The following is a 57,671-nucleotide window of genomic DNA, read 5'->3' on the forward strand; positions in this document are numbered from 1 at the left end:
GGGCCTTGCGTGAGGCACATGTGGTACTGATCGATGATCTGGTCAACCCGCAGGTGCTGGAGCATTGCCTCGACGCGCGGGTGATCACCGTCGGCAAGCGCGGCGGCTGCCGGTCGACGCCCCAGGATTTTATTCACCGGCTCATGCTGCGCTATGCGCGCCAGGGAAAATGCGTGGTTCGGCTCAAAGGGGGCGATCCGTGCATTTTTGGCCGGGGTGGTGAAGAGGCGGTGTGGTTGCGCGAGCGCGGTGTTGACGTGGAATTGGTCAACGGAATCACGGCGGGGCTGGCGGGTGCGACGAATTGCGCTATTCCGTTGACCTTGCGCGGTGTAAGCCGTGGCGTAACGCTGGTCACGGCGCATACCCAGGACGACAGCAGCCTGAACTGGCGGGCACTGGCCGAGGGAGGGACGACGTTGGTGGTGTACATGGGAGTGGCGAAGCTGGAGGAGATTCGTCAGCAATTGCTCAATGGTGGCATGGCCGCCGATATGCCGGTGGCGATGATTGAAAACGCCTCGCTGCCCCAACAGCGTGCATGCCGCAGCACACTGGCGCGAATGCAACGGGATGCGCAGGCATTCGCCCTGAAGAGCCCGGCGATCCTGGTGATCGGCCGTGTTACCGCCGCTGCGCAGCCGGCCTGCATTGCCGTATCAGCCAGCGCCTGAGGCAAATTCCAGGCGAAAAAAACCCGGCCTGAGCCGGGTTTTTTTCTACTACTCAGTAATTACTGAGCAGCTTGAGCTTCAACCGAGGCTTCTACGCGACGGTTAACAGCACGACCAGCTTCAGTTGCGTTGTCAGCAACTGGGCGGGATTTGCCGTAACCAACCGAGCTTACACGGTTAGGAGCAATACCGTCTTTGACCAGAACTTGCTTAACAGCGTCAGCACGACGCTGGGACAGCTTCTGGTTGTAAGCGTCTGGACCTACGGAGTCAGTGTGACCTTCAACCACGGTGGTGGTGTTAGGGTACTGCTTCATGAAGTCAGCCAGGTTTTTCACGTCGGCGTAGCTGTTAGGCTTAACAACGGCCTTGTCGAAGTCGAACTTAACGTCCAGCTCAACACGAACAACCTGAGCAACTGGAGCTTCTGGCTCTGGAGTTGGCTCTGGAGCTGGTGCTGGGGTAGGAGCTGGAGCTACTGCGCCAGCGTTACCGCCGAAGTTCACGCCCAGACCAACCAGTGCGGAGTAGTCCCACTTGCCGTTGTCCAGTGCGTAGTCAGCTTCAACACCGGCACGAGCGTACAGGTTGTTGGTGAAGTAGTACTTCACGCCGGCGCCAGCGATGGCCAGGGTGGACTGGTCGCGACCGCTGTGGCCGTCAACTTTGACGTTGGTACGGCTCTGGTGACCGAAACCGCCTTCTACGTATGGACGCAGGCTGTCTACGCCAGCTTGACCGAAGTGATACTGGGCAACCAGGCTGCCGGTATCGCCTTTGATCTTCTGGTTACCAGTACCGTCGTTCGAACGGGTGTGGTTGGTAGCGTCGTAGGACAGGTTCAAGGACAGGTCGTCGGTCAGGAAGTAACCGATGCGAGCGCCAGGGTTGAAGCCGTCTTCGATGTGCTTAACGCTATCGTTGTACTGCTTCTTGTAGAACAGCTCGCCTTCAACTGCGCCTTGGCCTTGTGCCAGTGCGCCGAAAGAAGAAGCGGCAATAAGAGTACCAATGGCCAAGCCCAAGGTGTTTTTCAGTTTCATCCGTTAAATCCCCATCTGGTGATTGTAAAGCAGTCCCACAAACCGGGGGACAACTCGGCGACAAGTCTAACAGAACTTGCCTACACGTAAGAGATATTTGCCACGCACTAAGTTTCAGTCTCGCCCGCAAATTTCTCACGTAATTTATCAAGAGCACGTTTGTAACGCATTTTTGTAGCACTCAAACCCATATGCATGATGTCAGCGATTTCCTGAAACTCCAGCTCTGCGACAAATCGTAGCACCAGAATTTCGCGGTCAATCGGGTTCACATGCACCAACCAGCGATCAAGTCCGCCCTTCTCCTCGGGTGCCGGCGCCTTCTCTTCAGACGCTTCCTCAAGGGGGTCAAGACTCAAAGCGTCCATCAACCGACGCTTTCGCCGCTCCTTACGATACTGCGTGATGCATTCGTTATACGTGATGCTGTAGAGCCAGGTTTTGAACTTCGATTTGCCCTCGAAGTTCTTCAGGCCGTACAGCACCTTGAGCATCACTTCCTGACAGACATCATCCGCATCTCTATCGTTCCCCAAATACCTTGAACAAACGTTGAACAGAGTGCGTTGATACCTGCGCATCAATTCTTCGTACGCACGTGTTACGTGAAACAGCTCCGTGTGTGCGCGCGCGACCAACTCCTCATCAGAGAGCTCACGGGGGTCATAGCGCGTGGACAGCGTTTGGGCTTTATTCAAAACAAGTCGTGCCGACAGTCAGGTCAATGTCCGCCGCAATCCGGTCAGCCGGGTTCGCGGCGGCGTACATTAGCAGGATTTGCCGGATTAGCGGCTATTGACCTGCTGTTCCAGGAGAATCCGATTGGACAGCGACACCAGGTCGCCATCATCGGTCAGCACCGTCGTCTTGACCGTGCCGATCTCCTCGATCTGCCCTTCAACCTCGCCCACACGCACGTGCTGCCCAACCTGATACAGCTCACGTACATAGATTCCCGCAAGAATCTGACCCGCGATTTCCCGGCTTCCCAACCCCATTGCCAACGCAACAGCCAGACCAACGGTAATCAAAACAATCACAATCACGTGGTTTAGCAGGTCAGTCTTGACCTCCAACTGGCTGATTGCGACAGAAATACTGATGATTATCACCAGCCCCTGAGCGATACGCCCCAGGCCCGCCGCATAGTCCAGGCCCACGCCTTCAGCCGCTCCGCGCACCAGCCCATTGGCAAGTTGCGCCAGCAAAACGCCTACCAGCAACACCAGCGCGCCGCCGAAAACCTTCGGCAAATACAGCGCCAGCATGTCGAGCGTAGCTGAAACTCGCTCAAGTCCAAGGGATTGCGCCGCAGAAACCAGAAAAATCAGCAAAACGAACCAATAAACGATCTTGCCGATCAATGTGGAGATCGGCACTTGCAGCCCGGCGCGACCCAGCAGTTTGGTCAGGCCAGTGCCTGCCATCAATCGGTCCAGCCCCAGTTTAGCGAGCAATTTGGACAGCAGGGTGTCGAGCAACTTGGCCACGACAAAGCCCAGCAGGACCAGAACCAGGGCACCAAACAGGTTGGGAATGAAATTCGCCACCTTGGTCCATAGTGCGGTCATCGCAGTGACCAGGCTCTGGGTCCAGAGATCAAGTTCCATATTCAATCAGCCTTATCAGCAGTGCGAGCAAGAGGTTCACGACGGGAAACCGGCGACACATGGGCCGAACCATTGTTCAGGGCCATCATCAGCGCCGGCAACCAGCGACCCAACAGACCGAACAGGTCACCCGCCCCAACCTGACGGTTGGCGGTTTTCAAAACGCGGCCCAGGCAGGCGTCGTCGTCACGGTTGGACGGCGATGCATTGAGCATGTCACGCAAAGACTGTTCGAACGGATCGTGCATAAAGACCTCTCGCAAGTGTTTTAAAAGACGAGGGTAAAATTCTTGAGGTCACATAAGACCTTTCTTATATTCAGGTCATATTCAGGTTAAACCCAACGTAAACGTCGAAAAAGCCACCATTGTCCCAATGCAACGGCCACCATCATCAGGCAGGCAATCGCGAATCCGTAAGGGTTTCCCGCAAACGGTATGCCGCCCACATTGATCCCCAGCAGGCCGGTCAAAAAACTCATCGGCAGAAAAATTCCGGTGATGATCCCGAAGCGGTACATCGTGCGGTTCATGCGCACGCTCAATCGCCGGTCTTCGGTCTCAAGCACAAGCCCCACGCGCTCTCGGGTCAATTCGAGCTCTTCCAGATAACGCGTCAGACTGTTGTGTAATTCGTTCCAGTAGTCAGCGTCGTCGTCACAAAACCAGGGCAATTTGATGCGCGTCAGCTGCGCGAAAATATCCCGTTGCGGCGCCAGAAAACGCTTGAGCCCGGCTGCGCGTCGGCGAATCTGCAAGACGCTGCCGTGCTCCGGAGTATACCGTTCGTCGGCATCGAGCTTTTCTTCCTCGGAATCGACGACCTCAGAGAGGTCAGTGACCAGATCCTGCACTTTATTGGTCAGGTATTGCGCCATATAAAGGATGAGCTCAGACGCAGTTTTCGGCCCATTGCCCTCAGCCAGCTGCACCAACAGCTCATCGGTGGCGCGCAACGGCCGCAGACGCAGGGAAATGACCCGGTCGGCCGCCGCAAAAATGCGCACCGAGACCATATCTTCCGGCTCGGCACCGGGATTGAGGTTCACCCCACGCAAAAACAGCAGCAATTGGGCATCCGGCAACGGCAACAGGCGCGGACGCGTGTTCTCCTCCAGCAGCAGGTCACAGGCAAACTCGCTCAAACCACTGGATTTACGCAGCCAGGTCTGAGTCTGGGGATGACTGCGATCCCAATGCAGCCACAGGCTTTCCTGGGGCTGCAATTGCAAATCGTCGAGCTCAGTCCGGGCAATCCAACGCGCACCGCCTTTACCGTCCAGCACCAGGGCATGTACCAACCCCCATTGCGCGTTTTCTTCCTCGAACATCCTGACCCCTATGGCTACTGCGGTTTATTCGGGCATTTTCAGTGGGCTGGGCGACACAATCACACCGTTGTTGTCGGCGTAGATGTACTCACCCGGGCGGAAGGTCACACCTGCAAAGGTCACCGCCACATTCAAGTCGCCAATGCCGCGCTTGTCGGTCTTCATCGGATGCGTCGCCAAAGCCTGCACACCCAGGTCGGTCTGGGCGATAACGTCGACGTCACGGATGCAGCCGTAGATCACCAGCCCTTCCCAACCGTTTTTCGAGGCTTTCTCGGCAATCATATCGCCCAGCAACGCCCGACGCAGAGAACCGCCACCGTCGACCACCAGCACCTTGCCGGCACCTGGCAGGTCGGCCTGTTCTTTCACGAGGGAGTTGTCTTCGAAGCATTTGATGGTGACGATTTCGCCGCCAAAGGAGTCTCGCCCGCCGAAGTTGCTGAACATCGGCTCAACCACCTGCACCAAATCCGGGTAGGCGTCGCACAGGTCGGGGGTCACATAATGGTTCATCGAGAAACTCCTGTCGGCAAAGTAGAGGTTCAACATCCCACGGTGTACATCAGGAAAACGCGTCACAACAGGCATTCTTTAAGGGCTGCCCGGTTGACGGCGGCCATGATCAGACCCGGCTGGCTGCAACGCAATACCCGTTGCGCGACTGAATATGACCAGAAGCGTTTAATGCGTCATATCTTAGCCGCAACCATTCACAAGTGAAACGCCCTTGGCAGAGCGCTTCGTCAAACCACGGCTTCAACTTCGGACTGTACACCGAACAAAGGTGTCAGCGGATCTCTCAACCAGCGCGCCACCAATGGCCAGACCTCGGCCTGCGCGGGCTTGCTGACCAGCATCTCCACATGCCCGAAATCGCTGGTAAAACCTTGCTGGCGCCCCAGGCACAGGTACTGGCGATGCTCGGAGCCCACCTGCTCGAACAGCTTGCGGCAGGCCCAATCCGGATCCTGCTGATCGCCCGCAGCGCTCACAGCCAGCAGTGGCACATCAACCTCGGCCAAGCCTTTCCACCAGTCGCGGTCGGCATCGCCAAAGCGGCCGAACAGGCCATGCCAGCGCATGCTTTCAATCATGACACCTACGGGTTCGTCTTCCGGGCCGCGCTTGAGCCTTGGGCCGGACAGCTGACCGAGACGCTTCAAAATCAGGCGTCCGCCCCACTCCACCACCGGGATTTTCAACGGCCAATACGTGCGGCTGACCTGACAGCCAAACAACGCCACCGAAGCAGCCGCCGGCGCGCCCAAATGCTGGCCGCCAAGGGCCGCCACCAGGGTCGTAGCGCCCAGGGAATGCCCGATCCAGTGCGGAATCTGCCCGCTTTGCTCACGCACGAATGCGCCAATGGCCGGCACATCGTAGCGCGCATAATCGGCGACACGGTTCTTGGCATAGTCGTGGTTGCGCTTGGACAGACCATGACCACGCATTTCCGGAATCCACACATCAAACCCCTGACGTGCCAAATAGGCACCCAGGCCGATACCTTTGGGCGAGTACCAGAAGCGCCGATTGGAAAAACTACCGTGCAACAAAATAATCGGCATGCCCCGGTTTTCCGGGACATCAGCCAGACCCAGGCGGGTCACGGCCAGCTCGACAGTGCCGTCCGGGCTATTGCCGGGCTTGAGGCGGTACACATCTTCACTCAGGTCGCCACGACGCTCGGCGCTGATCAGGGCGACGGGAAATAGATTGCTGCTGCTTTGCATAATGCTCTTGCACAAAAAAGGGCGGCGTCCGCAAGGATTCCCGCCCTGTACAGATAAGAATGCCGGTCACCCTCAACGAGTGACCGGCACTTTTGACGTATCGACCTTAGACGGGCGCTTGGCCTTCAGCCAGGAAGAACCAGGTTTCCAACACGGAATCGGGGTTCAGCGAGACACTTTCGATGCCCTGCTCCATCAGCCACTTGGCCAGGTCCGGGTGGTCCGAAGGGCCCTGACCGCAGATGCCGATGTACTTGCCGGCCTTGTTGCAGGCGGCGATGGCATTGGCCAGCAGCTTCTTGACTGCCGGGTTACGTTCGTCGAACAGGTGGGCGATGATCCCGGAGTCACGGTCCAGGCCCAGTGTCAGCTGGGTCAGGTCGTTGGAGCCGATGGAGAAACCGTCGAAGAACTCCAGGAACTCTTCGGCCAGGATGGCGTTGGACGGCAGCTCGCACATCATGATCACGCGCAAGCCGTTTTCGCCACGGGACAGACCGTTTTCAGCCAGCAGGTCGACGACCTGGCTCGCCTCGCCCAGGGTGCGCACGAAAGGCACCATGATCTCGACGTTGGTCAGGCCCATCTCGTTGCGCACGCGCTTGAGGGCGCGGCATTCGAGTTCGAAACAGTCACGGAAGGCTTCGCTGATGTAACGCGAGGCGCCACGGAAGCCCAGCATCGGGTTTTCTTCTTCCGGCTCGTAGAGCTTGCCGCCGATGAGGTTGGCGTATTCGTTGGACTTGAAGTCCGACAGACGCACGATGACCTTTTTCGGGTAGAACGCCGCGGCCAGGGTGCTGATACCTTCGACCAGCTTATCGACGTAGAAGCCCACCGGGTCGTTGTAGCCGGCGATGCGCTTGTCGACGCTTTCCTTGAGTTCCAGCGGCAGGCCGTCGTAGTTCAGCAGGGCCTTGGGGTGCACGCCGATCATGCGGTTGATGATGAACTCCAGGCGGGCCAGGCCCACACCGGCGTTCGGCAATTGTGCGAAATCGAAAGCGCGATCAGGGTTGCCGACGTTCATCATGATCTTGAACGGCAACTCGGGCATGGCGTCGATGGAGTTTTGCTTGATGTCGAAGCCCAGCTCGCCTTCGAAGATAAAGCCGGTGTCGCCTTCGGCGCAGGATACGGTCACGCCCTGGCCGTCCTTGAGCAACTGGGTGGCGTTGCCACACCCCACCACGGCAGGAATCCCCAGCTCACGGGCGATAATCGCCGCGTGGCAGGTACGCCCGCCACGGTTGGTCACGATGGCGCTGGCGCGCTTCATCACCGGTTCCCAATCCGGGTCGGTCATGTCGGAAACCAGTACGTCGCCTGGCTGGACTTTGTCCATTTCGGACACGTCCTTGATGATCCGTACCTTGCCCGCGCCGATACGCTGGCCGATGGCACGGCCTTCCACCAGCACAGTGCCGGTTTCCTTGAGCAGGTAGCGTTCCATGACATTGGCCGACGTGCGGCTTTTCACGGTCTCCGGGCGGGCCTGCACGATGTACAGCTTGCCGTCGTCACCGTCCTTGGCCCATTCGATGTCCATCGGGCACTTGTAGTGCTTCTCGATGATCATCGCCTGCTTGGCCAGTTCGCTGACTTCTGCGTCGGTCAGGCAGAAACGTGCACGCTCGGCCTTGTCGACTTCAACGGTTTTCACCGAGCGACCGGCTTTAGCCTCGTCGCCATAGATCATCTTGATGGCCTTGCTGCCCAGGTTGCGGCGCAGGATGGCCGGGCGGCCCGCTTCGAGGGTGCCCTTGTGTACGTAGAATTCGTCCGGGTTGACCGCGCCCTGTACGACGGTTTCGCCCAAGCCGTAGGCACCGGTGATGAACACCACGTCACGGAAGCCGGATTCGGTGTCCAGGGTGAACATCACGCCGGCAGTGCCGGTTTCCGAACGCACCATGCGTTGCACACCGGCAGACAGGGCCACCAGCTTGTGGTCGAACCCCTGGTGTACGCGGTAGGAAATGGCGCGATCGTTGAACAACGAGGCAAACACTTCCTTGGCTGCACGAATGACGTTTTCCACGCCACGGATATTCAGGAAGGTTTCCTGCTGGCCGGCAAACGAGGCGTCGGGCAGGTCTTCGGCGGTGGCCGAGGAGCGCACGGCGACCGCCATGTCCGGGTTACCGGCCGACAGGGTGGCGAAGGCGGTGCGGATTTCTTCGTTAAGCTTCTCGGGGAACTCGGCTTCCATGATCCATTGGCGGATCTGGGCACCGGTCTTGGCCAGGGCGTTGACGTCGTCGACGTCCAGGGCATCCAGCGCGGCGTGGATCTGAGCATTGAGGCCGCTCAGTTCGAGGAAATCGCGGTAAGCCTGGGCCGTGGTGGCGAAACCACCGGGCACCGACACACCAGCGCCTGCAAGATTACTGATCATCTCGCCGAGGGATGCGTTCTTGCCCCCTACGTGCTCTACATCATGGACGCCGAGCTTATCGAGGGAAACTACGTACTCTACCAAGGTGATCTCTCCACTAACTGTGTTGGAAAAGCTCAGGACGCCGGCGGCTCATATAAGAGCAAACGCCTGCGCTTGTGGCCTGGACCTGGAAAATAAGTGAGAATGCGGCCCACTGCGGGACGGCAAAATCGCGCCTATCATATCCAAGATTCGCCACCAGCTTAAGGCCCAGGGCTCAAATGAAACGATCTGCTTTCTTTATTTCCGACGGCACGGGTATCACCGCCGAGACACTGGGTCAAAGCCTGCTTGCGCAGTTCGAAAACGTTACCTTCGCCAAATTCACGCGGCCCTATATCGACAGCGTGGATAAAGCGCGGGCCATGGTACAACAAATCAATCTGGCGGCTGAAAAAGACGGTTTCCGTCCGATCATTTTCGACACCATCGTGAATCAGGATATTCGTGAGATCCTGGCGACTTCGAATGGTTTCATGATCGATATCTTCTCGACGTTCCTGGCGCCTCTCGAACAAGAGCTGAGTGAACACTCCTCGTACTCCGTGGGCAAATCCCATTCCATCGGGCACAACTCCAACTATATGGAGCGTATCGAGGCGGTGAACTTCGCCCTCGACAACGACGACGGCGCCCGCACGCACTACTACGACAAGGCCGACCTGATCCTGGTGGGCGTGTCCCGCTGCGGCAAGACCCCAACCTGCCTGTACATGGCGATGCAATTCGGCATCCGCGCGGCCAACTACCCGCTGACCGAAGAGGATATGGAACACCTGACGCTGCCGGCAGCCCTGCGTGCGCACCAGCACAAACTGTTCGGCCTGACCATCGACCCGGACCGCCTCACGGCCATTCGTAACGAGCGCAAGCCTAACAGCCGCTACTCCAGCTATGCCCAGTGTGAGTTCGAGGTGCGCGAAGTGGAAAACCTGTTCCGTCGCGAGAATATTGCGCACATCAATTCCACGCATTTCTCGGTGGAAGAGATTTCCGCGAAGATTCTGGTGGAGAAAGGTGTGGAGCGGCGCTTCAAGTAAGCGCTTTTGCCGCAAGCGATTGTAGTGAGCGAGCTTGTCGAGCCGCCGTAGCAACGGCGCTCGGCAAACCCGCTCACCACAGCAACCGCCCCCCCGGACTACAACTGAAACCGTCCCCCGCCCTGCCCGAGCGCGGTAGCCAACGCATCAAACCCCGCCCGCAACAACTGATCATCCCCCGACGTATTACAGATACTCGCCCGAATGAACTGCGGTACCGCGGTTTGCCCCACGGCAAATGCCTCGGCGGTGGCGATCAGATAATTGTTCTGTTTGAGCTCCGCCTCGATTTCCGATGCACGCCAAGGCTCCGGCACTTCGATCCAGAAGTGCGGGCTGTTGAGATGGGTGCGGTATTGCAGGCCGGTCAACAGACCTTGCACCAGGGCCTTACGGCGGCTGATCTCATTGATTTGCTGACGCAGCAGGTATTCCGACGTGCCGTTTTCGATCCACTGGGTGGCCAGTTCCAGCGTCACCGGCGTGGCCATCCAGCAAGTGGATCGCAGCGCCGCCGAGATACGGCTGACCAGCGCTGGCGGCGCATGCACATAGCCCACACGCAGGCCCGCAGACACGGCCTTGCTCAGGCTGCTGATCAAAATCGTGCGTTCGGGCGCGAATGCACTGAGGGGCGGCGGACGATCTTCCACCAACACACCGTGGGCTTCGTCCTCAAGAATCAACAGATTGTGTTCGCGACAGACTTTGACCAACGCCTCCCGACGCGCTACCGATAACACCGCCGTCGTCGGGTTCTGGATGGTGGGTGTGCAGTACAACGCCGAAACCCGGTGATTTCGACAGACTTCATCCAACGCGTTCGGCAGCACGCCTTCTTCATCCATTTCCAGGCCAATCAGCCGGATGCCCAACATGCGCGCTGCGGTGATCAGCCCGGGATAAGTCAGTTGCTCCGTGACCACCGTATCACCGGCCCGCAACAGCGCCATCATTGAGCAGAGCAGGCCATGCTGGCCGCCATTCACGCAAATGACCTGCTCGGGAATCGGATGAAAATCGCGCTGCACCAGCCATTGCGCGCCAGCCTCGCGATAGCGTGGCAGGCCGGCGTCCGGGGTGTAGGCGCTGATATCCTGGAGGAACTTGGCATTGGTCGACAGGGTTTGGAAGCTCTGGGCAAGAAATACCGTCTCTTGCCCGGGAATATGCATATTGCGGCTCATGTCGAAGTACTGGCGCGGCTCATCGCTGAAGTTGCGAAAGCCTTCATCCCGCTGGCGCTCCATCCCACGCTTGCGTACGAATGTGCCGTCACCGACCCGCGCCACCACCAATCCCAGACGCTCCAGTTCTCCGTAGGCCCGACTGATGGTGCCAATGGTCACCCCCAAGTTGTCGGAGAGCACCCGATGGGGCGGCAGTTTTCTTCCTGGCTCAATCAAGCCTTCAAGGATGCCCCGCTCCATGACGTCGGACAGGCGCTTGTACTTCACCCCCTGACCGTTGGACAACCCCTCGCGCATAATTGACACCATGTCAATATTTGTTTTGACAGCCATCATTCGCCCTAATAGTGTGCTTTTGCGGGTTCAATCACCGGATTGAATCACTCATAACAAGTTCAATATAGAGTTCAATTACGGCTCAGGGAAGCAATAAACGATGCCAATGTCCGCCGTTCTCGAAAACACTGCAAAAATCAAAAATCAGAAACAGTGGTTGGCTGGACTGGTGACCAGCATCATGTTCCTGATTGTGTGCCTGAGCTGGGGCACCACCTGGTTGGGCATCAAGATCGCCGTGGAGAGCGTGCCACCGCTGACGTCCGCCGGCCTGCGCTTCCTGATCGCCTTTCCATTGTTCCTGTGCTTTGCCCTGGCTCGTCGCGAGCCGATCCTGTTTCCCCGGGAAAGTCGCTGGTTCTTCGTGTTTGTGACCCTTTCCTACTTCAGCGTTCCTTATTACCTGCTCAACTACGGCGAGATGCACGTCTCGTCAGGCCTCACCGCGCTGCTGTTCAGCTGCATGCCGGTATTTATCCTGATCTTCTCCGCGCTGTTCCTGCGTGAGCGCATCTATTTCTCCCAGGTGGTCGGCATCGGCATCGGTTTCGCCAGCCTCTACATGATCATCCGCAGCCAGGGCCTGCACCTGGACCATGCGGAGTTCCTCGGCGTGCTGGCGATCCTGAGCGCCGCGATCATGCACGCGCTGTGCTACGTCATTACCAAGCAAAAAGGCAGCGCCATCAGCGTGATCACCTACAACACCCTGCCCATCGGCATCGCCGGGCTGATGTTGTTCATGGCCGGCTTGTGGTTTGAAACGCCCACCTTCGAACACATCTCCCTGCGTTCCTGGGGTGCGTTGTTCTATCTCGGGCTGGTTGCGTCGGTGGGCGGGTTCATCGTGTACTTCATGCTGCTCAAGCGTTTGAGCCCGATCATCCTGTCGTTCGTGTTCATCATCTTCCCGGTGTTCGCAGTGATCATCGGCGCGTGGTACGAGGGTGTGGCGATTTCCCGGGACCTGATGCTGTACTCGGCCATCCTGCTGGCCGGCTTTGCAATCACCAAGTTGCCGATTGAAAAGTTCCTGGCCAGGAAATCTTGACCCACTCGCCCCATCCACATCAGCAACGCGAGAGAAACATGGACCCCCTGCGCCCAAAAGCCCTGGAACAGATCTACGCCCACGCCAGCCGCAGCTACCCCGAGGAATGCTGTGGTTTCGTCTTCGCCGACGGCAGCGTGTACCTGGGCAGCAATATCCAGAACGAACTGCACCGCAAGAACCCCGAGATGTACCCGCGCAGTGCGGCCAACGGCTACACCTTTTCCGTAGCCGACACCTTGCTGATGAACAAGGCGTTTCGCAGTGACAACCCGGTGGTGGTGATTTACCACTCCCACCCGGATGTCGGCGCCTATTTCAGTGACGAAGACCAGGACAAGGCGCTGTTCCTGGGCGAGCCGATCTACCCCGTCAGCTATCTGGTGGTTGACGTTCGCCAGGGCCGGGCCCTGGGATCAAAGTTGTTTGCCTGGGATGGCAAGCATTTCGCCCTTAACCCTTTCAACGACCTGCACACGGAGTTGTCCATGAACGCTGTCTCTTTCCCCGACATTCTGGTTCGCGTAGCCAAGCTGCCGGGATCGACCCTTGAGGGCGCCGGATCGACATTGCGCGAAGTCATTGAAAATCTCTGCAGCCACCACCCACAGCTGCGCGCGCATCTGTTTCACGAAAAGAACAACCAGCTCAAGGAGCACTTCCTGTTCACTGCCGAAGAGGAACTGATCGGCGCCGATGAACCCTTACCGGAAAAAGCCAGGATCGAAGTGCTGCTGGCCACGTCCGGCGGCATGGATGTCGATGCCCTGAGCAACGAAGAAGTGCAGCGCTACGTACGCCACATCACCCTGCCCGGCGTCGGGCGCGAGGGCCAACTGAAGTTGAAGAAGGCCAAGGTGCTGATCATCGGTACCGGTGGCCTGGGCTCCCCCATCAGCCTGTACCTGGCGGCAGCCGGCGTCGGTACCCTGGGCCTGGTCGACTTTGACGTGGTGGAAAGCAGCAACCTGCAACGCCAGATCGTCCACGGCCACAGCACGCTGGGCATGCCCAAGGTCGAATCCGCCAGGCAACGCCTGCTGGACCTCAATCGCCATATCCAGATCAACGCCCACGACACCGCCCTGAATGCCGACAACGCCCTGGAGCTGGTAGGCGCCTACGACCTGGTGATCGACGGCACCGACAACTTCGACACGCGCTACCTTGTCAACGACGCCTGCGTGCAGTTGGGCAAACCCCTGGTGTACGGCGCCATCTACCGTTTCGACGGGCAGATCAGCGTGCTCAACTATAAGGGTGGGCCGTGCTACCGCTGCCTGTTTCCCTCAGCCCCTCCCGCCGAACTGGCCCCCAACTGCAGCGCCGGCGGCGTGATCGGCGTATTGCCGGGGGTGGTGGGGATGATCCAGGCCACCGAGGCGATCAAGTTGTTGATCGGTATCGGTGAGCCCTTGTCCGGCCGCTTGATGCGCTTCGATGCGCTGGCGATGAAATTCAGCGAAATCCGCTTCAAACGGCGCGCCGACTGCCCCTGCTGTTCGGACCTTCGCCATAGCGAAAGCGTCGCGCCGGCCGTCTGCGCCGACGCTGTGCCGAGCCAACCGTCCCTGGCCGAAGAACGCTACATCAAGCCGCGCGTACTCAAACAAGTGCTGGACCACCACAGCAGCGCCGACGTGCTGCTGGATGTGCGCGATGCCAGTGAACTGGAGGTGTGCAAACTGCCGGGCGTGGTGCACATCCCCCTGGCCGAGCTGGATGGGCAACTCGACAGCCTCAGCCGCGACAACACCCACTACCTGATCTGCTACGCCGGCACCCGTGCCGAGCAAGCGGCGAGCACCTTGCTGGCGGCAGGTTTTGCCAATACCAAAGTCCTGCAGGGCGGCATGAAACACTGGGTGCGCGACGTCGAACCCGACATGCCTTTGTATTGATCGGGGATTGACTGATGTTGCATAACTCCATTCTCGACGTCATCGGCCAGACACCCATCGTGCGCCTGGCGCAGTTTTCCGAAGACCTCGGCATCGAAGTCTACGCCAAGCTCGAATCCCTCAACCCGGGCGGCAGCCACAAGGCGCGCATCGCCCTGGGCATGATCCTCGACGCCGAGCGCCGGGGCGTGCTGATTCGTGACTCCGGGCAAACCATCATCGAGCCCAGCGGCGGCAATACCGGCATTGGCCTGGTGATGGCCGGCAATGTGCTGGGCTACAAAGTCGTGCTGGTAATCCCCGACAACTACAGCCCCGAAAAGCAAAAACTGCTGCGCTTGTACGGTGCCAAAGTGGTGCTGTCGGACAGCCGCCTTGGCAACAACTCCCACGGCGAAAAATGCATGGAGCTGCAGTTGGAAAACCCCAACTACGTGATGCTCAACCAGCAACGCAACGGCGCCAATCCGCAAACCCACCGTGACACCACCGCGCCGGAAATCCTTCGCGCCTTCGGTAAGCGGCGCGTGGATTACTTCGTCAGCGGCATCGGCACCGGCGGCCATATCACCGGTATCGGCGAAACCCTCAAGGCGGCGTGGCCGGCGATCCGCGTCATGGGCGTGGAGCCTGAAGAATGCGACCTGCTCAAGGATCGGCACGCGCCGCACCAGATCCAGGGGCTGTCGATCGGGCTGATCCCGAGCATTCTCAACCTGGAGGTACTGGACGGCATGCTCAAGGTGCCGCACCAGGCGTGCGTCGACATGATGAAACGCATCATGCGCACCGATGCCATCAGCCTGGGTTTGTCGTCAGCCGCCAACATGGTCGCCATCGCCCAACTCGCTCCCGAACTACCGCCCGAAACGGTGGTGTTGACCATGGTCTACGACAATGCTGACAGCTACCTGCCCAGTTTCGAATAACCGGTTACCCAACCAACCAGAATGCGGGGGTACCTCCATGGGGGGCTTTATCGACATACAGCAGTTGCACGATGAGTTGCTCACCCATCTCATCAAGACCCTGACGCCTGCGCAGATGAAGCAACTGGAACCGCACCTGGCACCCTTGATCCAGAACGCCGCCCAGGCAGTCGCCGAAGACTTGATCGCCTACGCCTATCGCGATCCGGCGTCCCGTGGGCGCGGCGAGTTGATTCTGGAGTCCTATGCCTCGTTCAAGGCGGTGCTGTTCTACCGGCTCGCGCACCTGGTATGGCACTTCCCCGGCCACACCAACGGCGTGTTTTCACGCATTGCGCTCAAGCTCAGCAACCAGGGCAAGATCCTCTCCGGTGCCGAGATCCACCCGGCGGCGCGTATCGGTCGGCGCTTTGTGCTGGACCACGGCTACGGCACGGTGATCGGCGAAACCTGCGAAATCGGCAACGACTGCTACATCCTCTGCGGCGTCACGCTGGGCGCTCGCGGCATCGCCAATAACCCGGACGGCAAGCGCCATCCACGCCTGGGCAACAACGTCGAAGTCGGCGCCGGCGCCCGGGTGCTGGGCTATGTGCTGATCGGCGATAACGTGTTTATCAGCCCTTCGTGCGTGATCACCCAGGACGTTCCGGCAGGCACCCGGGTCAGAGTGGTCAACCAGGTCCAACTGCAAAAAAACGTTGAAACGGACCACACCCATTACCTCGGTGCCTTCGCCCTGGATGAGCGCCTGCATGTCGTCGGCGAGGTCAACGCCAGCTACAACGTCACGGTGCTGGATGCCGACTTTCACCCGTTGCGCGGATTGATGCTGGAACCGACGGTGAAAGAACGCCATCACCTGCAATTTCGCCTGCGCCGCCTCGACATCGGCGAACAACTGCCGCGCCTGCCGCTGAACCTGAAAATCTGCGGGCCGGAATTTGAAATCACCCTGCTCTCCCCCCCTGGCTTGAGCGCAATGGTGCGCCACCTGCTGCAAGCCAGCCCCTTGATCGTTGGAGGATGAACATGTCCGTACACACCATGGAAACCCTGGCGCTGTTCGACAGCGCGCCCTACCAGAACGCCTTCAGCGCCCGGGTGATTGCCGTCAGCGAACAGGGCATCGCCCTGGAGCATACGCTCTTCTACCCCACGGGCGGCGGGCAGCCGGGCGACACCGGGCATCTGACCCTGGCCGATGGCACACGGGTCGACGTGGTGGGCACCGTGCGCGACCCGGTGCTGCGTTCAATCATCTGGCACCAGGTGGAACACTGCCCCGAGCAATTGACGGCCGGCGTGCAGGTAGACGCCGGCCTCGACTGGGAGCGGCGCTACCAGCACATGAAGATGCACACCTGCCTGCACCTGTTGTGCTCGCTCATCGATGCACCCGTGACCGGCTGCAGCATCAGCGCGGACAAAGGCCGCCTGGATTTCGACCTGCCGGAAATGACCCTCGACAAAGACACCCTCACGCGCGACCTCAACGCCCTGATCGAGGCAGCCCACGCGGTGAAAACCCTGTCGATGCCCGCCACGGAGTATTCGACCTTGCTGCAGATAACCCGCACCCAGGCGGTGGCGCCCCCGGTGATCCAGGGTTCAGTGCGCGTGATTGAAATTGCAGGCGTCGACATCCAGCCCTGCGGCGGTACCCACGTGATCAACACCGAGGAAATCGGCAAGGTGTTCTGCGAAAAGATCGAGAAAAAGAGCAAGCACAACCGCCGAGTGATCCTGCGGTTTGAATAACGCCCAACTGATAGTTCGTACAGCAAACTGACAGCAAATTTACGCGTTTGTAACATTCAGAAACGTACAATTCCCCCGGCAGCGTACCTCCCCCAGATACGCCGTCCCGACTCATGGAGAAAGAGCGCCCAGCCTTTCTCTGTGGGTGCTTGCAGAGAAGCTACGCTCAAACTCACCACGCCTTCTGAACCTGAACGCTGCAGGAACGACTGCCTATGAGCCACTGCCTATGAACAAAGTGTTCCGTCATTACATCCCTGCGTCCACTTTGCGCCTGCTGCCCAACCGCTGGGATTTGGTTGCGCTGCCACTGGTGATCGGTTTTCTATTGTTTTTCTCCATCACCGCACGGGAGACCTGGGCGCCTATCGCCACCCTGCAAAGCGAAGTCATTTCCCTGGACCCAGCGAACCTGCCGGAATATGCAATGCGAACCACGCTGCGCATGCTCGCGGCAATGGTGGCGTCACTGGTTTTCACCCTGCTCTACGGCACCCTGGCCGCCAAAAGCCGGCGTGCCGAAAAACTGCTGGTGCCGGTGCTCGATATCCTGCAATCGGTGCCGGTCCTCGGTTACATCTCGTTTACGGTGACGTTCTTCCTGCTGCTGTTTCCCGGGCGCGTGCTCGGCGCCGAGTTCGCCGCCATCTTCGCGATCTTCACCAGCCAGGCCTGGAACATGACGTTCAGCTTCTATCAGTCGCTGCGCATGCTGCCCCATGACCTGGTGGAAGTGTCCACCAACCTGCGTCTCTCCGGTTGGCAGAAATTCTGGAAGCTCGACGTACCTTTCGCCATGCCCGGGCTTGTGTGGAACATGATGATGAGTATGTCCGGCGGCTGGTTTTTCGTGGTCGCTTCCGAAGCCATCACCGTCGGTGACAAAACCATCACCCTGCCGGGCGTGGGTTCGTACCTGGCCCTGGCCATCGCCCAGAAAGACCTGCACGCCGTGGGCTATGTGATCCTGGCGATGATCGCGGTCATCCTGATCTACGACCAATTCCTGTTCCGCCCGCTGGTGGCCTGGGCTGACAAGTTCCGCATGGAAACCACCGCCTCCCAAGGCGCCGCTCCGCAATCCTGGGTGCTGAACCTGATCCAGCGTACCCGTGTCGTCCAGCGCATCCTGCGCCCGGTCACCCGCACCTTCAGCCGCCTGGGCAACAAGCGGTTCAGCCCGGGGGGCGGTGCATTCAAGGCATTGCCGACAGAAACCCCCGCCGCGTCCAGACTCATCGACTGGGTCTGGGGCACACTGATCGCCCTGATGGCCGCGTATGCGCTGTACCACATCGTGCAGTACGTCGGCACCGAGGTCACTTTCGCCGAGGTCGGCCACGTGGTGGTGCTGGGCCTGATTACCTTGCTGCGGGTGGCCGGGCTGATCCTGATTGCCTCGCTGATCTGGGTGCCGCTGGGTGTGATGATCGGCCTGCGCCCGAAGCTGGCGGAAAAAATCCAGCCCTTGGCCCAGTTCCTCGCGGCGTTCCCGGCGAATCTGCTGTTCCCGGTGTTCGTCATCGTGATCCTGCATTTCCATCTCAACCCGGACATCTGGCTGAGCCCGCTGATCGTGCTGGGCACCCAGTGGTACATCCTGTTCAACGTGATTGCCGGAGCCAGCGCCTTCCCCAACGACTTCAAGGAAGCCGCCGCCAACTTCCGCATTCGCGGCTGGCTGTGGTGGCGCAAGGTGATGCTGCCGGGGATCTTCCCGTACTACATCACCGGTGCGATTACCGCCTCGGGCGGAGCCTGGAACGCCAGCATCGTGTCCGAGTACGTGTCCTGGGGCCAGGACAACGTGGTCGCCCACGGGTTGGGCGCCTATATCGCACAAACCACGGCCGCCGGTGATTTCCCCAAGATCGCCCTGGGCGTGGTGGTGATGTCGATCTTCGTGGTGGCGTTCAACCGTGCGGTCTGGCGCCCCATGTACGCCATCGCCGAAAACAAACTTCGTCTGAATTAATGGGATTCGCTGTGATGAATACCTATACCGAACACACCGCCGACACCCCGCAAATCTATTCGCTGAAAAACGTGAACCGGGTCTTCGGCAAAGGCAAAGAAGAGCTGCAAGTGCTCAGCGGCGTAGACCTGAGCCTGCACGAAGGCGAAATCGTCGGCATGCTCGGCCGCTCCGGCTCGGGTAAATCGACGTTGCTGCGCATCATCGCCGGCTTGATCCAGCCGTCGTCGGGTGAAGTGAAATACCACGGCAAACCGCTGACCGGCCCGGCCGAAGGCGTCGCCATGGTATTCCAGACGTTCGCGCTGTTCCCCTGGCTGACCGTACTGGAAAACGTGGAGGCCGGCCTGCAAGCCCTGCAAGTGGAGCGCAAGGAAGCCCGCAAGCGCGCCTTGGCCGCCATCGACCTGATCGGCCTGGACGGTTTCGAAAACGCTTACCCTCGTGAGCTGTCCGGTGGCATGCGCCAGCGCGTAGGCTTTGCCCGTGGCCTGGTGGTCAACCCGACCCTGCTGCTGATGGACGAACCGTTCTCGGCCCTGGATGTGCTCACCGCGGAAACGCTGCGCACCGACCTGCTGGATTTGTGGAGCGGCAAGCAACTGCCGATCAAGTCGATCCTGATCGTGACGCACAACATCGAAGAAGCGGTGCTCATGTGCGACCGCATCCTGGTCCTGTCGTCCAACCCCGGACGCGTGGTCGCCGAGATCAAGGTGCCGTTCCCGCACCCGCGTAACCGGTTGGATCCGACTTTCCGGCAAATGGTCGACGACATCTACGCCCTGATGACCGACCGCCGCAGCGCCGATGCCAGCGTCGGCAAGCCCGAACTGAAGATGAGCAGCCTGCTGCCGGAAGTGTCCACCAACCTCATGGCCGGCCTGATCGAAACCCTCGCCGCCGAGCCCTACAACGGCCATGCCGGCCTGCCCACCGTGGCCGAACGGCGCCTGCTGGAAGTCGACGACCTGTTCCCCGTCGCCGAAATGCTGGAGCACCTGGGCTTCGCCGAACTCAAGGGTGCCGACATCACGCTCACCGACGCCGGCAAGCTCTTCGCCGACTACGGCACCCAGGAACGCAAGACCCTGTTCGCCGAACACTTGATCCAGCACGTACCGCTGGCCGCACGCATTCACCAGGTACTGCTTGAACGCAGCGGGCACCGCGCACCTCGGGTGCGCTTCGAACAAGAGCTGGAAGACTCGATGACCGAAGCGTTCGTGGAGAAAACCCTGGAAACCGTGGTGGCGTGGGGGCGCTATGCGGAGATCTTCTCCTATGACGACCACACCGAGACGTTCAGCCTGGAGGACGTCGAAGGCAGCATGTAGCCCCCTGGAAGCAGCGGGAGGGGGTTTGATCCCCTCCCCCATTAATCCCCGGTGTTTTTCAGATCACGAACAGATCCAGGAAACGGTTCACTGGCGTGGCCTCAAGCCGCGCCTGATCCTTGCACAACGCAAAAATCTCCCCACTGCGCTGCGCGGTAAACCGTGTGGCCAGGTTGGCCTTGAACTTCTCTTCCAGCAACGGAACGCCGTCTACCCGGCGACGGCGATGGCCAATCGGGTACTCCACCGCTACCTGCCTGGTGTGGGTGCCGTCGGTGAAAAACACCTGGACCGCGTTGGCGATGGAGCGTTTGTCCGCCTCCAGGTATTCACGGCTGTAACGTGGGTCTTCGACGATGACCATCTTTTCGCGCAACTGGTCGATGATGGGATGCGCGGCATGGAATTCATCCTCGTACTGCTCCGCTACCAGATTGCCGAAGGCCAGGGGCACGGCGGTCATGTATTGCAGGCAGTGGTCGCGGTCGGCGGCGTTGGCCAGCGGGCCGACCTTGGAGATGATGCGAATCGCCGACTCATGGGTGCTGATCACGATACGCTCGATTTCATGCAGCCGGTCCTTCACTGACGGGTGCAGGATCACCGCGGCTTCGCACGCCGTTTGCGCATGGAACTCGGCGGGAAAGCTGATCTTGAACAACACATTTTCCATCACGTAGGTGCCGTAGGGCTGGGACAGGCTGAAGGTACGTTTATCCTCCGGCTTGAGGGCCAGATCCTTATTGGTGTGGCTGAACAGCACATCGTAAAAGCCCCACTGCGGCGCACTCAATACACCGGGGATACCCATCTCGCCGCGCAGCGCGATATCCGCCAGGCGCACACCACGGCTCGACGCGTCCCCCGCCGCCCAGGACTTGCGCGAACCGGCGTTCGGCGCATGCCGGTACGTACGCAGCGCCTGGCCATCCACAAAGGCATGGGACAAGGCCGCGAGCAACTGCTCACGGTCGGCGCCCATCAGCTTGGCGGTGACGGCCGTGGAAGCGACTTTCACCAGCAACACATGGTCGAGACCCACGCGGTTGAAGGCGTTTTCCAGGGCAATCACGCCCTGGATCTCGTGGGCCATGATCATCGCTTCCAGCACCGCACGCAGGGTCAACGGCGCGTCCCCGTTGGCCACGTGCTTTTGCGACAGATGGTCGGCCACGGCGAGGATGCCGCCCAGGTTATCCGAAGGGTGCCCCCATTCGGCGGCGAGCCAGGTGTCGTTGTAATCGAGCCAACGCACGATACAGCCGATATCCCACGCGGCCTTGACCGGGTCCAACCGGAATGACGTACCCGGCACACGCGCGCCGAACGGTACCACCGTGCCTTCGACGAGTGGCCCCAGGTGCTTGGTGCACTCGGGGAAGCGCAAAGCCAGCAGGCCACAGCCCAGCGTATCCATCAGGCAGTTGCGGGCGGTGTCCAGCGCGTCCGTGGAGTCGATCCGGTAATTGAGGACATAGTCAGCAATATCCTGCAGGACCTGATCGTAGTCGGGACGGTTGTTCTGGTCGACGTTGGCACTCATGGCAGTTCTCCAAAAGGGGTGGGGGTGGGTCCTCGGGCTTACGGTTGAAGGAAGCAGATCTTGAATGTCTGCCTTGAATTGCGGGAGGGGGCTTGCCCCTCTCACATTGGAACTGTGCAGGGGTTTTAGAAGGCGTCGCCGGGAATACGCACGAAGCCTTCCATCAACACCCGCGCACTGCGGCTCATGATGGCTTTCTTGACGACCCACTCGCCGTTCACTTGGCTGGCCTCAGCGCCAACGCGCAAGGTGCCGGACGGGTGTCCGAAGCGCACGGCGTTGCGTTCCACACCACCGGCCGCCAGGTTGACCAGGGTGCCGGAAATCGCCGCCGCTGTTCCAATCGCCACCGCTGCCGTGCCCATCATCGCGTGGTGCAACTTGCCCATGGACAGCGCGCGCACCAGCAGGTCCACATCCGCAGCCTTGATCGCCTTGCCGCTGGATGCCACGTAATCCGCAGGCTTGGCCACAAACGCAACCTTCGGTGTGTGCTGGCGCCGGGCAGCTTCATCGACATGCTGGATCAGGCCCATGCGCAGCGCGCCATAGGCTCGCACGGTCTCGAACATCGCCAGGGCTTTCGGGTCGCTGTTGATCGCACCTTGCAGCTCGGTGCCGGTGTAGCCGAGGTCTTCGGCGTTGATAAAAATCGTCGGGATACCGGCATTGATCAACGTCGCCTTGAAGGTGCCGACACCCGGCACTTCCAGGTCGTCGACGAGGTTGCCGGTGGGGAACATCGAACCACCGCCGCCCTCTTCTTCCGCTGCCGGGTCCATGAACTCAAGCTGCACTTCAGCGGCCGGGAAGGTCACGCCGTCGAGTTCGAAGTCACCGGTCTCCTGCACGGCGCCATCGGTGATGGGTACGTGGGCAATGATGGTCTTGCCGATATTGGCCTGCCACACCCGCACCACGGCCACGCCGTTGTGCGGCACGCGGGCCGGGTCGACCAGCCCGGCGCTGATGGCGAACGAGCCCACCGCCGCCGACAGGTTGCCGCAGTTGCCGCTCCAATCGACAAAGGGTTTGTCGATGGAGACCTGGCCGAACAGGTAGTCCACGTCGTGCCCGGCGCGGGTGCTTTTCGCCAGGATGACCGTCTTGCTGGTGCTCGATGTGGCGCCGCCCATGCCGTCGATCTGTTTGTCGTACGGGTCGGGGCTGCCGATCACCCGCAACAGCAAGGCGTCGCGCGCGGCGCCCGGCATCTGTGCCGCTTCGGGCAGGTCCTTGAGGCTGAAAAATACGCCCTTGCTGGTACCGCCACGCATGTAAGTGGCCGGGATCTTGATTTGCGCTGCGTGTGCCATGGTTATCCTCTTCAGGCGGTGGCCGCCGATTCCAGGAAGTCCTGGGCAAAACGCTGCAACACGCCGCCCGCCTCGTAGATCGACACTTCTTCGGCGGTGTCCAGGCGGCAAGTCACCGGCACTTCGACACGTTCGCCATTCTTGCGGTTGATCACCAGGGTCAGTTGCGCACGCGGGGTGCGTGCGCCGACCACGTCATAGGTTTCGCTGCCATCGATCTTCAGCGTGTGACGGTCGGTACCCGGCAGGAACTCCAACGGCAGCACGCCCATGCCCACCAGGTTGGTACGGTGGATGCGCTCGAAACCTTCAGCCGCAATCGCTTCCACACCGGCCAGGCGCACGCCCTTGGCCGCCCAGTCACGGGATGAACCCTGGCCGTAATCGGCACCGGCAATGATGATCAGCGATTGCTTGCGCTCCATATAGGTTTCGATGGCTTCCCACATCCGCGTGACCTGGCCTTCGGGCTCGATGCGCGCCAGGGAACCCTGCTTGACCTTGCCGTTTTCAACCACCATTTCGTTGAACAGTTTCGGGTTGGCAAAGGTGGCACGTTGTGCGGTCAGGTGGTCGCCCCTGTGAGTCGCGTAGGAGTTGAAGTCGACTTCCGGCAGGCCCATTTTCGCCAGGTATTCACCCGCGGCGCTGTCGAGCATGATCGCGTTGGAAGGCGACAGGTGGTCGGTGGTGATGTTGTCCGGCAGCACCGCCAGCGGGCGCATGCCCTTGAGCGGTCGCGCCCCGGCCAGCGCGCCTTCCCAGTACGGTGGGCGGCGGATATAGGTGCTCTGCGGGCGCCAGTCATACAGCGGCGCGACTTTCGGGCCGGTGTCTTCGTGCACGGCAAACATCGGGATGTAGACTTTGCGGAACTGTTCCGGCTTGACGGACGCCTTGACCACCGCGTCGATCTCTTCATCGCTCGGCCAGATGTCTTGCAGGCGGATTTCCTTGCCGGCGGCATCCAGGCCCAGCACGTCCTTCTCGATATCGAAACGGATGGTGCCGGCAATTGCGTAGGCCACTACCAACGGCGGCGAAGCGAGGAAGGCTTGCTTGGCGTACGGGTGAATACGCCCATCGAAGTTGCGGTTACCCGAGAGCACGGCGGTGGCGTACAGGTCGCGGTCGATGATTTCCTGCTGGATCACCGGGTCGAGCGCGCCGGACATGCCGTTGCAGGTGGTGCAGGCAAACGCCACCACGCCGAAGCCGAGCTTCTCCAGCTCGTGGTCCAGGCCGGCTTCTTCCAGGTACATGGCCACGGTTTTCGAGCCCGGCGCCAACGAGGATTTGACCCACGGTTTACGGATCAGCCCCAGCTTGTTGGCGTTGCGCGCCAGCAGGCCGGCAGCGATCACGTTGCGCGGGTTGCTGGTGTTGGTGCAGCTGGTAATGGCCGCGATGATCACCGCGCCGTCGGGCATTTGGCCGGGGACTTCTTCCCAGGGGCCGCAAATGCCTTTGGACGCCAGGTCGCGGGTCGCCACGCGAGCATGCGGGTTGCTCGGGCCCGCCATGTTGCGCACGACACTGGACAGGTCGAAGGTCAGGCCGCGCTCGTATTGCGCACTGCCGAGGTCATCGGCCCACAGGCCGGTGTGGCGGGCGTACTGCTCGACCAGGGCGACTTGCTCGTCTTCGCGGCCGGTGAGCTTCAGGTAGGCGATAGTCTGTTGGTCGATGTAGAACATCGCCGCCGTGGCGCCGTATTCCGGTGCCATGTTGGAGATGGTCGCACGGTCGCCCAGGGTGAGTGCCGAAGCCCCTTCGCCGAAGAACTCCAGCCATGCGCCCACGACTTTTTGTTTGCGCAAAAACTCGGTCAGCGCCAGCACCATGTCGGTGGCGGTGATGCCCGGTTGCAGCTTGCCCGTCAGTTCCACGCCGACGCTTTCCGGCAGGCGCATCCATGAGGCGCGGCCGAGCATCACGCTCTCTGCTTCCAGGCCGCCGACGCCGATGGCGATCACGCCCAGGGCGTCCACGTGCGGGGTATGACTGTCGGTGCCGACGCAGGTATCAGGGAAGGCAACACCGTCGCGCACCTGGATCACCGGGGACATTTTCTCCAGGTTGATCTGGTGCATGATGCCGTTGCCTGGCGGGATCACATCGACGTTCTTGAACGCCTTTTTGGTCCACTCGATAAAGTGGAAACGGTCTTCGTTGCGACGGTCTTCGATGGCGCGGTTTTTCTCGAACGCCTGCGGAACGAAACCACCGGCTTCGACGGCCAGCGAGTGGTCGACGATCAATTGGGTCGGCACCACCGGGTTAACCTGGGCCGGGTCGCCGCCCTGCTGGGCGATGGCATCACGCAGGCCGGCAAGGTCTACCAGGGCGGTCTGGCCGAGGATGTCGTGGCACACCACGCGCGCGGGGAACCAGGGGAAGTCGAGGTCGCGCTTGCGTTCGATCAACTGGCCGAGGGACGCGTTGAGGGTAGCCGGGTCGCAGCGGCGCACCAGGTTCTCGGCGAGTACACGAGAGGTGTACGGCAAGGTGGCGTAAGCGCCGGGCTTGATTGCATCGACCGCCGCACGGGCATCGAAGTAATCCAGGCGGCTGCCGGGCAGCGGTTTGCGAAATTCTGTGTTCATCGTCAGGACTCGGTCACGGTAAGGTTACGGCGGGAACCCGGCCCCTGTAGGCGCGAGCTGGCTCGCGAAGGTCGTCAACGATAACGCTGGCACGCTGAATGAACGCGGCGCCTTGACGTTTTTCGCGAGCCAGCTCGCTCCTACGGGAAACCGATAGAGCCAGCCATTCAGCGACGTTCGATTGGCACGAACTTGCGCTGCTCGACGCCGATGTATTCGGCGCTTGGACGGATGATGCGGTTGTTGGCGCGCTGCTCGAATACATGTGCCGCCCAGCCGGTGAGGCGCGAGCAGACGAAGATCGGGGTGAACAGCTTGGTCGGGATACCCATGAAGTGGTACGCCGAGGCATGGTAGAAGTCGGCGTTGGGGAACAGTTTCTTCTGCTCCCACATGGTCTTGTCGATGGCTTCGGACACTGGGAACAACACGGTGTCGCCCACTTCGTCAGCGAGCTTCTTCGACCAGCCCTTGATCACTTCATTACGCGGGTCGCTGTCTTTGTAGATCGCGTGGCCGAAGCCCATGATCTTGTCCTTGCGCGCCAACATGCCGAGGGTGCCTTCGACGGCGTCCTGCGCTGACGAGAAACGCTCGATCATTTCCATCGCCGCTTCGTTGGCGCCGCCGTGCAGCGGGCCGCGCAACGAGCCGATGGCCGCCGTGACGCAGGAATACAGGTCGGACAGGGTCGACGCACACACCCGGGCGGTGAAGGTCGAGGCGTTGAATTCATGCTCCGCGTACAGGATCAGCGACACGTTCATCACTTTGACGTGCAGGTCGCTGGGCTTTTTGTCGTGCAACAGGTGTAGGAAGTGGCCACCGATGCTCGGCTCGTCCGTCACGCAATTGATGCGTTTGCCGTCGTGGCTGAAGCGATACCAGTAGCACATGATCGCCGGAAAAGCCGCGAGCAGACGGTCGGTGACATCGCGCTGCACGCTGAAGTCTTTCTCCGGCTCGATATTGCCCAGGAACGAGCAACCGGTGCGCATCACGTCCATCGGGTGGGCGTCGGCGGGGATGCGTTCCAGCACTTCCTTGAGTGCTTGCGGCAGATCGCGCAGCTTGCTCAGCCTGGCACTGTAGGCGGCCAGTTCGGCTTGGGTCGGCAGCTCGCCGTACAGCAGCAGGTAGGCGACTTCTTCAAACTGCGCATCGGCGGCCAGTTCGCGCACGTCGTAGCCGCGATAGGTCAGGCCGGCACCGGCCTGGCCCACGGTGGACAGTGCGGTCTGCCCGGCGACCTGGCCACGCAGGCCGGCGCCACTCAGTACTTTTGCTTCAGCCATGTTCGTTCTCCAATCTTGAATTTATTAGGGAGGCGTGCCGCGTTACTTTTTCGCGGCAAACAACGCGTCGAGCTTCTGCTCGAAGGTGTGGTAGTCGATGCGATCGTAAAGCTCCATGCGGGTTTGCATGGTGTCGATCACGTTCTGTTGGGTGCCGTCGCGACGGATCGCGGTGTAGACGTTCTCGGCGGCCTTGTTCATGGCGCGGAAAGCCGAAAGCGGGTACAGCACGATGGAAACATCGGCAGATTTCAACTGTTCGGTGGTGTACAGCGGCGTCGCGCCGAACTCGGTAATGTTAGCCAGGATCGGCGCCTTCACACGGGAGGCGAACAGCTTGTACATCTCAAGCTCGGTGATGGCCTCCGGGAACACCATGTCGGCGCCGGCCTCGATGCAGGCGGCGGCACGCTCCAGGGCGGACTCCAATCCTTCCACCGCCAGGGCGTCGGTACGCGCCATGATCACGAAACTGTCGTCGGTGCGCGCATCCACGGCCGCCTTGATGCGGTCGACCATCTCCTGCTGGGACACGATTTCCTTATTCGGGCGATGACCACAACGCTTGGCGCCGACCTGGTCTTCGATATGGATGGCCGCCGCGCCGAACTTGATCATCGACTTGACGGTGCGCGCCACGTTGAACGCCGAGGAGCCGAAACCGGTGTCCACGTCCACCAGCAGCGGTAGGTCGCACACGTCGGTGATGCGGCGTACGTCGGTCAGCACGTCATCCAGGCCGGTGATCCCCAGGTCCGGCACGCCCAGGGAACCTGCAGCCACCCCGCCACCCGACAGGTAGATCGCCTTGAAGCCGGCGCGCTTGGCCAGCAGGGCGTGGTTGGCGTTGATCGCGCCGACCACCTGCAAAGGGTGTTCGCTGGCGACCGCGTCACGGAAACGTTGGCCTGGAGTGCTGTTGTTGTTGGAACTCATGACTCACCTCGTTAGGGGGCAGTGTCTGGAAAGTGACGGGCGATGTTGCGTTTGGATGCGCCGATATGGCGCCGCATCAACAACTCCGCCAGTTCACCGTCGCGATCGGCAATCGCGTCAAGAATGCGGTGATGTTCGGCAAACGCCTGGCGTGGACGATTGGGTGTCGCGGAGAACTGGATGCGGTACATGCGCACCAGTTGGTACAGCTCGCCGCAGAGCATTTGGGTGAGGGTGCGGTTGCCGGCGCCCTGGATGATCCGGTAATGAAAGTCGAAGTCGCCTTCCTGCTGGTAATAACCGAGGCCGGCCTGGAACGCTTCGTCGCGCTCATGGGTGTGCAGTACCTGGCGCAGCTCCTCGATTTCCGCGTCGGTCATGCGCTCGGCGGCCAGGCGACAGGCCATGCCTTCGAGGGATTCACGGATTTCGTAGAGTTCGATCAGTTCGGCGTGGCTCAGGGACACCACCCGTGCGCCGACATGCGGCACCCGCACCAGCAGGCGCTGGCCTTCCAGGCGGTGGATCGCTTCACGCAGCGGGCCACGACTGATGCCGTAGGTGCGGGCCAGTTCCGGCTCGGAAATCTTGCTGCCGGGGGCGATCTCACCCTTGACGATGGCGGCCTGGATACGCCGGAAGACGTTCTCGGACATGGTCTGGGAATCATCTTGCGCTACCACTGGGGTTTCCAGCTGCTCCAGCATATTGTCGACACCTTTAAAAGCAATGCCGCAAAAACTAGCCAATCAGACCCTATTAGTCAAAGAATAAATACACATTGTCGACAATCGTCTAATAACCCCCGCCACACCTTCCAAGGGCATGGCCGCCTGCCAGCGCTGGCGCCGGAAAAGCATCATGTTAGAATGCCCGCCGCTTTCGCCTGACATCACCTGATGAAACGGCGCACGAGGGAGTTTGCGCAGCAATGCCAGTCGCCTTGAATTGAACATCGCACGGCACCGCCTCAGGATTTATGAGACTCAAGCCCTTCCTTCTATTGATTTGCCTAGTGTGCGTACCGGGTCTTGGCGTAGGCGCCGAGAAGACCGTGTATGGCCTGAACGAATACGCCAAGCTGACCGGCATCGACCTGGAAGTGGCGGCCAAACTCGATACAGGCGCCAAGACCGCTTCGCTCAGTGCCCGCGATATCAAGCGCTTCAAGCGCAATGGCGAATCCTGGGTGCGCTTTTACCTCGCCATCGACACCGCCCATGCCCACCCCATCGAACTGCCCCTGGCCCGCGTCAGCAAGATCAAGCGCCGCGCCGGTGACTACGACCCGGATGAGAACAAGCACTACACCGCCCGCCCGGTGATTGCCCTGGATATCTGCATGGGCGCCGCTTTACGCAGCATCGAAGTGAACTTGACTGACCGCAGCGCATTCCAATACCCGCTGCTGATCGGCTCCGAAGCCTTGAAACGCTTTGATGCGCTGGTCGACCCCAGTCTCAAATATGCAGCGGGCAAACCTGCCTGCGCCGCCGACGCTTATACCGCCGAGTAAACCGAATGCGCTCTCTGACCCTGCACCTGAAAATCCTGATCACCATTCTGGTGGTGCTGGGCATTTCGGTTACCGCCTACCAGATTTTCGTGTTGGGTATCCCCGTGACCGAGGACGCCACCGACGACCTGTGGAACATCGACGCCAAGGTCGAGTTCGTCGCCAGCCCCAAGGACCCGGTGAAAATCTCGATGTTCGTGCCGCCGCTGAGCCGCGACTTCGTCAGCCTCAATGAAAGCTTCATCTCGAACAACTATGGGGTGAGCGTCAACCGCACCGACGGCAACCGCAAGGTGACCTGGTCGGCACGCCGGGCCAAGGGCAAGCAGACCCTGTATTACCGCCTGGTGCTGACCAAGCGTTACAGCGGCGAAAAGGTCAAGGTCAAGGGCCCGACCTTCCGCGACAGCATTGCCGTGGACGGCCCGGAAAAAATCGCCGCCGAAGCCTTGCTGGCGCCGATCCGACAGCACTCGGCCGATGTTGAGACATTTATCGGCGAGGCCATCAAACGCACCAACAACCTCAACGACGATAACGTGAAACTGCTGCTGGCCGGCGATCCGTCGACACCGCACAAGGCCCGGATCGTCGAACTGCTGCTGTCGATTGCCCATGTGCCGATCGAAAAGGTGCACACCATCCGCCTGGTGGCTGACCAACCGCAAACGCCTGAGCTGTGGCTGCGCAGCTTCAATGGCAACGACTGGCTGTACTTCAACCCGGAAACAGGTGAACAGGGTCTGCCGGCCGACCGCCTGCTGTGGTGGACCGGCGATGAAAACCTGATCACGGTAGAGGGCGGCAAGAAAGCGGCCGTGACCTTCAGCCTGAACAACAGCGAAATGAACGCTATTCGCCTGGCCAAGCTGACCGATGAGAACACCGACGCCAACTTCCTCGAATACTCGCTGTACGGCCTGCCGCTGCAAACCCAGCAGACCTTCATGATCATGGTGATGATCCCGATCGGCGTGCTGGTGATTCTGATCCTGCGCAACCTGATCGGCCTGCAGACCCTGGGCACCTTCACCCCGGTGCTGATCGCCCTGGCGTTCCGCGAGACGCAACTGGGCTTCGGCATTGTGCTGTTCACGATCATCACGGCGCTGGGCCTGTCCCTCAGGTCGTACCTGGAACACTTGAAATTGCAGATGCTGCCGAGGCTGTCGGTGGTGCTGACCTTCGTCGTGGTGCTGATTGCGGCCATCAGCCTGTTCAGTCACAAGCTGGGGCTGGAACGCGGGCTGTCGGTCGCGCTGTTCCCGATGGTGATTCTGACCATGACCATCGAGCGGCTGTCGATCACCTGGGAAGAACGCGGCGCCAACCATGCGTTTAAAGTGGCGATCGGCACGCTGTTCGCCGCAACCCTGGCGCACCTGATCATGAGCGTGCCGGAACTGATCTATTTCGTGTTCACCTTCCCGGCGATCCTGTTGATCCTGGTGGGTTTCATGCTGGCCATGGGGCGTTATCGCGGTTATCGCCTGACCGAACTGGTGCGCTTCAAGGCATTCCTCAAGGCTGATTCATAATGTTCGGCCTCTGGAAAACCTGGAAGGCCCTGGAAGCACGGGGAATCATGGGCATCAACCGGCGTAACGCCGACTACGTGCTCAAGTACAACAAGCGCAGCCTGTATCCGGTTGTGGATGACAAGATCCTCACCAAGGAACGCGCCATCGCTGCCGGCATCCATGTGCCGGAAATGTACGGGATCATTTCCACCGAGAAGGAAATCGACAAACTCGACGAGATCCTCGATGGGCGCAGCGACTTCGTGATCAAGCCGGCCCAGGGCGCCGGCGGAGACGGCATCCTGGTGGTGGCCGACCGCTTTGAAGGGCGCTACCGCACGGTATCCGGCAAGTTGCTCAGCCATGAGGAAATCGAACATCAGATTTCCAGCATCCTCACCGGCCTGTACTCCCTGGGCGGCCACCGCGACCGCGCACTGATCGAATACCGCGTAGTGCCCGACCAAATCTTCAAAAGCATCAGCTACGAAGGCGTGCCGGATATCCGCATCATCGTGCTGATGGGCTACCCGGTCATGGCCATGCTGCGCTTGCCGACTCGCCAGTCGGGCGGCAAGGCCAACCTGCACCAGGGCGCGATCGGCGTAGGTGTCGACCTGGCGACCGGCGTGACCCTGCGCGGCACCTGGCTGAACAACATCATCACCAAACATCCCGATACCACGAATGCAGTGGACGGCGTACAACTGCCCTACTGGGACGGCTTCATGTCACTGGCCGCCAGCTGCTATGAGTTGTGCGGGCTGGGTTACATCGGCGTGGACATGGTGCTGGACCAGGAAAAAGGCCCGCTGATCCTTGAACTCAATGCCCGGCCTGGGCTGAATATCCAGATCGCCAACGACTGCGGGCTGACCCTGCGTACCCATGCGGTAGAAGCGCGGCTGGAAGCATTGAAGTCAGCCGGCGTGGTGGAAACCCCGCAGGAGCGGGTGCAGTTCGTGCAGGAAATGTTTGGGCATATTCCACCGGTTGAAGGCTAAATGCTGACTTGTTCCGTACACCCTCTGCCCTACCGGGCCAACCCCGCCGAGTATTTTGCGGCGATTCGCCACGCGCCAGGCGCCGTGCTGCTGGACAGCGGCCGACCGGCGGCCGAGCGTGGGCGGTATGACCTGCTCAGCGCGTGGCCCCAAGCGACGTTGACGGTATTACCTGACGAACGTGGTGACGGCTTCCTGCAGCGCTTGCGGAAAAATCTTGGGCAATTAGGTCGGGCAGAGCTGCCTGCCGGTTATGAGCTGCCCTTTGCCGGTGGGCTGATCGGCTACCTGAGCTATGACTTTGGCCGGCATCTCGAGCAAATGCCACACCTTGCGGCGGATGATTTACACCTGCCGGACGCGCGCTTCGGCCTGTATGCCTGGGCGTTGATCAGTGACCATCAGGTGCAAACCAGCCAGCTTGTGTTTCATCCGACCCTGGCCGACAGCGAGCGACAACGGTTGATCAGCTTGTTCGGTCAGCCGGTGGCCGAGAAACCGGCGACCTTCACACTGCAGGGCCCCATGGCGCCCGACCTCACCGCCGAGGCTTACCGGCAGGCCATCGTGCGCATTCAGGATTACATCCAGGCCGGCGACTGCTATCAGGTCAACTTTGCCCAGCGCTTCCGGGCGTCGTGCGCGGGCGACCCGTGGGCCGCTTACTGCGCGCTGCGCGAAGCCTGCCCGACCCCCTTCTCGGGTTTCCAGAGCCTGCCGGACGACGGCGCGGTCCTGAGCCTGTCGCCCGAACGCTTCGTGCACATCAGCGAACGCCGGGTCGAAACCCGCCCGATCAAAGGCACTCGCCCCCGTGGCTTGACGCCCGAAGAGGACGCCGCCAACGCTGCCGAGTTGCTGGCCAGCCCCAAGGATCGCGCCGAAAACCTGATGATCGTCGACCTGCTGCGCAACGACCTCGGCCGCACCTGCCGCACCGGCTCGGTGAAAGTGCCGGAGTTGTTCAGCCTGGAAAGCTACCCCAACGTGCACCACTTGGTGAGCAGCGTCACGGGTGTGTTGGCCGACGACAAAGATCCCCTCGACCTGATCGCCGGCAGCTTCCCCGGCGGTTCCATCACCGGCGCCCCGAAGATCCGCGCCATGCAGATCATCGACGAGCTGGAGCCGACGCGCCGCGGCTTGTACTGCGGCTCGCTGGTGTACCTGGACGTGCGTGGCGAGATGGACAGCTCCATCGCCATTCGTAGCCTGTTGGTCAAGGATGGGCAGGTGTGCTGCTGGGGTGGCGGTGGGATTGTGGCCGACTCGCAGTGGGAAGCGGAGTATCAGGAGTCGCTGACGAAGGTGCGCGTGCTGCTGCAGACGTTGGAAGCGTTGTAACGACTGGACCGGCTCTATCGGGAACAAGCTCGCTCCCGATAGAACCCTTGGGCACGCTGAATAACCTACAGGCTCAACGCCCGATTCGACGCCTTGATAAACGCTTTCTTCAAATCCTCAAACGTATGCACTGCCGGGAACTGCGGGAACTCACGCATCACGTTTTCCGGCGCGTGGAACAGGATCCCGCAGTCCGCTTCGCCCAGCATGGTGGTGTCGTTGTAGGAATCACCCGCGGCAATCACGCGGTAGTACAAGCTCTTGAAGGCCAGTACCGACTGACGCTTGGGATCTTTCTGGCGCAGTTGGTAGCTCACCACCCGGTCGTTCTCATCAGTGATCAGACGGTGGCACAGCAAGGTCGGGAAGCCCAGCTGGCGCATCAGCGGTTGGGAGAATTCGTAGAAGGTGTCCGACAGGATCACCACCTGGAAACGCTCGCGCAGCCAGTTGACGAACTCGATGGCGCCGTCCAGCGGCTTGAGCGTGGCGATCACTTCCTGGATGTCGGCGAGCTTGAGCCCATGCTCGTCAAGGATACGCAGGCGCTGCTTCATCAGCACGTCGTAGTCGGGAATGTCGCGGGTGGTGGCCCGCAGGGATTCAATACCGGTTTTTTCGGCGAAGGCGATCCAGATTTCCGGAACCAGCACCCCTTCCAGGTCAAGACAGGCAATTTCCACAAGACACTCCCATTGGATGTTATTGGTTGAGCGAGCAAAAGGACTGCCGAACTCTAGCGATTCAAGCTCGTCGCCGCAACGCAGGGTGGATTTGATACCATCACCCCCCTATAGAGCGCTCAGCGCCACTGACCTGTAGGAACCGTCCTGATGAACCCAGCCTTCGACGTCGCCGAACTCGCCGCGACTTATGCCAACAAATCCGCCCAGGATATTCTCAAGCTGGCGTTCAGCCAGTTCGGTGATGACCTGTGGATCTCCTTCAGCGGTGCCGAGGATGTGGTGCTGGTCGATATGGCTTGGAAGCTGAACAAGAACGTCAAGGTGTTCAGCCTTGACACGGGCCGCCTGCACCCGGAGACCTACCGGTTCATCGAGCAGGTGCGCGAGTTCTACAAGATCGACATCGAATTGATTTCGCCGGACCAGAGCAAGCTTGAGCCCTTCGTCAAGGAAAAGGGTCTGTTCAGCTTCTACAAGGACGGCCATGGCGAGTGCTGCGGCGTGCGCAAGATCGAGCCGCTGCGCCGCAAACTCGCAGGCGTGCGGGCATGGGCCACCGGCCAACGCCGCGACCAGAGCCCCGGCACCCGTAGCCAGGTGGCCGCGCTGGAAATCGATAGCGCGTTTTCCACGCCGGAGCGCACCCTGTACAAGTTCAACCCGCTGGCCCAGATGACCAGCGAGGAGGTCTGGGGTTACATCCGCATGTTGGAATTGCCTTACAACAGCCTGCATGAGCGCGGTTTTATCAGCATCGGCTGCGAGCCCTGCACCCGTCCCGTATTGCCTAACCAGCACGAGCGCGAAGGCCGCTGGTGGTGGGAGGAAGCCACGCAGAAGGAATGCGGGCTGCATGCCGGGAATATCATCAGCAAGGCCTGAGGGGCGGTACGACCAACTCGGTGGGGAGCGGGCCTGCTCGCTCCCACATTGGTTTCGTGTTGGCCGCCGAATGTGTACACACAGATGTAACCATCGGTGCCATTTATGTGTGCAGTATTTCTTGATCAGCACCATAACGTAACACCTCTATCCATCCGCCATTTCCCGTCTCGTACCAATCCTCTCCCACAGAAAAATAAATAGCTGTTCAAACGGTCAGTTTATATCGCTTTAAATTCAGCTAGTTATTCCATGAACCTGCAAAAAAGAAATTATCCGCCGTTTTCATAGAGCGAAAACTGGCACGCATGTGGCTTAAGGTGAAATAGGTTTTGTATACAATAAATACAAAATATACATACACTTTGCCATCCGCGGCTCGCTCGCAGATGCGCTGGAGCCTGCCGGAATGCGTACAAGTCTTTCCAACAACATCGCACTGGATCTGCCCTCCTCCGCCCTGAACCCCGAGGCAATCAGCCCCGGTCCCTTGGTCCTCAGCCCACGCCTGCACAACAAGGACCTGGCGCCCACCAAGGCCGAAGGTCGACGCTGGGGGCGCTACAGCATCTTTGCGCTGTGGACCAACGATGTGCACAACATCGCCAACTATTCGTTTGCCATCGGCTTGTATGCGTTGGGGCTCGGTGGTTGGCAGATCCTGTTGTCCCTGGGCATCGGCGCGGCGCTGGTGTACTTTTTCATGAACCTGTCGGGGTTTATGGGCCAGAAGACAGGTGTGCCGTTTCCGGTGATCAGCCGTATCAGCTTCGGCATCCATGGCGCACAGATTCCCGCGTTGATTCGGGCCGTCATTGCGATTGCCTGGTTTGGTATCCAGACCTACCTGGCGTCGGTGGTTTTCCGCGTACTGTTGTCGGCGATTCATCCAGGGTTTGCCGACTATGACCACAACTCGATCCTTGGCCTGTCGACCCTGGGCTGGGTGTGTTTTGTGACCATCTGGTTCGTGCAACTGGCGATCCTGGCGTATGGCATGGAAATGGTGCGCCGTTATGAAGCCTTCGCCGGGCCGGTGATTCTGGTGACGGTGGCCTCATTGGCCGGCTGGATGTACTTCCAGGTCGGCGGCAGCATCGCCTGGTCGATCCGCGAGCCGCTGAGCGGCGGCGAGATGTGGCGCAATATCTTTGCCGGTGGCGCGTTGTGGCTGGCCATCTACGGCACGCTGATCCTCAATTTCTGCGACTTCGCCCGTTCCTCCCCCTGCCGTAAGACCATCCTGGTGGGCAACTTCTGGGGCTTGCCGGTAAACATCCTGGTGTTTGCCGCGATCACCGTGCTGCTGTGCGGCGGCCAGTTCCAACTCAATGGCCGGGTGATCGAAAGCCCCACCGAAATCATCGCCGCCATTCCCAATACGTTCTTCCTGGTGCTGGGCTGCCTGGCTTTCCTAATCGTCACCGTGGCGGTGAACATCATGGCCAACTTCGTCGCTCCGGCCTTCGTGTTGAGCAACCTGGCCCCCAAGTACCTGAACTTCCGTCGCGCCGGGCTGATCGCCGCCACCGTGGCGGTGCTGATCCTGCCGTGGAACCTCTACAACAGCCCGCTGGTGATCGTGTATTTCCTCTCGGGCCTGGGCGCGCTGTTGGGACCGTTGTACGGGGTGATCATGGTCGATTACTGGCTGATCCGTAAAAGCCAGGTGGATGTGCTGCAGCTGTACAGCGAAGATCCGAACGGCGCTTATTACTACAGCCATGGGGTCAATTTGCGCGCAGTAGCGGCGTTCATTCCTGCGGCAGTGATCGCGATTGTGCTGGCGCTGTTACCCGGCTTTTCCGGCGTCGCCCCCTTTTCCTGGTTGTTTGGCGCCGGTATTGCAGGGCTGCTGTACCTGCTGATCGCCAAGCGCCAACCGTTCTACGCCGATGTCAGCGGCGAGAGCATTGCAGTCGATAACGTCAGTCACTAATGCAAGGACATTCCATGCGTATCCTCGTGGTCAACGTCAACACCACCGAATCCATCACCGACACCATCGCTCAACAAGCGCGAGCCGTGGCTTCGCCCGGCACCGAGATCGTCGGGCTCACGCCCTACTTCGGAGCAGAGTCAGTGGAAGGCAATTTTGAAAGTTATCTGGCGGCCATTGCCGTGATGGATCGGGTAATGGCCTACGACCAGCCGTTCGACGCGGTGATTCAGGCCGGTTACGGCGAGCACGGCCGCGAGGGCTTGCAGGAGTTGCTGAATGTGCCGGTGGTGGACATCACCGAAGCGGCCGCCAGCACCGCGATGTTCCTCGGCCACGCTTATTCGGTGGTGACCACCCTGGACCGTACCGTGCCGCTGATCGAAGACCGCCTGAAACTCGCAGGCTTGTACCAGCGTTGCGCCTCGGTGCGGGCCAGTGGCATGGCGGTGTTGGAGCTGGAAGAAAACCCGCTGGCTGCGATGGAAGCCATCGTGCGCCAATCGGAACTGGCCATCAGCCAGGACAAGGCTGAAGTGATCTGCCTGGGCTGCGGCGGCATGGCCGGGCTGGATGAACAGATTCGCCAGCGCACCGGCGTGCCAGTAGTGGATGGCGTGACGGCGGCGGTGACGATCGCCGAATCGCTGGTGCGACTCGGTTTGTCGACGTCGAAGATCAGGACCTATGCAACGCCGCGGCCGAAGAAGGTGATCGGCTGGCCAGGCAGGTCCGGACGCTGAAGGTCTACTGTGGGAGCGCGCTGAACTGCCGTGCCAAGCCCTGCTCGGCAAACTGTTCGATGATGAAATCCACGAATGCCCGGGTCTTGCCGGGCAGCAGTTTGTGTTCGGCGTAGTAGAGGGAGATGTTGCCGTCGTCAACGTACCAATCGGGCAATACCCGCACCACTTCACCGCTGTCGAGGAACGGCAACGCCATCGGCATGCTCACCAGCGCAATGCCTAAACCCTGGGCACTGGCGCAACAGGCCGCTTCGGAGTCGCTCATGGTCATGCCGGGCTTGAGCACCAGTGGGCGATGCTCGCGCTCCAGGCTGGTGAGTTGCCAGGAGCGCACGCGGCCAGTTTGCGGTGAACGGATCAAGATGCCGCTGCACCACGCCAAATCCTCGGGAAGCAACACTGGCGGACGTTGTGCCAGGTAGCCCGGCGCAGCCACCAGCACCCGATGAGCCGGCGTCAGCTTGCGCGCGACCACCCCTTGGGGCAGTTCGAATCCACCCCCGATAGCCGCGTCAAAACCCTGGCCAATCAGATCGACCTGGCGATTATCAAAATGCCAGTCCGGGCTGATATCCGGAAAGCGCTGCATGAATTGGCCCAACAACGGCACGATGTACCGATTACCGAACACCGTGCCCATGCTGACCTTGAGCGTGCCCACCGGGCGCCCTTCTGCACTGGCCAGGTTGGCCACGGCGTTTTGAATGGTGGTGAGGCTGGCGCTGACTTCCTCGAGAAACCGCTTGCCGGCTTCGGTCAGGGTCAGGCGCCGCGTGCTGCGCTGGAACAAGCGCACCCCCAGGCGCGCCTCCAGCTTGGCAACACTTTTCCCCACCGCGGCCGGGGTCAGGCTCAGGTGCCGGGCGGCTTCGGCAAAACTGCCGCCTTCAGCGCTGCGCACGAAGCATTCGATACTGCCAAAGCTCTCCATATCGACCCACTCTAAACTTTTGGTTTACACAGACTATAGCAATCACGGTCTACCGGGCTGGATGGCTGAGGTCGATACTCGGCTCCAACACCAAGGCATCCCGCCTTGAACAGCTCGGAGATCGACATGACCACTCAAAACCTCAGCGGCAAAGTCGCCTTGATTCAAGGCGGTTCCCGCGGCATCGGCGCCGCCATCGTCAAGCGCCTCGCCGCGCAAGGTGCAGCCGTCGCCTTTACCTACGTCAGTTCGACCGCCAAGGCACAAGCCTTGCAGAACAGTGTGATCAGCGAAGGCGGCAAAGCCTTGGCGATTCATGCCGACAGCGCTGACGCCACGGCGATACGCCAGGCGGTCAACACCACCGTCGAAGCCTTCGGCGGCCTGGACATCCTGGTGAACAACGCTGGCGTGCTGGCCATCGGGGCGCTGGAGGATTTCACCCTGGAAGATTTCGACCAAACCCTGGCAATCAACGTGCGCAGCGTATTTATCGCGACTCAGGAAGCGGCCAAACACATGAAAGAAGGCGGCCGGGTGATCAACATCGGCAGCACCAATGCCGATCGCATGCCGTTTGGCGGCGGCGGGCCGTATGCCATGAGCAAATCAGCGCTGGTGGGGCTGACCAAAGGGTTGGCGCGGGACCTGGGACCGCGTGGCATCACCATCAACAACGTACAGCCTGGGCCGGTGGACACCGATATGAACCCGGCGGACAGTGATTTTGCGGAAAGTCTGATGGGGCTGATGGCAGTGGGACGGTATGGGCATGTGGAAGAAATCGCCAGCTTTGTGGCTTATCTTGCAGGGCCGGAGGCTGGGTATATCACCGGTGCCAGCCTGAGCATCGATGGTGGTTTCAGCGCCTAAGCAACTGCGGGAGGAGCACCGCTCCTCCCCTATTGTTTTGACTGTGCTTATTCAAGACATGGGTGGCAAACCATAAGCCGCCAAATCAAAGTCCGCGAGTTTGCGAATGATCTGGTCGGCATGCTGGTACTTGCTGTCGGCCATGGCTTCATCCGGCACGGCGATGGCGGTCATGTTGGCGGCTTTGGCGGCCGTGACACCGAACGGCGAATCTTCGAACACCAGGCAATCCCCGGGCGCGACGCCCAGGCGGCGGGCGGCGGTGAGGAAGATGTCCGGTGCGGGTTTGGCGGCGCCGACTTCCGGGTCATCGGCCGTGACGATGGTGTCGAACAAACCGAACCACTCGCGGTGCAGCGTGGTCTTGTGGCCAAACGAATTGCGTGACGAACTGGTGCCCACCGCGATCGGGATATTGTGTGCTTTCAAATGCCGTACCAGCGCTTCGGCACCGGGCATGCCCAAAGCCTTGGGGAACCGCTCGCTCATCAACGGTTCGCGGATGGTCAGAAATTCAGCCGGTGTGATCGGCAAGTCCAGTGCCTTGACCACGTAATCGGCCAGGTCCTGGGCACCGCGACCGATAATGTGCTGCTTGATGCCCCAATCATAGGTACGCCCGTAGCGTTCGGCGATGATCTGCGTCACTTCGGTGTAGATGCCTTCAGTGTCCAGCAACAACCCGTCCATATCGAATATCACGGCCTTGATCGGACCGACAGCGGTATGCGGTGCATTCATCACAACAGAACCTGGGGGAAGGACTAAAAGGATTCAGCACAATAACGGCCACGCTTGCCGGCAGGCAACCCTTTAGACTGTGCGCCTTTTCTTTGGAAGTGCCTGCAATGCTCTACCGTCTGGCTGCCGACAGCCTTGTGCTGTTCCATCTGAGCTTTATTCTGTTCGTGCTGTTCGGTGGCCTGCTCGCCCTCAAATGGCGCTGGGTAATGTGGCTGCACCTGCCCGCCGTAGCCTGGGGAATCGCAGTGGAGGTGTTGCACATGCCCTGCCCGCTGACCCGCTGGGAAAACCTGTTTCGCCACCTCGCCGGGCAAGAGGGCTATGGCGCCGGCTTCATCGAGCACTACCTGCTCACGCTGATCTATCCCGCGGGCCTGACAGCGAACATTCAATGGGTACTGGGTGCGGTCGTGGTGCTGATCAACCTCACCGTGTACGCGCGCTTGATCAGGCGCGCTTAGGCAGGCAGCCCAAGTCGTCCAATGTGGCCTCCACCGCCTGTTCCAACGGCGTGTGAGGTTCCTTGCCCAGAACCTCGACCAGGCGCTGGTTGTCCATGCGCAGCGGCGTGCGCCAGAGGTAACGCATCTCCTGCATCTCGCGGAAGGTGACGACGAAGGGCGCCGCCAACGTCAACAACCACCATGGGAACGCTCTCACGCGGGGCAGGCGCCCCGTCCTGCGTAACACCACGCGTTGGATGGCCGCGCTCATCTGCGTGCCGTCGGTATCGACATGGCCGGCCATGTGAAAACTGGCGAACGCCTCCAGGGTGGCGCGGCGCTCAAGCAACTTGACCATCGTGCACGCTACGTCCGGCAGATAGGCCCACTGATGCAGCAGGCCACGTGCGCCCGGATAACTTACTTTGGTAACCGGTTGCCCCGGTTTGAGCAGCCCCATGGAAAACCAGCTGTTGGCCGCGCGGGCACCGAAAAAATCCCCGGCACGCACGACCAGCACCCGCGCGCCCTGTTGGGAGGCCTCCAGCAAACGTTGCTCCAATTGCACACGAATCGCGCCCTTGCGCGTCTGCGGGTGCTGGGGCGAATCCTCGTGCAACACCGGAAACGCATCCGGCCCGAAGTTATACACCGTGCCCGGCAACACGATGGTCGCGCCCTCGGCGATAGCCGCCGCGATGGTGTTATCGATCATCGGCAGCACCAGCCCGGCCCAATTACGATAGCCCGGCGGGTTGACCGCATGGACGATCACCTCACAACCACGCGCCGCCGCCAGCACTTCCTGGCGATTGAGTGCGTCACCCTTGAGCCAGGTGAGGCCAGGGTTTTGACGTCGGGCCTTGTCGACATCCCGGGTCAACGCACGCACGTCCCAACCCGCCGCCGCCAGTTGCCGCGCCACTTCGCCACCAATGCCGCCGGTTGCACCCATTACCAGAACCTTGCTCATCACACGCTCCCACGTTGGTTGTTGAGCGCATTCTGTTACCGGCCCTGCTATAGAGGAATTGTCGAAGACCCACCAGTCGCTATACATTTATGCATGGCATCAACTATTGGCTGGGAGCTTTACCGGTCGTTCCTGGGTGTACTCAAGGAAGGATCGTTGTCGGGGGCCGCGCGGCTGCTCGGCATCACGCAGCCTACGGTGGGTCGGCATATCGCTGCGCTGGAGACTGCGTTGGACGTGGTGCTGTTCACGCGTTCACCGGCAGGACTGCTGCCGACGGCGGTCGCTCACACCTTGCGCGCCCACGCCGAAACCATGGAACGCACCGCAGCTGCCCTTGAGCGCGCCGCCTCTTCCCACGGCGACGAGGTGCGCGGTGTCGTGCGGATTTCCGCGAGTGAGGTCGTCGGTGTGGAGGTGCTGCCGCCGATCATCACCCAGTTACGCCATGAGCATCCACACCTGCGGGTTGAACTGGTACTGACCAACCGCCTCAGCGACCTGCTGCAACTGGAAGCCGACATCGCCGTGCGCATGGTCCGGCCCAGTCAGGAGCAACTGCTGGCAAGGCGCGTGGGGTTGATAGAAGTGGGCCTGCACGCACGCGATGATTACCTGCAACAACATGGCGTCCCCCTTCACATGCAAGACCTGGCCAACCATTCGGTGATCGGCTTCGACCAGGAAAACGCCTTTATCCGCAGCCTGGCCATCAAGGGCTTCGAACGCACGGCCTTCGCCCTCAGCAGCGACAGCGACCTGGCACAACTGGCCCTGATCCGGGCCGGTGCCGGTATCGGTGGCTGCCAGGTACAACTGGCCAAGCGCGATCCGCGCCTGCGCCGAGTGCTGCCGCAGGTTTTCGCGCTCAAACTGGACACCTGGGTGACCATGCATGAGGACCTGCGCAACAGCCCACGCTGCCGGGTAATGTTTGATGCCTTGGTGACCGGTTTGCAGCGTTACGTACAGGTTTGAGACAGCTTCGCTGGTGAAGAATCAAGCTTCCCTCATTCCGTGCGCAGGAGCCCCCATGTCCGAAGCCTTCGAAGTCCCCAGCCCCCACGAAAAACACATTGAACACACCACCGAACATGCCCACGGCCGCGGTGACAATTTCGCCAGCCGCATTGCCGTGATGACCGCGCTGATGGCCACCCTCGGCGCCATGCTCAGCTACCAGGCCGGCTCCACCGAAAGCGAAGCGGCGATGGACAAGAACAACGCCGCCATCATCAAGACCGAAGCCGCCAACCAGTGGAATTACTACCAGGCCAAATCCAGCCGGCAAAACCTCGCCGAACTGGCCGCACACATCCCCGGCGTCGATGCGGCGCACTACAACGACGAAGTGCAGCGCTACAAAAGCCAGAAGGAAGAAGTGCGCAAACAAGCCGAAAAGCTCGAGGCCACTTCACGGGAATGGGATCAGAAATCCGAAGAAGCACTGCACCAGCATCACCGCTGGGCCCAGGCGATGACGGCGATCCAGATTGCGATTTCGTTGGCGGCGATTACCTTGTTGACGCGGCGGGAGTGGTTGAAGCGCATGTCCTATGCGGCGGCGGGTGTGGCGGTGGTGCTGGGTAGCCTGGCGTGGCTGCATATCTGATCTGAGGCGGGCGGTACGACTCTATAGCCAACAGCCCTCCTGCAAAACTTTGTAGAATCGCGCTGAAAAACCCATAGGATCGCGGAAGAGCGGCCCTACAGCCACGTCTACGAAAACTTGCTCGCCTGAGCCGTTAAGGATAATCAATGGAACACTCTACCGAATTTCCCGTACTGCTTTTTTCCTACGGCACCCTGCAAGACAAAGCCGTACAACTGGCCAACTTTGGCCGGGAACTCGCCGGACAGCACGACGCTATGCTGGGCTACTCCCAAAGCTGGGTAGAAATCACCGATCCCGCTGTGTTGGCGGCCAGCGGCAAGACCCACCACCCCATCGTCGCTCCCACCACGGAAAACGGCCGCAGCGTAGAAGGCATGGTCTTTCAGATCAGTGAGCAGGAACTGGCAGCCGCGGATGCCTATGAAGTGTCGGACTACAAGCGTGTCTCGGTGCCGTTGGTATCCGGCCTGACAGCCTGGGTATACGTGCAGGCGTGAAAGCGAAACCTTTGGTTGGCGGATTTCAATCTGCCATCTGAGCGATTAGAGTATCGCGCCCCTGGGAAATTGGATCCCGGGATTGAGTTCATGGAGTTATTGAGTGAAGTACGTCAGTAAAGTGGTTGCAGCAGCAGTTCTGGGTTTCGCCCTTGCAGGTTGCACCGGTACCGCGATCAAATCCCCGCAATACGACAGCAGCCAATACACCGTTTTGGGTCACAGTGAAGCCAGCGCCACCGGCATCATGCTGTTCGGCGTTATCCCGATCGGCCAGAACAGCCGTTTCGTGCGCGCGCAGGACGCTGCTATCAAGGCCAAGGGCGGCGATGCGTTGATCAACACCCAAGTGCAAGAAAACTGGTTCTGGGCCTGGGTACTCAGCGGTTACACCACCAAGATCTCGGGTGATGTGATCAAGCTGAAAACTGCGCAATAAATGATTGTGAAATAGTCAAAATCGCCAGGGCTCAGGCCCGAGCGCGATGGATCATGGGCCATACCTTGAGGGTGGTCCATGAGCCTCAGTATCTTTTCGATGTGCGTCATCGGCACAGGCATTAAGGGGTAGCGTTTTCACGGAATGTAACAAGGCCGCTTCATGGCCGCCCTGAAAACATAGTTCGTTCAAGCGTGGTCGCCCCTGTAACCTTTACGCTCGTACTCCCAGCCCTTGCACGCCCACGCCAATCCCACATGCTTGGGAATCAAGGCAGAATCCTACACTCCGTTCAGAAACATCAGCCTCCCTCTTGAAAATCGCCCAACCTATAGTCGCTCGGTCGCTCGCATGTCGATCGGGTTTGGCGACTCGACAATAATCGACAGAGACGTCATGGCGTATATGCGGGATGCCTCTGTGCGCAATGAGCTGCTCAACGGTAGCTGTGCGCGGGAGACCTTCGGGTCTGCCGGTTTTCCGATTGTCCCGGTTCGCCAACCTGCGTACAGCTGCCCCCCTTTTGTTTGGCGACCAATGTGTGGTTGCTACTCTCTGACAACCGGAGTTTCACCCACCCATGAGCCAGTATATGGCTCTTGCCCCCGCCCTTTTGTAGATACGGCTGCACCTCTGTGGCGTCGTTCTCAGCGCGCTCAATACAACCTAAATGCTTCTCCACGCGTTGGCGCGCTAGCGTAGGAAGATTGATGCCGTGCAATTGCGTAGCTGCCCATGGGGCGCTTCCTTTCCGAATGGGTTTCAATGCGTAAAACCACTGTAGGGGGTGGTGGTTTTCACCGGCACAAAAAAGGCCCCCACACCTAGCTTAGGTGCGGGGGCCTTTTGAACATAAGCGGTGTTATTAGAATTAGAGGTGCGCTGATATGTGCTCACCTACCTCTAACTGGGCAGGAAAGCGTGCGACGAAACAAGTGCCAGTTTCAACGTTAGATACCACACTCAAACGCCCGCTGTGTGCTGCCGCGATCTCAGAAGCGATGTACAGCCCAAGCCCTAATCCTTCTCCCCTGGCCGCGATTTCAGAGCGAGTGAAGGGGTGAAATAATAAGGGTATCAACGCTTCGCTAATTGGCGGTCCCAGATTCGCAACAGATATAACAATTTCAGGCCCTTCTGAGAATGCTATAACCGTTATGGGTGCAGAGAGCAAACCATGGCTAATAGCGTTAACTACAAGATTCGAAAGCATCTGGTTGATACGTAAAACGTCACAGTAGACTCCGGCAGGAATGTCTAACGAGGTAACTAAATTGGCGCTGGGATGTGAAAGCTTAATTTCATCAAGTGTCATCTCTAACGTGTATTTCAAATCATCTACAAGTGTGCGTCGCACCGGTATACCGCCACCCAGTCTTCCCCTGGACATGTCAAGAACGTTCTCGATCAGCATGCCCATTTTCACTGAGCTGGTGCGTATTGCAGAGATCAGCCTTAAAAGGCTCACATCGCTCGTTTTGCTCTGTAACAAATCTGCGCTCATCCGAATAGCGCTCAAAGGAACTCGCAGATCGTGGCCCAATACTGCAACAAACTGCTCGTGCAATTTTTTATCAGTCTGAGCGTGTGTCAGTTCTAATTTCGATTCTTCTAACAAGCGCTGAACGTCAAGGCTCGCTGCGATTAGCTTTGCGAACGAGGATAAAGTTTGCGTGATCGCCGGGTCATCAAGATCTGCAGGTATAGAATCAATAGCGCAAAGCGTTCCAAAAAATTCACCATTCGACGTGATAATTGGAATCGAGACGTAGCTCTCTAGACCATAAGTCCGGGGCGTATGATGTTGAGACCAAATCGTATGTGCACTAGCTCTCCCGAAAATGACAGGTTTTCTGTGCTGCCTAATCTCATGGCAAATCGTAGAGTCAAGCACTAGCTCTCCACCTGGCATTAAACCGAAGTCGATAGAGTCGTCTACTGCGCAAGCGATCCATTTTTTGTCTGTGACCCTGGCAACGGCCGAAAACCGCATGCCGGTTAGATTTTTAACCATGCTCAGGATCATGGGTACGGCTTCAATGCGCTGGATTGCTGCCACTGAGGACATGTGTTCTGCGTGGATCATAAAGCCGCCCGTATACCAAGGTCCGAGTTGACGCGCTGCCCTGTTGTGCAGCGACGACGTGTAGCAAGGGTTTAAACGAATGCCAGCTATACGTGATGCGTTGATTTTATTCTTGCGGGTAGCGCTTCCCTTGCGTTTCTGAACGCCGGTCACAACCAATGGCCTGGTCTTCGCTTACCAAATTATCTCGATGATAGCCCGCATCCGGCAGACACAGACTCCGCACCAGAAGGAAGCGCCCGTCCCATGCTGGTCCCATGGCGCTATTTTTTGAACGTAAAAACCACAAACCCCCGACTTTCTCTAGGAAAATCAGGGGTTTGCGTTTACTTAATGTGGCGGTGAAGGAGAGATTCGAAACTACCCGCAAAGTCACTTTCATTATGCAAGTACCCGGTTTACGCGGGCTCCAGCGATGCTCCCTCTCCAAAAAAACGGCGCTCTCAGTCCCATGGCAGTCCCATGGCTTTTGCACCAAGTTAGTGCGCGAGGGTTGAAAGGGGGTAAAAAACGGCAAGCCGACCGGTTTATGTTGAGGCATGGGAAAAAGGTAATATTGGTAATACGCTTGATAAAAAAGGTAAAAACCCTTTAATTTCAATAGCTTGATAGATATTTAGAAAGGTAATAATTTAGTAATTTATAGGTTAGGTCATTACCTTTTCCTCGGGTAATTCCTGACAAGCTCAATCCCCAGCAAAACAGGGCACTTGGGCAAATATTACCTTTGCCATTACCAAATATTACCCCTCGAGGTAATACCTCAAACCCACGGACTACCTGGGCTGCAGCTGCTATAGAGCCTTACCTAACCAAAATTACCTTTTTCCCAGCCCTGGTTCCAAAATAGCCGTCTGTGAGGCGAATCCTGCAGCTTGAGGCTAGTCTGAGAGTTCACTATAGGAACCTTCATATGGCGCATGAATATTCGCTCTCAGATGTGCTTGAAAGGATGTATGAGAATCAGTTGGCACTTGAAGCAGCTGTGATGGAGATCACCCTACGCCTGGAACAACAAGGCTCAGCAGAGGTAGCTGAAAACGTGCGTGGGGCCTTAGAGGCAATCGGTGAGAATGCGGGGCATATCAAGCAAGGCTTGGCACGCCTGAAAAGGTCAGGAGCCAGCTAAGGATGCGAGACAAATTGTGAAATGTTCCAATCTCGACGAGGCCCACACGTTTCGTGGCGTATGGCAGCTTTCGGCCTCTTCGAAGACCGCTACACACGGTGAGAAAAAAGATCTATCTCATTTCGGAAAATGCCCGTATTCCTATATTTTCTTCTCTTTCGACCAATGAACCCGGGGCCTCCAACCCTGCCCCGTTCATGATCGCCTGCTACGTCGCTGTGCGACCGCCCTGCACTTCTCTTCAAATCTTTGCAATCCGTGAAACTGCCGGTTGCCCGTAGAGCGTCCCGGCTCGCCTGGGCTGCCGGTTCGTTTGCACTACATCTGGGCTTGCACAAAAAAAGGACGCAAACCCCGTCGGCGGGAGGGGGATAAGTGGTTTCCATTCGATTTTTTTCATCAGCATGGGCCATTCGTCTTCCCTCCATAAAAAGGAAAGAAAATGTCGAACTACCTATTTACAGACATGTGAAGGCAGGCTGAGTTGCTGACCCAAATATGGCCTGAGCGTCGCTATTGGTGACCAAGGCAAGGCCATAGATCTCGCTCAGCGGAAGAATTCCCCCTGACTGACCTTGCAATTGCAATACTCTATGGAGCCTGAGGCATGAGACATGCCCGCAAAAAGCCAGCCCGCCTGTCGATCTGCGCATCCCATGAATAGTATTGAGTTCCCTTCGAAAGCGACTGACTTGAAAAGAAACTGCTTTTTTTGGTATTTCAGGCATGGGTAGCGAAGAAACAAGGCGTCCAGAGCTAGAATTTTTCGAAAAGGTAGTCTAAAGTCGAAACTTTATGTACTGCGGTGGTAAGTGAGGACAACAGACTGTCTCTCATAGTATGACATTTGCATTGCTGCGCAAGAATCTATTTGGGGTTAGTGCTTGAACAGAATTAAGAAATTAGCATTTTACAACTCACCGCAAAAAGGTGCTGAGTCTGTAATTTCTGTGGACGCAAAAAAGAATATTCTAGTTCTTACCGGCTATAACGGCTCAGGAAAAACTCGAATATTAAATATGATCCATGAGTCCATCTCCTTAGTTCGTGATTACAATTATGAAACCCCATACGATCAATGGGTAGCGGAAATCCTGCTTACCGGCCAACACGGTGACATACGTCTGCGCACCGTAAAGCTAGAAAGAAATACTTTCGCAGCAAAAGAAGGGGATGACGAAAAGCTCACAAAAATACTCAATACCGAAGAGCATCTGAGAGATATTTTTGTTAAAGCAGACAGAGTAACATCGCCTAAAAAAAACTCAGAACTGATGCGTAAAGCCAACGACAACGATGGCTTAGACGTAATTTGTATAGCGGGACTTAAGGGTCTAGGCAATGATGTAGATTCTTTTAGGAACAACATAGAGAGCGTCCTCTTTATAGATGACAGATTGTTTTTTAGCTACAAGAGAGAACTTGACGAACTGGTCTTTGATTCCGCCCCAAATATCGACAAGACTTTATACATTCTCATCAATGAATTCGTATCGAGCGTAGCTAGATCGTCAATTCCAGAACTGACCAAAGATATAGTTGAGAACTCTCTCAGAGAGTTGTTTGACGAATACCTCAAAAAAAATAAGAAAAACGAACTACCAAGCTTTGACATAGTCAAGTCTCAGCTAAAACTTCAGTTAGCAGAAAAAATGGCTAAAGAAGGGATCAGCTTTGTAGGAAAAAGTGATTTTTTTGACAAGATCAATAGGTTTTTTATTCAAACTCATAGAACATTAATATGGGATGATAAAAAATTCTTCTTATTGAGACTTAAAGATGAGACTTGTGTAGGCTGGTCAGATTTTTCAAAGGGTGAAAAAACCCTGCTTGCAATTTTACTGATCACTTACCTATACAAAGATCGCGCTATTTTCACTTTCGATGAGCCGGACCTGTCACTTCATATAGAATGGCAGGAAATGCTTTTCCCTGTTCTTCGAGAAATAGCTCCAAACACACAGTTCATTATTGCCACGCATTCACCTGCTCTAGTGCTCAACACCAATTCCGAGCAAGTTATTAACTTGGCAAGTCTAGGAAGGGAAGCCGACATATAATGGACTTTGAAAAACAAACTTATGGCTTTAAGTTTAAGTCTTCTTGGGCTAAAAAGAAGGCAAACTTCAATAGCGATGGTTCATTACGAAAAACTGTAATTGTCTGGGTCGAGGCTGACGACGACAAAAAGTTCTGGATGAAATTTCTTAGTGATAACTTGAACTACCAGTTCACGTTCAAGCAGCCGGATGAAGCAGAAGCTGCTGACGACAAGACCGCAAATGGTTGCAACAGAGTATTGAGCTTAATTGAAAACGGCGATATAGAGCTTTCTGAACTTCAGATATCCTGTTTGGATAGCGATGACTGCTTTATAAAAAGCTTCTTGGCCGGTCATATCCCTAACAAGCCAACAAGCGATTTCATACATTACACAAACGTATACTCCATTGAAAATGCGATTCTTGAACCTAATCATTTAGATCGCACCTTTGAAGTTATTATATCCCAGCCTTGCCGTAATTTATTTGTTCCCCCGTCTGAATTTCTACTAGACCTATCCACGCGACTATTCTCTTGTTACAGCAAATTAAATTTCTTTGATGTAAACACTAACGACAGAAATTTAATTAATAGCATACGTGCTAGATTCTACTCATCGATAGGCAGCCTTGGTGCATTAGACGTAACCAAGAGCTACACTAAAACAAGACTTTTTTTAGATTTCTGCTCAGAGCTTGATAATTTAACAACATTAATTGATCAAGAACTAATCAAATCAAATAAAACCGCCGATTACTCAGAATACGAAGAGAAACTACTAACAGCTAATATAACGCCAAACAACATCTATCTATTTGTCAAAGGACATAAAGTTTTTGACTTGGTGATTGCGGTCTTTTCAAGCGTATCCAAGAAACATAAATCAGCAGCCCAAGCGAGAATTAGAAAAATTTACGAAAACCCAAGATCGGAGATAAATAAGCTTAATAATAGCTGGCAAGACTATGGCCCTTTAGTGTTTGGCGCATTTTGCATTAGTGAGGTCAACGTAGACTTTTTATCAAAAACTCGCGAAAATTTAGCTACCATTTATGCTTAAGCAAAGCCTACGCTTAAATCAAACTTAATATTTACAGGTTTGCCTATGATCTGGGGCAAACCTTTAGAAAACAAGTCATTTACGCCCCCCCTACCCAGTCCATCTACGTAAAATAATTATACTTAGCTCCCTATCCACAGCATAAAGACATATTAAGTATTAAATATAGTATGACAAAAGCTTTCCCTCAGGCGTTTAGTTAGAGCGTGATACTCTTCAATTTTTTGGCAAGTGCATCAATAGCAATAGAATTTACAATAAATGTTGCTGCATTGTGTGGAACTGACAGTGGACTATGAATGTGATCCGATATCTGATGATTCATTTGCGCTACTAATTCGAGGAAATCGCATAGCAGCTGCAACACATTCATTCCCTCAGACCCTAGCCAAGTCTTAGGTGCCTCTAGGCGCTGGCTCACCGTAACAATACTCTCGCGTAGTCCATGAATCTTTTCCTCCATATCACCACCCACCGTGGCGTTATACTTCTGCCCCACCACCTGGTTCAAGTCACGCCCGGTCGCCTGGTGCAGATCATCCAATGCCGCCAGGCTCGCAGATCCACCGGACAGCAGCTTAAGCGCGCCCAGCGCCTCGATGGTCTTGATACCACCCACTGACTCGGTTGAATGGTCATACACCTTCCTGGTGTGATTCTGGAACGTCTCCGTATTCCCTAACGCTTCGACTTCTCGCTCGATCGCCTTGTCGCGGATCCTGCCGTCAGTTTGTCGCAGCCAGTTGCCGTCAGCGTCGACGCGCTGCTGGCAAGCCTCACTGTGCTGCCATACCTGATCCCCCTTCGGCACCCTGGGCATGCTCAGGCCGTGGGGCAGAATGGTTTGGATATAGGGCTTGTGCGGCAGGCCGTAGGCAAAGCACACCACCACTTGGGTGCCTTCCTCGGGGAACGCATAGATGCCCATTTCCTGGCCACCGGTGGGCAGCGGCAAAGGCACGCCGGCCAGGATCGGCAGCTTGGTATCTGGCTCGCCGTCCGGTCCCATGACCTCGATGTCGACCGCGTAGCGTGGACGGAAGTCGTCGCAGATCCCGGCGCTGGCAGGGGCGTCAGCCACGGCCACAACCCGGGCAAAGCGTGGCAAGTGATAACCGCCGGTGAGTTCAGGGAATTGTCGTTCTATGCTGCGGCGGATTGCGTCGTCCATCGGATGGCCATCTGATTGTCGATGAGCGCCACACTGGTGATGCGCTCCTCGTGGTTGATTGTTGCACCTGGTCGCAACCCGGGAAGGGCCGCAATCATCGCGCTTTGGTTGCCCTGGTAATCGTCGAACAGCTCCACCGGCAGCTGCAGCGGCGAGCGAACGCCAAAAAAGCTGTCAGTCCAGCTGCCCACGAATACCTCCCCGTCACCCTGCTGCTGCCAGATGAAGTCGGGGATGTTGAAAACCCGGGCCAGGCTGTCCATGGCTTGATAGCCGGCGGCCAGGCTGTAGAAGAACGGCGCCTTAACGCCGGCGTAGGGCCGGTCCGGGACACGAAAGCGCAAACCGGTGTGCTGGCCGATCTCGACCAGGACAGCGCGAAGATCGACGTGGCGCAGGTTCAGCGGCAACGGGTTGGCCAGGATCGCGGCCAGCTCGCGGCAGAACAGCACCTGCTGGGTGCTGCTGGCCGTGGTGGAGCGTTCGACGTAGCCAATGAAGTGTCGCTGCAGTGTGTTGCCGTTGTAGCCAATATCGAGCGTTACCAGGCCCTTTACAGGCGCCGGGGCCTGAATAGTGAACGTCGCCCGGCCGGGGCTTTTTGCGTCCAGCCGGACTTCGTTTTTGACCAGGACGTAAGGCACGCCATTGATGGCCAATTCCTTGTGCAACTTCATGTGTTAGCCCCGCCCAGCCAGCCGTCTACCTTTTTCAGCGTGGCCTCAAAGCCGGTCAGTTCTTCCGTCCCGCTGCTGGAGTCGCCACCGGTACCACCAGTGCCACCCACTGCCCCGCCTGGACCGGACTGCGCGGTAACCGCGTTGCCCGATCGCCGGCCCTCGACTTTCTCAGGATTCGACAGCTTTTCAGTCAGAGTGAACTGGATCAGCCAGGCGCGCAGATTGTCGTCTTCCCGGGCGCTCACGCCTTCGGTAAAAGTCACCTGACGCATCCCGAACGCGGCAGCGGTGTCGTTGACGATGCGGTAGGTCTTGAGCTGACCGCCGCCTTCAGTCGCTTCCACCAGGCGCATCAGGTCACGCAATTGCACCTGGTCGACGAAGGGAATCATCAGGCTGACCGTCAGGGTCTTAGGCTTAAAGCCTTTATGCCCCTTGTCAGTGTTGCTGGTCTGGCCCGACAGATCGTCGCTCTCGATGCGCAGATTGCCGGTGACCTTGAGATTCTTCCCGCGCACTTCTTGCCCGTCGAGTAGCAGCGTCATAGGCCCACCAACTCACGAACGAAACTCAAGCCCTTTTCAGAGCCCACCAGCAGCGCGCCGGCACACAGCACCCACTCATGTCCTGGGGCATCGCCGGCCAGCAGGGCCTGGCGTAGCTCGGTGGCTTTGCCGGGGCCGATCAGGCGGGCACGCATGCTGCTGTCCGGGTTGCCATCGGCCAGCAGGGCTTTCAGGTCGGCCAGTTGCTGATCACGGCCCTGCTGCTGCGCGGCCTTGCGTCCGGCCAGGGCGGTAAGGTCAGCCATGGGCGAGCTGTCGGCCGCGTAGCTCTCCAGGACTGCGAGCTGGCCGGCCATGGTTTGCTGCGCGGCCTTAACCACGGTGCAACGCTCCAGGGGCAGCGCCTGCCAACGCGGCAACGTGCCGGCGGCGGGGATCTCCCACTTTTCCGTCTCCAGCTTCGACAGGTGCCGTGCGCGGCGTTCGGTTCGCACCAGGTCGGGCATGGGCAACAGGGCATTGAAGCGCTCCAGGCTGTTGGCCAACTGATCAAAGCGTGTTGCCAGGAACATCAGGCACAAGGCGAACTGGGGGCCATCGGGCCGGCCGGTGTCGCTCACATCCACCAGTTTGCCGGCCAGCTGCTGCAGCAAGTTCGGCGCTGACAGAAAACGCTGATAGCCACGGCCCTGGCCAATGCCGCTTTGAAACGGCGTCACCACCAGGCACGCCGGAGCCTCGCCCATTTGGTCAGCGAGCGCGGCACGGCCTGCAGCGATTGCGCCCTCTGCCGCACCACCCACCGGCCCTGGGCTGGTGCTGGTTTTACCATTGAGGTCCGCCAGGCGTTTAGCCGTGCTGGCCAGCTCACCGCCGGCCAGGCCCTGGGCAGCCGACAGCTGGCCCATCCACTCGGTGGCTTGGGCAGGCCAGCGCATTATTACCGGCGACCAGGTCATGTCAGGCATTTGGCAGCACCAGGACAGGCAGCTCGGCCACCAGCTCGGCGCTGGTCGGTGTCTTGCGCTTGCCCTGCTCGATCGCCGTCAACTGGTCGTAGCAGTACGCCCAGCACAGCGAACGCCAGGTGCGAAACGCTATACCGTCGGCTTGAAACTTTGGTACCGAGGGTTCATCCGCGTAGGTGATCACGTCCTTGAGGTCGTTGTACCCGGCGGCCTTTGCGGTCTTATCGAGGAACGCTTGTACTCCGGCCACGTACTCGGCTTTGCGTTGCTCCCAGGTCAACGGAGGCGGATCGACCGCCACGGGACGACCCTTCACAGCCTGAATGACTTTGCCCAGGGCCTGAGCGGCAAACAGTGCCTGGTATTCGCCCTGGGAGATTTCCAGCATCTCGCCGGACGGTGGCAAGCTGCAGTCCGGGTTGGGAACCTCAATCAGCGGCGGCGCGGCCTTCGGGTCTTTGACCTTAATCATCGGGGGTTTGGCCGTTGGATCCTCCCCCGCCATCCAGTTGGGATTCGGCACACTGATCATCGGGTGCTTCCACTTCGGATCAGCGACCAGAATAGTGCGCTCCCCGTGAGCGCGAGTGTCGTAAAAACCTGCAGTTGCGGCGTGAAAAAAGATGGTCATGGTTAGTACCCAGTGGCTTCCCAATAAATTTCATCTGGCGAACTGAATGGACCAGAAATGACCGAAAACTGGGCATTACTGACGATCAAAGTGTTGGTGCCTGTCGCTGGGTCTGAGTAGAAAAGGCTGGTGCGAGAGGCAACAAGGGACACACAGCGGTTGGGGAATGCGATCGGAAAACTACGATGAGTTACGGTGTCAGAAGCGCCCATCGTGAATCCCCATTGCCGAATCAGCCCGGTCTGTGCGCACTTCCACCAGCCGTTTGGGCTCAGGGAGGCGGTGTTTTTCAAGACGGCACCTGGCACATCGGCGGTCGCTTGGGGCAAATTGGTAAGCTGGCTTCCATCACCGCTGTAGGTGCCGACGATATTCAGGTTCCCACCCTCGCTGATGGTCAGCGCGTTGTTGGTATTCCCTACATGAAACACAACGTTGGCAGGCGTGTTTGAACCGCCGCCGGACCAAACGTCCATGGATGCCAGATGACGTTCGGCCCAGTTGGTAGCCTTCCAAATCAAATACGCGCTGCCATTGTTCGTGCTATTGATTTGCATAGCGGGGTCTCGGGAACGCCAGTCAACGAACCCGCCGGCCATAGAGGGAAAGTCATAGGTAACCGTTCCTGTCAAAAGCCCGCCACTGAGCGGTAATTTTGAGTTGTCAGCGATCGCGATGTTGGCGGTCCCATCGAACGCTACGCCGTTGATGAGACGAGGCGATGCCAGCTTTGTCGCTGTGGCGGCATTGCCCGACACAGCAATGTCATAGGTGCCACTCAAACGGGCCTTGGGCAGCGTGCCGAGTGTCAGCGCGTTGGCATTCAAGCCCGTCAGTTGCCCGCCGTCACCGAAATACGACCCCTTGATGCTCAGGTGTCCAGAGCCGTCCAAGCTAAAAGCCGAAACGGTTCCACCTACATGCATGACCACCGAAGGGACGGAGGTCGACGTGCCTCCGGCATACACCTCCATGGCAGCCAGGTGTCGCTCGCTCCAATTGGTACCCTTCCAAACCGAATACGCGGCGCCATTGGACGCGCAATCAATCTGGATCGCGGTTTGCCGCTCCTGCCAACTGACAAATGACCCGCCGATCATAGGTGCGTTAAAACGAATGCCCCCAGTCAGCGTCCCGCCTGCAAGCGGCAGCTTGGTACCATCGCTAACCGTGACGTTTCGGCTACCATCGAACTCAATACCGTTGATCAGCCGCGCCGTTTCCAAGCGAGTGGCCGTGCCGGCATTGCCCGTGATCTGGATGTCATAGGACCCGGACAGGTTTACCCGGGGCACTGTACCGGCTGTGAGCGCGCCGGCATTGAGGTTCACCAGTCCGCCACCGTCGCCGGAGAGTTTCCCCGTGATCGCCACACCGGCGTCAGAAACGCGCACGCCGTTGCCTGTCACGTACCCATCAGTGCCCAACCCCATAAACAAGGTTTTGAAGCCCGTGGACGAGCCGTAGCCGCCGATGCTGCCGACGACGTTACCACCGGACGTGAACGTCATCCCACGCGCCCAGGCGCTGCCAAAGTAATTGCCGGCCGCATAGACCACATCACCGATCATCGTGCCGCCGGTCAATGGCAGCTTGGTGGTGTCCTGCACCGTGATGTCCTGCGTACCATCGAAGGCCACACCATTGATAGCGCGGGGGTTGGCCAGCTGCGTGGCAGAGCCCGACCGCAAGTCAGGGTAATGGCCTACCTTGGCGGCGAAGTGATCCACCAGCGGGCCATCGATAGGCGCGACCACGCGCAGATCGTTGATCTGATTCGCGCTCACCAGGTGCGCCAGAGGGATGCAGTAATGCCAGCTGCCGTCAGTGTCCAGGTAGTCCACCTGGTTGGGGTCAAATACCACCTTCCAGTTGGCCAGCACGTCGTTCAGTTCTCGGCGCAGGGACACATGCAGCCACACCGGCGACAGCAACCCGGGCGGCGCGATCGGCAAGGCGTTGGCCAGCTCAACGCGGATACCTTCGATGTAAGCAAGGCCAGGTTTGAGCTGATACCCGGCCGCGACCTTTTCCACCTGCAGACCGGAACGGTAGAAGCACGCGCGACCAAACACGTCGCGGTTGCTCAGCCGCTCGCGCTCGTCGATCCCCTTGAGGCGCACAGTAAAGTCATGTTGCCAGGTGCTGGCATCGATCGTGATGCCAGTCAGCGCTTGGGCCCCGTCAAACACCACCAGGATGTTGCGGGTGACGTTGTTGCCCAACTGCTGCGGCGGGATGTTCTTACGCTTCTGCTGCAACGGCATGTAGGCCACGGCCAGCAGCACGTTCTCGGCAGTTTCCAGGCCGATCCAGTTCCAGTCAAAGTCCCCGATATCACTACCCAGCATCGAGCTGTAGACCACTTGGTTCGGGTTCACGAAGCCAATATTCTGCGGGGGGATCGTGTAGGTGTGGACGATCTGCGCCGCCGGCGGCTTCGGCGCGGCGCGATTGACCGGGCCGTTCGGGTCCAGCCCGGGCACGTTGGCAAAGACAAAGCGCAGGACATCGAGGCGCTGTTGCGCGCCCAGTTTTTGGGCGATCAGGCTTTCACCTGCAAGGGTAATACTGGCTCCCACAAGAGGCTCCTACAGGCTGGCAACCAGCGTTTGCTGATCGTCGTTAAAGTCAGCCGCGACAATGCGCAGCGATACGGGGGTGATGGTCACGAAGTCATAGCGCCGGCAGGTACGGCCGTACTGCTGAATCAGCACGCGCAGCAGCTCCGGGTTCTGCGACAGCTGGGAGTCGGAAAGACGCAGCATCACCACGTCCCAGTCCCGATCGGGCATGCGCTCGTCAATCTCGACGTAGCCCACGCCCAAACGCTGCAGGATGCGTTTGAGCCCCGCCGTGCTGCCGGCGTCCACCGCGTTGATAAAGGCGAACTTGACCCGCAGGCGATACAGGCTCTCCGGTTCGTCCTTGAAACGGCTTATATCCCGTTGCCAGGCCAGCAGGTCCAGCACGGTCAGGTGGCAGGTGTCGGCATCCATCTGCAACAGCGGCCACTGCAGCCAGCGTTCGACCGTCTCCCACCAGGACTGAGCAGTGCCTTTCAACTTGGCCAACTGCGGGCCATCGAGCCAAAACGGCAAATTGAGCTTGATCATGCCGGCACCACCTGCAGGCTTTTGATCCTGGGGATGCTCAGCTCTGACACGATGTCGGCATTGTCAAAATGCAGCGACTC

53 protein-coding genes (2 of these 53 only partly in view) are annotated in these 57,671 nt (G+C 58.8%); 25 read left to right on the plus strand and 28 right to left on the minus strand.

All coding sequences use genetic code 11. From position 1 onward, the window contains the following. Positions 1-674, plus strand: the 3' portion of a protein-coding gene (gene cobA, locus EXW71_RS08165) for a uroporphyrinogen-III C-methyltransferase (RefSeq protein ID WP_134657007.1). The gene continues 70 nt to the left of window position 1, outside the view; the window shows 674 of its 744 coding nt (coding positions 71-744); its start codon lies beyond the left edge, outside the window; the stop codon is at positions 672-674. Positions 675-733: 59 nt separating this feature from the next. Here cobA and EXW71_RS08170 read toward each other — a convergent pair whose 3' ends face one another. From EXW71_RS08170 to ppsA, 8 genes are all read right to left on the minus strand, one after another. Beyond that, on the minus strand, positions 734-1,717 hold the full coding sequence (locus EXW71_RS08170; RefSeq protein WP_123715408.1) for an OmpA family protein: 984 nt from the start codon (positions 1,715-1,717) through the stop codon (positions 734-736). Between the two features lie 107 nt (positions 1,718-1,824). Continuing rightward, positions 1,825-2,415: an RNA polymerase sigma factor SigX gene (sigX, locus tag EXW71_RS08175; protein WP_034120675.1), complete on the minus strand. Its 591-nt coding sequence runs from the start codon at positions 2,413-2,415 to the stop codon at positions 1,825-1,827. 87 nt (positions 2,416-2,502) lie between these two features. Continuing rightward, complete coding sequence (locus EXW71_RS08180; protein WP_017527459.1) at positions 2,503-3,327, minus strand: mechanosensitive ion channel domain-containing protein; 825 nt, start codon at positions 3,325-3,327, stop codon at positions 2,503-2,505. Between the two features lie 2 nt (positions 3,328-3,329). Then, the gene (locus EXW71_RS08185; protein ID WP_060756224.1) at positions 3,330-3,575 is read right to left on the minus strand and encodes a hypothetical protein; all 246 of its coding nucleotides are present in this window, start codon (positions 3,573-3,575) and stop codon (positions 3,330-3,332) included. A gap of 86 nt (positions 3,576-3,661) precedes the next feature. Then, complete coding sequence (locus tag EXW71_RS08190) at positions 3,662-4,657, minus strand: zinc transporter ZntB (protein ID WP_123715407.1); 996 nt, start codon at positions 4,655-4,657, stop codon at positions 3,662-3,664. Positions 4,658-4,681: 24 nt separating this feature from the next. Then, complete coding sequence (rraA, locus tag EXW71_RS08195) at positions 4,682-5,173, minus strand: ribonuclease E activity regulator RraA (RefSeq protein ID WP_123715406.1); 492 nt, start codon at positions 5,171-5,173, stop codon at positions 4,682-4,684. A gap of 230 nt (positions 5,174-5,403) precedes the next feature. Beyond that, a complete protein-coding gene (locus tag EXW71_RS08200; protein WP_134657008.1) occupies positions 5,404-6,393 on the minus strand; it encodes an alpha/beta fold hydrolase in 990 nt (329 codons plus the stop codon). A gap of 106 nt (positions 6,394-6,499) precedes the next feature. Beyond that, positions 6,500-8,875 (minus strand): phosphoenolpyruvate synthase, encoded by a 2,376-nt coding sequence (gene ppsA / locus EXW71_RS08205; protein WP_123715404.1) that lies wholly within the window; start codon positions 8,873-8,875, stop codon positions 6,500-6,502. A 179-nt stretch (positions 8,876-9,054) separates the two neighbouring features. Between ppsA and EXW71_RS08210 the strand changes: the two genes are divergently transcribed. Continuing rightward, on the plus strand, positions 9,055-9,873 hold the full coding sequence (locus tag EXW71_RS08210; RefSeq protein WP_123715403.1) for a pyruvate, water dikinase regulatory protein: 819 nt from the start codon (positions 9,055-9,057) through the stop codon (positions 9,871-9,873). 98 nt (positions 9,874-9,971) lie between these two features. On the opposite strand, the gene EXW71_RS08215 is transcribed toward EXW71_RS08210, so the two are convergent. Next, positions 9,972-11,396: a PLP-dependent aminotransferase family protein gene (locus tag EXW71_RS08215; protein WP_134657009.1), complete on the minus strand. Its 1,425-nt coding sequence runs from the start codon at positions 11,394-11,396 to the stop codon at positions 9,972-9,974. A 160-nt stretch (positions 11,397-11,556) separates the two neighbouring features. On the opposite strand from EXW71_RS08215, the gene EXW71_RS08220 reads away from it, so the two are divergent. The 7 genes from EXW71_RS08220 (at position 11,557) to EXW71_RS08250 (ending at position 20,353) form a co-directional block, all read left to right on the plus strand. Next, on the plus strand, positions 11,557-12,450 hold the full coding sequence (locus EXW71_RS08220) for a DMT family transporter (protein WP_167659642.1): 894 nt from the start codon (positions 11,557-11,559) through the stop codon (positions 12,448-12,450). A gap of 38 nt (positions 12,451-12,488) precedes the next feature. Next, a complete protein-coding gene (gene moeB / locus EXW71_RS08225; RefSeq protein ID WP_134657010.1) occupies positions 12,489-14,351 on the plus strand; it encodes a molybdopterin-synthase adenylyltransferase MoeB in 1,863 nt (620 codons plus the stop codon). Positions 14,352-14,365: 14 nt separating this feature from the next. Next, positions 14,366-15,280 carry a PLP-dependent cysteine synthase family protein gene (locus EXW71_RS08230; RefSeq protein WP_134657011.1) on the plus strand — a complete coding sequence of 305 codons (915 nt, stop codon included), beginning with the start codon at positions 14,366-14,368 and terminating at the stop codon, positions 15,278-15,280. Positions 15,281-15,317: 37 nt separating this feature from the next. Next, positions 15,318-16,310: a serine O-acetyltransferase gene (locus EXW71_RS08235; protein ID WP_134657012.1), complete on the plus strand. Its 993-nt coding sequence runs from the start codon at positions 15,318-15,320 to the stop codon at positions 16,308-16,310. Between the two features lie 2 nt (positions 16,311-16,312). Continuing rightward, on the plus strand, positions 16,313-17,041 hold the full coding sequence (locus tag EXW71_RS08240; RefSeq protein WP_123715399.1) for an alanyl-tRNA editing protein: 729 nt from the start codon (positions 16,313-16,315) through the stop codon (positions 17,039-17,041). 229 nt (positions 17,042-17,270) lie between these two features. Beyond that, on the plus strand, positions 17,271-19,016 hold the full coding sequence (locus tag EXW71_RS08245) for an ABC transporter permease subunit (RefSeq protein ID WP_134657013.1): 1,746 nt from the start codon (positions 17,271-17,273) through the stop codon (positions 19,014-19,016). A gap of 14 nt (positions 19,017-19,030) precedes the next feature. Further along, complete coding sequence (locus EXW71_RS08250; protein ID WP_123715397.1) at positions 19,031-20,353, plus strand: AAA-associated domain-containing protein; 1,323 nt, start codon at positions 19,031-19,033, stop codon at positions 20,351-20,353. A gap of 58 nt (positions 20,354-20,411) precedes the next feature. On the opposite strand, the gene prpD is transcribed toward EXW71_RS08250, so the two are convergent. The 6 genes from prpD to EXW71_RS08285 all read right to left on the minus strand — a co-directional run bounded on the left by prpD (position 20,412) and on the right by EXW71_RS08285 (position 28,756). After that, positions 20,412-21,896: a 2-methylcitrate dehydratase gene (gene prpD / locus EXW71_RS08255; protein WP_134657014.1), complete on the minus strand. Its 1,485-nt coding sequence runs from the start codon at positions 21,894-21,896 to the stop codon at positions 20,412-20,414. 125 nt (positions 21,897-22,021) lie between these two features. Further along, entirely contained in the window at positions 22,022-23,212 is a 1,191-nt protein-coding gene (gene prpF / locus EXW71_RS08260; protein WP_134657015.1) for a 2-methylaconitate cis-trans isomerase PrpF, read from the minus strand. Positions 23,213-23,223: 11 nt separating this feature from the next. Continuing rightward, complete coding sequence (acnD, locus tag EXW71_RS08265) at positions 23,224-25,818, minus strand: Fe/S-dependent 2-methylisocitrate dehydratase AcnD (RefSeq protein ID WP_134657016.1); 2,595 nt, start codon at positions 25,816-25,818, stop codon at positions 23,224-23,226. Positions 25,819-25,985: 167 nt separating this feature from the next. Further along, a complete protein-coding gene (gene prpC / locus EXW71_RS08275) occupies positions 25,986-27,113 on the minus strand; it encodes a 2-methylcitrate synthase (RefSeq protein WP_123715393.1) in 1,128 nt (375 codons plus the stop codon). A 42-nt stretch (positions 27,114-27,155) separates the two neighbouring features. Next, a complete protein-coding gene (gene prpB, locus EXW71_RS08280) occupies positions 27,156-28,049 on the minus strand; it encodes a methylisocitrate lyase (RefSeq protein WP_123715392.1) in 894 nt (297 codons plus the stop codon). Between the two features lie 11 nt (positions 28,050-28,060). Continuing rightward, a complete protein-coding gene (locus EXW71_RS08285) occupies positions 28,061-28,756 on the minus strand; it encodes a GntR family transcriptional regulator (RefSeq protein ID WP_123715391.1) in 696 nt (231 codons plus the stop codon). 272 nt (positions 28,757-29,028) lie between these two features. Here EXW71_RS08285 and EXW71_RS08290 point away from each other — a divergent pair, with 272 nt between their 5' ends. Genes EXW71_RS08290 through pabB form a run of 4 tightly spaced genes read left to right on the plus strand, consistent with a single transcriptional unit; the run spans position 29,029 to position 33,433 of the window. Continuing rightward, positions 29,029-29,565: an ATP-dependent zinc protease gene (locus tag EXW71_RS08290; protein WP_123715390.1), complete on the plus strand. Its 537-nt coding sequence runs from the start codon at positions 29,029-29,031 to the stop codon at positions 29,563-29,565. A gap of 5 nt (positions 29,566-29,570) precedes the next feature. Continuing rightward, complete coding sequence (locus EXW71_RS08295) at positions 29,571-31,103, plus strand: inactive transglutaminase family protein (RefSeq protein ID WP_134657017.1); 1,533 nt, start codon at positions 29,571-29,573, stop codon at positions 31,101-31,103. Beyond that, positions 31,103-32,089, plus strand: a complete 987-nt coding sequence (locus EXW71_RS08300; RefSeq protein ID WP_123715389.1) for an alpha-L-glutamate ligase-like protein — start codon at positions 31,103-31,105, stop codon at positions 32,087-32,089. Before EXW71_RS08295 ends, EXW71_RS08300 begins: the two co-directional genes overlap by 1 nt. After that, positions 32,090-33,433, plus strand: coding sequence for an aminodeoxychorismate synthase component I (pabB, locus tag EXW71_RS08305; protein ID WP_134657018.1), 1,344 nt, complete (start codon positions 32,090-32,092; stop codon positions 33,431-33,433). A gap of 65 nt (positions 33,434-33,498) precedes the next feature. Here the strand turns inward: pabB and thrH are convergent, their stop codons facing one another. Next, positions 33,499-34,116 carry a bifunctional phosphoserine phosphatase/homoserine phosphotransferase ThrH gene (thrH, locus tag EXW71_RS08310; RefSeq protein WP_123715387.1) on the minus strand — a complete coding sequence of 206 codons (618 nt, stop codon included), beginning with the start codon at positions 34,114-34,116 and terminating at the stop codon, positions 33,499-33,501. A 150-nt stretch (positions 34,117-34,266) separates the two neighbouring features. On the opposite strand from thrH, the gene EXW71_RS08315 reads away from it, so the two are divergent. The 3 genes from EXW71_RS08315 (at position 34,267) to EXW71_RS08325 (ending at position 37,683) form a co-directional block, all read left to right on the plus strand. Then, complete coding sequence (locus tag EXW71_RS08315; RefSeq protein WP_123715386.1) at positions 34,267-35,001, plus strand: phosphoadenylyl-sulfate reductase; 735 nt, start codon at positions 34,267-34,269, stop codon at positions 34,999-35,001. A 409-nt stretch (positions 35,002-35,410) separates the two neighbouring features. Then, positions 35,411-36,940, plus strand: coding sequence for an NCS1 family nucleobase:cation symporter-1 (locus EXW71_RS08320; protein WP_134657019.1), 1,530 nt, complete (start codon positions 35,411-35,413; stop codon positions 36,938-36,940). Positions 36,941-36,954: 14 nt separating this feature from the next. Beyond that, on the plus strand, positions 36,955-37,683 hold the full coding sequence (locus EXW71_RS08325) for an aspartate/glutamate racemase family protein (protein WP_123715384.1): 729 nt from the start codon (positions 36,955-36,957) through the stop codon (positions 37,681-37,683). A gap of 4 nt (positions 37,684-37,687) precedes the next feature. On the opposite strand, the gene EXW71_RS08330 is transcribed toward EXW71_RS08325, so the two are convergent. After that, positions 37,688-38,617 (minus strand): LysR family transcriptional regulator, encoded by a 930-nt coding sequence (locus EXW71_RS08330; RefSeq protein WP_134657020.1) that lies wholly within the window; start codon positions 38,615-38,617, stop codon positions 37,688-37,690. A gap of 126 nt (positions 38,618-38,743) precedes the next feature. Between EXW71_RS08330 and EXW71_RS08335 the strand changes: the two genes are divergently transcribed. Next, entirely contained in the window at positions 38,744-39,490 is a 747-nt protein-coding gene (locus EXW71_RS08335; RefSeq protein ID WP_134657021.1) for a 3-oxoacyl-ACP reductase family protein, read from the plus strand. 51 nt (positions 39,491-39,541) lie between these two features. On the opposite strand, the gene EXW71_RS08340 is transcribed toward EXW71_RS08335, so the two are convergent. Next, positions 39,542-40,231 (minus strand): HAD-IA family hydrolase, encoded by a 690-nt coding sequence (locus tag EXW71_RS08340; RefSeq protein WP_123714285.1) that lies wholly within the window; start codon positions 40,229-40,231, stop codon positions 39,542-39,544. Between the two features lie 107 nt (positions 40,232-40,338). On the opposite strand from EXW71_RS08340, the gene EXW71_RS08345 reads away from it, so the two are divergent. Then, a complete protein-coding gene (locus EXW71_RS08345) occupies positions 40,339-40,695 on the plus strand; it encodes a DUF2784 domain-containing protein (RefSeq protein WP_134657022.1) in 357 nt (118 codons plus the stop codon). Here the strand turns inward: EXW71_RS08345 and EXW71_RS08350 are convergent. Then, positions 40,682-41,650 (minus strand): NAD(P)H-binding protein, encoded by a 969-nt coding sequence (locus EXW71_RS08350; RefSeq protein WP_134657023.1) that lies wholly within the window; start codon positions 41,648-41,650, stop codon positions 40,682-40,684. The two genes, EXW71_RS08345 and EXW71_RS08350, sit on opposite strands and share 14 nt — an antisense overlap. A gap of 93 nt (positions 41,651-41,743) precedes the next feature. Between EXW71_RS08350 and EXW71_RS08355 the strand changes: the two genes are divergently transcribed. The 4 genes from EXW71_RS08355 (at position 41,744) to EXW71_RS08370 (ending at position 44,201) form a co-directional block, all read left to right on the plus strand. Further along, the gene (locus tag EXW71_RS08355; protein WP_134657024.1) at positions 41,744-42,628 is read left to right on the plus strand and encodes a LysR family transcriptional regulator; all 885 of its coding nucleotides are present in this window, start codon (positions 41,744-41,746) and stop codon (positions 42,626-42,628) included. A gap of 55 nt (positions 42,629-42,683) precedes the next feature. Beyond that, positions 42,684-43,262 carry a DUF4337 domain-containing protein gene (locus EXW71_RS08360; protein WP_060756253.1) on the plus strand — a complete coding sequence of 193 codons (579 nt, stop codon included), beginning with the start codon at positions 42,684-42,686 and terminating at the stop codon, positions 43,260-43,262. A 146-nt stretch (positions 43,263-43,408) separates the two neighbouring features. Further along, positions 43,409-43,762 (plus strand): gamma-glutamylcyclotransferase family protein, encoded by a 354-nt coding sequence (locus tag EXW71_RS08365; RefSeq protein ID WP_134657025.1) that lies wholly within the window; start codon positions 43,409-43,411, stop codon positions 43,760-43,762. 103 nt (positions 43,763-43,865) lie between these two features. Continuing rightward, positions 43,866-44,201, plus strand: coding sequence for a hypothetical protein (locus EXW71_RS08370; RefSeq protein ID WP_010563783.1), 336 nt, complete (start codon positions 43,866-43,868; stop codon positions 44,199-44,201). A gap of 871 nt (positions 44,202-45,072) precedes the next feature. Here EXW71_RS08370 and EXW71_RS08375 read toward each other — a convergent pair. Continuing rightward, a complete protein-coding gene (locus tag EXW71_RS08375) occupies positions 45,073-46,440 on the minus strand; it encodes a GAF domain-containing sensor histidine kinase (RefSeq protein WP_256657092.1) in 1,368 nt (455 codons plus the stop codon). Between the two features lie 760 nt (positions 46,441-47,200). Here EXW71_RS08375 and EXW71_RS08380 point away from each other — a divergent pair. From EXW71_RS08380 to EXW71_RS08390, 3 genes are all read left to right on the plus strand, one after another. Next, positions 47,201-47,416, plus strand: coding sequence for a hypothetical protein (locus EXW71_RS08380; RefSeq protein ID WP_134657026.1), 216 nt, complete (start codon positions 47,201-47,203; stop codon positions 47,414-47,416). An 884-nt stretch (positions 47,417-48,300) separates the two neighbouring features. After that, positions 48,301-49,476: an AAA family ATPase gene (locus EXW71_RS08385; RefSeq protein ID WP_134657027.1), complete on the plus strand. Its 1,176-nt coding sequence runs from the start codon at positions 48,301-48,303 to the stop codon at positions 49,474-49,476. Continuing rightward, positions 49,476-50,519 (plus strand): DUF4435 domain-containing protein, encoded by a 1,044-nt coding sequence (locus EXW71_RS08390; protein ID WP_134657028.1) that lies wholly within the window; start codon positions 49,476-49,478, stop codon positions 50,517-50,519. Before EXW71_RS08385 ends, EXW71_RS08390 begins: the two co-directional genes overlap by 1 nt. 199 nt (positions 50,520-50,718) lie before the next feature. On the opposite strand, the gene EXW71_RS08395 is transcribed toward EXW71_RS08390, so the two are convergent. The 8 genes in view from EXW71_RS08395 to EXW71_RS08430 are tightly spaced (at most 9 nt apart) and all read right to left on the minus strand, a layout consistent with a single transcriptional unit that may run on beyond the window. Next, the gene (locus EXW71_RS08395) at positions 50,719-51,690 is read right to left on the minus strand and encodes a hypothetical protein (protein ID WP_134657029.1); all 972 of its coding nucleotides are present in this window, start codon (positions 51,688-51,690) and stop codon (positions 50,719-50,721) included. After that, the gene (locus EXW71_RS08400) at positions 51,663-52,367 is read right to left on the minus strand and encodes a hypothetical protein (protein ID WP_134657030.1); all 705 of its coding nucleotides are present in this window, start codon (positions 52,365-52,367) and stop codon (positions 51,663-51,665) included. Before EXW71_RS08400 ends, EXW71_RS08395 begins: the two co-directional genes overlap by 28 nt. After that, positions 52,364-52,915, minus strand: a complete 552-nt coding sequence (locus EXW71_RS08405) for a DNA-binding protein (protein ID WP_134657031.1) — start codon at positions 52,913-52,915, stop codon at positions 52,364-52,366. Before EXW71_RS08405 ends, EXW71_RS08400 begins: the two co-directional genes overlap by 4 nt. Beyond that, a complete protein-coding gene (locus EXW71_RS08410) occupies positions 52,912-53,835 on the minus strand; it encodes a hypothetical protein (protein WP_134657875.1) in 924 nt (307 codons plus the stop codon). The genes EXW71_RS08405 and EXW71_RS08410 overlap by 4 nt, the downstream gene beginning before the upstream one ends. A gap of 1 nt (position 53,836) precedes the next feature. Further along, the gene (locus EXW71_RS08415; protein ID WP_134657032.1) at positions 53,837-54,475 is read right to left on the minus strand and encodes a hypothetical protein; all 639 of its coding nucleotides are present in this window, start codon (positions 54,473-54,475) and stop codon (positions 53,837-53,839) included. A 2-nt stretch (positions 54,476-54,477) separates the two neighbouring features. After that, positions 54,478-57,057 carry a phage tail protein gene (locus EXW71_RS08420; RefSeq protein ID WP_134657033.1) on the minus strand — a complete coding sequence of 860 codons (2,580 nt, stop codon included), beginning with the start codon at positions 57,055-57,057 and terminating at the stop codon, positions 54,478-54,480. A gap of 9 nt (positions 57,058-57,066) precedes the next feature. Beyond that, positions 57,067-57,591 carry a phage tail protein gene (locus EXW71_RS08425; RefSeq protein ID WP_134657034.1) on the minus strand — a complete coding sequence of 175 codons (525 nt, stop codon included), beginning with the start codon at positions 57,589-57,591 and terminating at the stop codon, positions 57,067-57,069. Next, positions 57,588-57,671 carry the 3' end of a baseplate J/gp47 family protein gene (locus tag EXW71_RS08430; protein WP_134657035.1) on the minus strand. 1,089 nt of this gene lie beyond the right edge of the window, so only the last 84 of its 1,173 coding nucleotides appear in the window; the start codon falls outside the window, past its right edge; it ends in the stop codon at positions 57,588-57,590. The genes EXW71_RS08425 and EXW71_RS08430 overlap by 4 nt, the downstream gene beginning before the upstream one ends.

It is taken from the genome of Pseudomonas sp. BCA17 (assembly GCF_004519405.1).
Taxonomy (GTDB): domain Bacteria; phylum Pseudomonadota; class Gammaproteobacteria; order Pseudomonadales; family Pseudomonadaceae; genus Aquipseudomonas.

Bases quoted from the DNA above. Each gene is read 5' to 3' on its own strand.
- EXW71_RS08320 (WP_134657019.1), top strand. From the start codon at position 35,411: ATGCGTACAAGTCTTTCCAACAACATCGCACTGGATCTGCCCTCCTCC.
- EXW71_RS08390 (WP_134657028.1), top strand. From the start codon at position 49,476: ATGGACTTTGAAAAACAAACTTATGGCTTTAAGTTTAAGTCTTCTTGG.
- prpB (WP_123715392.1), bottom strand. From the start codon at position 28,049: ATGAGTTCCAACAACAACAGCACTCCAGGCCAACGTTTCCGTGACGCG.
- EXW71_RS08405 (WP_134657031.1), bottom strand. From the start codon at position 52,915: ATGACGCTGCTACTCGACGGGCAAGAAGTGCGCGGGAAGAATCTCAAG.
- EXW71_RS08290 (WP_123715390.1), top strand. From the start codon at position 29,029: ATGAGACTCAAGCCCTTCCTTCTATTGATTTGCCTAGTGTGCGTACCG.
- EXW71_RS08395 (WP_134657029.1), bottom strand. From the start codon at position 51,690: ATGGACGACGCAATCCGCCGCAGCATAGAACGACAATTCCCTGAACTC.
- EXW71_RS08215 (WP_134657009.1), bottom strand. From the start codon at position 11,396: ATGGCTGTCAAAACAAATATTGACATGGTGTCAATTATGCGCGAGGGG.
- EXW71_RS08245 (WP_134657013.1), top strand. From the start codon at position 17,271: ATGAACAAAGTGTTCCGTCATTACATCCCTGCGTCCACTTTGCGCCTG.
- EXW71_RS08285 (WP_123715391.1), bottom strand. From the start codon at position 28,756: ATGCTGGAGCAGCTGGAAACCCCAGTGGTAGCGCAAGATGATTCCCAG.
- EXW71_RS08340 (WP_123714285.1), bottom strand. From the start codon at position 40,231: ATGAATGCACCGCATACCGCTGTCGGTCCGATCAAGGCCGTGATATTC.
- moeB (WP_134657010.1), top strand. From the start codon at position 12,489: ATGGACCCCCTGCGCCCAAAAGCCCTGGAACAGATCTACGCCCACGCC.
- EXW71_RS08350 (WP_134657023.1), bottom strand. From the start codon at position 41,650: ATGAGCAAGGTTCTGGTAATGGGTGCAACCGGCGGCATTGGTGGCGAA.
- prpD (WP_134657014.1), bottom strand. From the start codon at position 21,896: ATGAGTGCCAACGTCGACCAGAACAACCGTCCCGACTACGATCAGGTC.
- EXW71_RS08230 (WP_134657011.1), top strand. From the start codon at position 14,366: ATGTTGCATAACTCCATTCTCGACGTCATCGGCCAGACACCCATCGTG.
- rraA (WP_123715406.1), bottom strand. From the start codon at position 5,173: ATGAACCATTATGTGACCCCCGACCTGTGCGACGCCTACCCGGATTTG.
- EXW71_RS08185 (WP_060756224.1), bottom strand. From the start codon at position 3,575: ATGCACGATCCGTTCGAACAGTCTTTGCGTGACATGCTCAATGCATCG.
- EXW71_RS08410 (WP_134657875.1), bottom strand. From the start codon at position 53,835: ATGACCTGGTCGCCGGTAATAATGCGCTGGCCTGCCCAAGCCACCGAG.
- EXW71_RS08400 (WP_134657030.1), bottom strand. From the start codon at position 52,367: ATGAAGTTGCACAAGGAATTGGCCATCAATGGCGTGCCTTACGTCCTG.
- EXW71_RS08355 (WP_134657024.1), top strand. From the start codon at position 41,744: ATGGCATCAACTATTGGCTGGGAGCTTTACCGGTCGTTCCTGGGTGTA.
- EXW71_RS08170 (WP_123715408.1), bottom strand. From the start codon at position 1,717: ATGAAACTGAAAAACACCTTGGGCTTGGCCATTGGTACTCTTATTGCC.
- acnD (WP_134657016.1), bottom strand. From the start codon at position 25,818: ATGAACACAGAATTTCGCAAACCGCTGCCCGGCAGCCGCCTGGATTAC.
- EXW71_RS08235 (WP_134657012.1), top strand. From the start codon at position 15,318: ATGGGGGGCTTTATCGACATACAGCAGTTGCACGATGAGTTGCTCACC.
- EXW71_RS08300 (WP_123715389.1), top strand. From the start codon at position 31,103: ATGTTCGGCCTCTGGAAAACCTGGAAGGCCCTGGAAGCACGGGGAATC.
- EXW71_RS08190 (WP_123715407.1), bottom strand. From the start codon at position 4,657: ATGTTCGAGGAAGAAAACGCGCAATGGGGGTTGGTACATGCCCTGGTG.
- EXW71_RS08335 (WP_134657021.1), top strand. From the start codon at position 38,744: ATGACCACTCAAAACCTCAGCGGCAAAGTCGCCTTGATTCAAGGCGGT.
- EXW71_RS08250 (WP_123715397.1), top strand. From the start codon at position 19,031: ATGAATACCTATACCGAACACACCGCCGACACCCCGCAAATCTATTCG.
- EXW71_RS08330 (WP_134657020.1), bottom strand. From the start codon at position 38,617: ATGGAGAGCTTTGGCAGTATCGAATGCTTCGTGCGCAGCGCTGAAGGC.
- pabB (WP_134657018.1), top strand. From the start codon at position 32,090: ATGCTGACTTGTTCCGTACACCCTCTGCCCTACCGGGCCAACCCCGCC.
- EXW71_RS08200 (WP_134657008.1), bottom strand. From the start codon at position 6,393: ATGCAAAGCAGCAGCAATCTATTTCCCGTCGCCCTGATCAGCGCCGAG.
- EXW71_RS08315 (WP_123715386.1), top strand. From the start codon at position 34,267: ATGAACCCAGCCTTCGACGTCGCCGAACTCGCCGCGACTTATGCCAAC.
- prpC (WP_123715393.1), bottom strand. From the start codon at position 27,113: ATGGCTGAAGCAAAAGTACTGAGTGGCGCCGGCCTGCGTGGCCAGGTC.
- prpF (WP_134657015.1), bottom strand. From the start codon at position 23,212: ATGGCACACGCAGCGCAAATCAAGATCCCGGCCACTTACATGCGTGGC.
- EXW71_RS08180 (WP_017527459.1), bottom strand. From the start codon at position 3,327: ATGGAACTTGATCTCTGGACCCAGAGCCTGGTCACTGCGATGACCGCA.
- EXW71_RS08425 (WP_134657034.1), bottom strand. From the start codon at position 57,591: ATGATCAAGCTCAATTTGCCGTTTTGGCTCGATGGCCCGCAGTTGGCC.
- EXW71_RS08325 (WP_123715384.1), top strand. From the start codon at position 36,955: ATGCGTATCCTCGTGGTCAACGTCAACACCACCGAATCCATCACCGAC.
- EXW71_RS08210 (WP_123715403.1), top strand. From the start codon at position 9,055: ATGAAACGATCTGCTTTCTTTATTTCCGACGGCACGGGTATCACCGCC.
- EXW71_RS08365 (WP_134657025.1), top strand. From the start codon at position 43,409: ATGGAACACTCTACCGAATTTCCCGTACTGCTTTTTTCCTACGGCACC.
- EXW71_RS08415 (WP_134657032.1), bottom strand. From the start codon at position 54,475: ATGACCATCTTTTTTCACGCCGCAACTGCAGGTTTTTACGACACTCGC.
- EXW71_RS08345 (WP_134657022.1), top strand. From the start codon at position 40,339: ATGCTCTACCGTCTGGCTGCCGACAGCCTTGTGCTGTTCCATCTGAGC.
- EXW71_RS08360 (WP_060756253.1), top strand. From the start codon at position 42,684: ATGTCCGAAGCCTTCGAAGTCCCCAGCCCCCACGAAAAACACATTGAA.
- EXW71_RS08295 (WP_134657017.1), top strand. From the start codon at position 29,571: ATGCGCTCTCTGACCCTGCACCTGAAAATCCTGATCACCATTCTGGTG.
- EXW71_RS08240 (WP_123715399.1), top strand. From the start codon at position 16,313: ATGTCCGTACACACCATGGAAACCCTGGCGCTGTTCGACAGCGCGCCC.
- EXW71_RS08380 (WP_134657026.1), top strand. From the start codon at position 47,201: ATGGCGCATGAATATTCGCTCTCAGATGTGCTTGAAAGGATGTATGAG.